Annotated in this window: 50 protein-coding genes (2 of these 50 running past the window's edge); 34 read left to right on the forward strand and 16 right to left on the reverse strand. The window is 66.6% G+C overall.

Features of this window, described 5'->3' with window-relative positions; all coding sequences use genetic code 11:
* The 12 genes from QOL82_RS04510 to QOL82_RS04565 form a co-directional block, all read left to right on the forward strand.
* On the forward strand, positions 1–801 hold the 3' portion of the coding sequence (locus tag QOL82_RS04510; protein WP_283441053.1) for an enoyl-CoA hydratase family protein. Its footprint begins 54 nt before the window's first position; only the last 801 of its 855 coding nucleotides appear in the window; its start codon lies off the left edge, out of view; it ends in the stop codon at positions 799–801.
* A gap of 9 nt (positions 802–810) precedes the next feature.
* Positions 811–1,986, forward strand: a complete 1,176-nt coding sequence (locus QOL82_RS04515) for an acyl-CoA dehydrogenase family protein (RefSeq protein ID WP_283441054.1) — start codon at positions 811–813, stop codon at positions 1,984–1,986.
* Between the two features lies 1 nt (position 1,987).
* The gene (locus tag QOL82_RS04520) at positions 1,988–2,443 is read left to right on the forward strand and encodes an acyl-CoA thioesterase (protein WP_283441055.1); all 456 of its coding nucleotides are present in this window, start codon (positions 1,988–1,990) and stop codon (positions 2,441–2,443) included.
* Positions 2,444–2,503: 60 nt separating this feature from the next.
* Entirely contained in the window at positions 2,504–2,896 is a 393-nt protein-coding gene (locus tag QOL82_RS04525) for a RidA family protein (RefSeq protein ID WP_283441056.1), read from the forward strand.
* Between the two features lie 59 nt (positions 2,897–2,955).
* Positions 2,956–3,174: a hypothetical protein gene (locus QOL82_RS04530; protein ID WP_283441057.1), complete on the forward strand. Its 219-nt coding sequence runs from the start codon at positions 2,956–2,958 to the stop codon at positions 3,172–3,174.
* Between the two features lie 172 nt (positions 3,175–3,346).
* A complete protein-coding gene (locus QOL82_RS04535; protein WP_283441058.1) occupies positions 3,347–3,646 on the forward strand; it encodes a hypothetical protein in 300 nt (99 codons plus the stop codon).
* 131 nt (positions 3,647–3,777) lie between these two features.
* Positions 3,778–3,981 (forward strand): hypothetical protein, encoded by a 204-nt coding sequence (locus QOL82_RS04540; protein ID WP_283441059.1) that lies wholly within the window; start codon positions 3,778–3,780, stop codon positions 3,979–3,981.
* Between the two features lie 134 nt (positions 3,982–4,115).
* On the forward strand, positions 4,116–4,610 hold the full coding sequence (locus QOL82_RS04545) for a helix-turn-helix domain-containing protein (RefSeq protein ID WP_283441060.1): 495 nt from the start codon (positions 4,116–4,118) through the stop codon (positions 4,608–4,610).
* 66 nt (positions 4,611–4,676) lie between these two features.
* Positions 4,677–5,531, forward strand: a complete 855-nt coding sequence (locus QOL82_RS29185) for a nucleotidyl transferase AbiEii/AbiGii toxin family protein (RefSeq protein WP_346772281.1) — start codon at positions 4,677–4,679, stop codon at positions 5,529–5,531.
* A gap of 80 nt (positions 5,532–5,611) precedes the next feature.
* Complete coding sequence (locus tag QOL82_RS04555; RefSeq protein ID WP_283441061.1) at positions 5,612–6,463, forward strand: DUF1294 domain-containing protein; 852 nt, start codon at positions 5,612–5,614, stop codon at positions 6,461–6,463.
* Positions 6,464–6,646: 183 nt separating this feature from the next.
* On the forward strand, positions 6,647–7,609 hold the full coding sequence (locus QOL82_RS04560; protein ID WP_283441062.1) for a Bug family tripartite tricarboxylate transporter substrate binding protein: 963 nt from the start codon (positions 6,647–6,649) through the stop codon (positions 7,607–7,609).
* Positions 7,610–7,957: 348 nt separating this feature from the next.
* Positions 7,958–8,104: a ribosome modulation factor gene (locus tag QOL82_RS04565; protein ID WP_283441063.1), complete on the forward strand. Its 147-nt coding sequence runs from the start codon at positions 7,958–7,960 to the stop codon at positions 8,102–8,104.
* Between the two features lie 219 nt (positions 8,105–8,323).
* On the opposite strand, the gene QOL82_RS04570 is transcribed toward QOL82_RS04565, so the two are convergent.
* The 3 genes from QOL82_RS04570 to imuA are packed head-to-tail and all read right to left on the reverse strand — an operon-like array spanning position 8,324 to position 13,609.
* On the reverse strand, positions 8,324–11,482 hold the full coding sequence (locus QOL82_RS04570; RefSeq protein ID WP_283441064.1) for an error-prone DNA polymerase: 3,159 nt from the start codon (positions 11,480–11,482) through the stop codon (positions 8,324–8,326).
* Positions 11,479–12,927, reverse strand: coding sequence for a Y-family DNA polymerase (locus tag QOL82_RS04575; RefSeq protein WP_283441065.1), 1,449 nt, complete (start codon positions 12,925–12,927; stop codon positions 11,479–11,481). The genes QOL82_RS04570 and QOL82_RS04575 overlap by 4 nt, the downstream gene beginning before the upstream one ends.
* On the reverse strand, positions 12,878–13,609 hold the full coding sequence (gene imuA / locus QOL82_RS04580) for a translesion DNA synthesis-associated protein ImuA (protein WP_430438444.1): 732 nt from the start codon (positions 13,607–13,609) through the stop codon (positions 12,878–12,880). Before imuA ends, QOL82_RS04575 begins: the two co-directional genes overlap by 50 nt.
* Positions 13,610–13,653: 44 nt before the next feature.
* Here imuA and QOL82_RS04585 point away from each other — a divergent pair, with 44 nt between their 5' ends.
* A complete protein-coding gene (locus tag QOL82_RS04585) occupies positions 13,654–13,980 on the forward strand; it encodes a hypothetical protein (RefSeq protein WP_283441067.1) in 327 nt (108 codons plus the stop codon).
* Between the two features lie 43 nt (positions 13,981–14,023).
* Here QOL82_RS04585 and QOL82_RS04590 read toward each other — a convergent pair whose 3' ends face one another.
* On the reverse strand, positions 14,024–15,442 hold the full coding sequence (locus tag QOL82_RS04590) for an aminotransferase-like domain-containing protein (RefSeq protein ID WP_283441068.1): 1,419 nt from the start codon (positions 15,440–15,442) through the stop codon (positions 14,024–14,026).
* Between the two features lie 142 nt (positions 15,443–15,584).
* Between QOL82_RS04590 and QOL82_RS04595 the strand changes: the two genes are divergently transcribed.
* Positions 15,585–16,892 carry a hydroxymethylglutaryl-CoA reductase, degradative gene (locus QOL82_RS04595; RefSeq protein WP_283441069.1) on the forward strand — a complete coding sequence of 436 codons (1,308 nt, stop codon included), beginning with the start codon at positions 15,585–15,587 and terminating at the stop codon, positions 16,890–16,892.
* A 105-nt stretch (positions 16,893–16,997) separates the two neighbouring features.
* Entirely contained in the window at positions 16,998–18,218 is a 1,221-nt protein-coding gene (locus QOL82_RS04600; RefSeq protein ID WP_283441070.1) for an ABC transporter substrate-binding protein, read from the forward strand.
* 32 nt (positions 18,219–18,250) lie between these two features.
* Here the strand turns inward: QOL82_RS04600 and QOL82_RS04605 are convergent, their stop codons facing one another.
* The 3 genes from QOL82_RS04605 to QOL82_RS04615 all read right to left on the reverse strand — a co-directional run bounded on the left by QOL82_RS04605 (position 18,251) and on the right by QOL82_RS04615 (position 21,751).
* Positions 18,251–19,894 (reverse strand): methyl-accepting chemotaxis protein, encoded by a 1,644-nt coding sequence (locus QOL82_RS04605; RefSeq protein WP_283441071.1) that lies wholly within the window; start codon positions 19,892–19,894, stop codon positions 18,251–18,253.
* A 278-nt stretch (positions 19,895–20,172) separates the two neighbouring features.
* Positions 20,173–20,505, reverse strand: coding sequence for a c-type cytochrome (locus QOL82_RS04610; RefSeq protein ID WP_283441072.1), 333 nt, complete (start codon positions 20,503–20,505; stop codon positions 20,173–20,175).
* A complete protein-coding gene (locus QOL82_RS04615; RefSeq protein ID WP_283441269.1) occupies positions 20,492–21,751 on the reverse strand; it encodes a PQQ-dependent sugar dehydrogenase in 1,260 nt (419 codons plus the stop codon). Before QOL82_RS04615 ends, QOL82_RS04610 begins: the two co-directional genes overlap by 14 nt.
* A 160-nt stretch (positions 21,752–21,911) precedes the next feature.
* On the opposite strand from QOL82_RS04615, the gene QOL82_RS04620 reads away from it, so the two are divergent.
* From QOL82_RS04620 to dbpA, 7 genes are all read left to right on the forward strand, one after another.
* Positions 21,912–22,073 carry a hypothetical protein gene (locus QOL82_RS04620; protein WP_283441073.1) on the forward strand — a complete coding sequence of 54 codons (162 nt, stop codon included), beginning with the start codon at positions 21,912–21,914 and terminating at the stop codon, positions 22,071–22,073.
* Between the two features lie 219 nt (positions 22,074–22,292).
* Complete coding sequence (locus QOL82_RS04625) at positions 22,293–25,592, forward strand: PAS domain-containing protein (RefSeq protein WP_283441074.1); 3,300 nt, start codon at positions 22,293–22,295, stop codon at positions 25,590–25,592.
* Positions 25,593–25,717: 125 nt separating this feature from the next.
* The gene (locus QOL82_RS04630; RefSeq protein ID WP_283441075.1) at positions 25,718–26,947 is read left to right on the forward strand and encodes an exonuclease SbcCD subunit D C-terminal domain-containing protein; all 1,230 of its coding nucleotides are present in this window, start codon (positions 25,718–25,720) and stop codon (positions 26,945–26,947) included.
* Positions 26,944–30,702, forward strand: coding sequence for an AAA family ATPase (locus tag QOL82_RS04635; protein ID WP_283441076.1), 3,759 nt, complete (start codon positions 26,944–26,946; stop codon positions 30,700–30,702). Before QOL82_RS04630 ends, QOL82_RS04635 begins: the two co-directional genes overlap by 4 nt.
* Before the next feature lie 84 nt (positions 30,703–30,786).
* Complete coding sequence (locus QOL82_RS04640; RefSeq protein ID WP_283441077.1) at positions 30,787–31,692, forward strand: crotonase/enoyl-CoA hydratase family protein; 906 nt, start codon at positions 30,787–30,789, stop codon at positions 31,690–31,692.
* 162 nt (positions 31,693–31,854) lie between these two features.
* A complete protein-coding gene (locus QOL82_RS04645) occupies positions 31,855–32,103 on the forward strand; it encodes an AbrB/MazE/SpoVT family DNA-binding domain-containing protein (protein ID WP_283441078.1) in 249 nt (82 codons plus the stop codon).
* Positions 32,104–32,202: 99 nt separating this feature from the next.
* Positions 32,203–33,609 (forward strand): ATP-dependent RNA helicase DbpA, encoded by a 1,407-nt coding sequence (gene dbpA / locus QOL82_RS04650; protein WP_283441079.1) that lies wholly within the window; start codon positions 32,203–32,205, stop codon positions 33,607–33,609.
* Positions 33,610–33,677: 68 nt separating this feature from the next.
* On the opposite strand, the gene QOL82_RS04655 is transcribed toward dbpA, so the two are convergent.
* Both QOL82_RS04655 and QOL82_RS04660 read right to left on the reverse strand, forming a co-directional pair.
* Positions 33,678–35,111 carry a M20/M25/M40 family metallo-hydrolase gene (locus QOL82_RS04655; protein ID WP_283441080.1) on the reverse strand — a complete coding sequence of 478 codons (1,434 nt, stop codon included), beginning with the start codon at positions 35,109–35,111 and terminating at the stop codon, positions 33,678–33,680.
* A gap of 82 nt (positions 35,112–35,193) precedes the next feature.
* Entirely contained in the window at positions 35,194–36,054 is an 861-nt protein-coding gene (locus QOL82_RS04660) for an alpha/beta hydrolase (protein ID WP_283441081.1), read from the reverse strand.
* Positions 36,055–36,275: 221 nt separating this feature from the next.
* Here QOL82_RS04660 and QOL82_RS04665 point away from each other — a divergent pair, with 221 nt between their 5' ends.
* On the forward strand, positions 36,276–36,677 hold the full coding sequence (locus QOL82_RS04665) for a DUF2384 domain-containing protein (protein ID WP_283441082.1): 402 nt from the start codon (positions 36,276–36,278) through the stop codon (positions 36,675–36,677).
* On the forward strand, positions 36,674–37,186 hold the full coding sequence (locus QOL82_RS04670; protein ID WP_283441083.1) for an RES family NAD+ phosphorylase: 513 nt from the start codon (positions 36,674–36,676) through the stop codon (positions 37,184–37,186). The genes QOL82_RS04665 and QOL82_RS04670 overlap by 4 nt, the downstream gene beginning before the upstream one ends.
* A gap of 98 nt (positions 37,187–37,284) precedes the next feature.
* Here the strand turns inward: QOL82_RS04670 and QOL82_RS04675 are convergent, their stop codons facing one another.
* Positions 37,285–38,181, reverse strand: coding sequence for an endonuclease (locus QOL82_RS04675; RefSeq protein ID WP_283441084.1), 897 nt, complete (start codon positions 38,179–38,181; stop codon positions 37,285–37,287).
* Between the two features lie 292 nt (positions 38,182–38,473).
* On the opposite strand from QOL82_RS04675, the gene QOL82_RS04680 reads away from it, so the two are divergent.
* The 3 genes from QOL82_RS04680 to QOL82_RS04690 all read left to right on the forward strand — a co-directional run bounded on the left by QOL82_RS04680 (position 38,474) and on the right by QOL82_RS04690 (position 41,288).
* Positions 38,474–39,016: an acyloxyacyl hydrolase gene (locus tag QOL82_RS04680; RefSeq protein WP_283441085.1), complete on the forward strand. Its 543-nt coding sequence runs from the start codon at positions 38,474–38,476 to the stop codon at positions 39,014–39,016.
* Between the two features lie 302 nt (positions 39,017–39,318).
* Positions 39,319–39,627 carry a DUF485 domain-containing protein gene (locus QOL82_RS04685; RefSeq protein ID WP_283441086.1) on the forward strand — a complete coding sequence of 103 codons (309 nt, stop codon included), beginning with the start codon at positions 39,319–39,321 and terminating at the stop codon, positions 39,625–39,627.
* A 26-nt stretch (positions 39,628–39,653) separates the two neighbouring features.
* On the forward strand, positions 39,654–41,288 hold the full coding sequence (locus QOL82_RS04690; protein WP_283441270.1) for a cation acetate symporter: 1,635 nt from the start codon (positions 39,654–39,656) through the stop codon (positions 41,286–41,288).
* 55 nt (positions 41,289–41,343) lie between these two features.
* Here the strand turns inward: QOL82_RS04690 and QOL82_RS04695 are convergent, their stop codons facing one another.
* Together QOL82_RS04695 and QOL82_RS04700 are read right to left on the reverse strand one after the other, a co-directional pair.
* Complete coding sequence (locus QOL82_RS04695) at positions 41,344–42,642, reverse strand: NCS2 family permease (RefSeq protein WP_283441087.1); 1,299 nt, start codon at positions 42,640–42,642, stop codon at positions 41,344–41,346.
* A 204-nt stretch (positions 42,643–42,846) separates the two neighbouring features.
* The gene (locus tag QOL82_RS04700) at positions 42,847–43,098 is read right to left on the reverse strand and encodes a hypothetical protein (RefSeq protein ID WP_283441088.1); all 252 of its coding nucleotides are present in this window, start codon (positions 43,096–43,098) and stop codon (positions 42,847–42,849) included.
* A 215-nt stretch (positions 43,099–43,313) separates the two neighbouring features.
* On the opposite strand from QOL82_RS04700, the gene QOL82_RS04705 reads away from it, so the two are divergent.
* Entirely contained in the window at positions 43,314–43,661 is a 348-nt protein-coding gene (locus QOL82_RS04705) for a hypothetical protein (RefSeq protein WP_283441089.1), read from the forward strand.
* Between the two features lie 44 nt (positions 43,662–43,705).
* On the forward strand, positions 43,706–44,428 hold the full coding sequence (locus QOL82_RS04710; protein ID WP_283441090.1) for a Crp/Fnr family transcriptional regulator: 723 nt from the start codon (positions 43,706–43,708) through the stop codon (positions 44,426–44,428).
* Between the two features lie 19 nt (positions 44,429–44,447).
* On the opposite strand, the gene QOL82_RS04715 is transcribed toward QOL82_RS04710, so the two are convergent.
* The 4 genes from QOL82_RS04715 to QOL82_RS04730 form a co-directional block, all read right to left on the reverse strand.
* On the reverse strand, positions 44,448–45,053 hold the full coding sequence (locus QOL82_RS04715) for a chalcone isomerase family protein (RefSeq protein WP_283441091.1): 606 nt from the start codon (positions 45,051–45,053) through the stop codon (positions 44,448–44,450).
* 345 nt (positions 45,054–45,398) lie between these two features.
* The gene (locus tag QOL82_RS04720) at positions 45,399–47,819 is read right to left on the reverse strand and encodes a catalase (protein WP_283441092.1); all 2,421 of its coding nucleotides are present in this window, start codon (positions 47,817–47,819) and stop codon (positions 45,399–45,401) included.
* A gap of 225 nt (positions 47,820–48,044) precedes the next feature.
* Positions 48,045–49,925 carry a sensor histidine kinase, YfiR-like protein-associated gene (locus tag QOL82_RS04725; protein ID WP_283441093.1) on the reverse strand — a complete coding sequence of 627 codons (1,881 nt, stop codon included), beginning with the start codon at positions 49,923–49,925 and terminating at the stop codon, positions 48,045–48,047.
* On the reverse strand, positions 49,925–50,569 hold the full coding sequence (locus QOL82_RS04730; RefSeq protein ID WP_283441094.1) for a TOL_0243 family YfiR-like periplasmic protein: 645 nt from the start codon (positions 50,567–50,569) through the stop codon (positions 49,925–49,927). The genes QOL82_RS04725 and QOL82_RS04730 overlap by 1 nt, the downstream gene beginning before the upstream one ends.
* A 315-nt stretch (positions 50,570–50,884) precedes the next feature.
* Here QOL82_RS04730 and QOL82_RS04735 point away from each other — a divergent pair, with 315 nt between their 5' ends.
* From QOL82_RS04735 to xrtE, 5 genes are all read left to right on the forward strand, one after another.
* The gene (locus QOL82_RS04735) at positions 50,885–54,010 is read left to right on the forward strand and encodes a hybrid sensor histidine kinase/response regulator (protein WP_283441095.1); all 3,126 of its coding nucleotides are present in this window, start codon (positions 50,885–50,887) and stop codon (positions 54,008–54,010) included.
* Positions 54,011–54,026: 16 nt separating this feature from the next.
* Positions 54,027–54,851 (forward strand): CheR family methyltransferase, encoded by an 825-nt coding sequence (locus QOL82_RS04740; protein ID WP_283441096.1) that lies wholly within the window; start codon positions 54,027–54,029, stop codon positions 54,849–54,851.
* Positions 54,852–54,869: 18 nt separating this feature from the next.
* Positions 54,870–56,060, forward strand: coding sequence for a hybrid sensor histidine kinase/response regulator (locus tag QOL82_RS04745; RefSeq protein WP_283441097.1), 1,191 nt, complete (start codon positions 54,870–54,872; stop codon positions 56,058–56,060).
* A 140-nt stretch (positions 56,061–56,200) separates the two neighbouring features.
* Positions 56,201–56,395, forward strand: a complete 195-nt coding sequence (locus tag QOL82_RS04750) for a hypothetical protein (RefSeq protein WP_283441098.1) — start codon at positions 56,201–56,203, stop codon at positions 56,393–56,395.
* 132 nt (positions 56,396–56,527) lie between these two features.
* Positions 56,528–57,042: the 5' end (the start) of an exosortase E/protease, VPEID-CTERM system gene (gene xrtE, locus QOL82_RS04755; protein WP_283441099.1), read on the forward strand. Its footprint extends 1,168 nt past the window's final position; only the first 515 of its 1,683 coding nucleotides appear in the window; it begins with the start codon at positions 56,528–56,530; the stop codon falls past the right edge of the window.

Here is a 57,042-nt window from a genome sequence, read left to right on the forward strand (position 1 = left end):
GCCGGCTACCAGGCCCGCAACTTCCTGTTCGCCGCCGCCGACGGCGTCGCCACCATCACGCTGAACCGCCCCGAGCGCAAGAACCCGCTGACCTTCGATTCCTATGCCGAGCTGCGCGAGCTGTTCCGGGCGATGGCCTATGCGGAGGACGTGCATGCGATCGTCATTGCCGGCGCCGGCGACAACTTCTGTTCCGGCGGCGACGTGCATGAAATCATCGGCCCGCTGACCAGGCTGGACATGCCCGGCCTGCTGGCCTTCACGCGGATGACCGGCGATGTCGTCAAGGCGATGCGGGCCTGCCCGCAGCCCATCGTCGCGGCCATCGACGGCGTCTGCGCGGGCGCCGGCGCGATCCTGGCGATGGCGTCCGACATCCGCATGGGAACGGCGCGCAGCAAGACTGCCTTCCTGTTCACGCGGGTCGGCCTTGCCGGCTGCGACATGGGCGCCTGCGCGCTGCTGCCGCGCCTGATCGGACAGGGCCGCGCATCCGAACTGCTGTATTCCGGCAGGTCGCTCGGCGGCGAGGAAGGCGAGCGCTGGGGCTTCTTCAACCGGCTGTGCGCGCCGGACGAGCTGCTGGCGCAGGCGCAGGCGTTCGCGGCTGACCTCGCCGGCGGCCCGACCTTCGCCCACGGCATGACCAAGAAGATGCTGCAGCAGGAATGGAACATGGGCGTCGACGAAGCCATCGAGGCGGAAGCGCAGGCGCAGGCCATCTGCATGATGACCAATGACTTTCACCGCGCGTACCACGCGTTCGTGGCAAAACAGAAGCCGGATTTCGAAGGCAATTGAGGAAGCGACATGGCAGATAAAAGTTACCTGGACTGGCCCTTTTTCGAGCCGCGCCACCGCGCGCTGGCCGAGTCGCTCGATGCATGGGCGGCGGAGCACGTGGCCGACCGGCACGGTCCCGACGTCGACGCGCTGTGCCGCGGCCTGGTGCGCGACCTCGGCCAGGCAGGCTGGCTGCGCCATGCGATCGGCGGCACGGCCTACGGCGGCGCGAGCGACGCGATCGACACCCGGGCGATCTGCCTGATCCGCGAGACGCTGGCGCGGCACAACGCGCTGGCCGACTTCGCCTTCGCGATGCAGGGGCTGGGCTCGGGCGCGATCACGCTGTTCGGCAGCGAAGCGCACAAGCGGACCTACCTGGCCCGCGTGGCCAAGGGCGCAGCGATCTCGGCCTTCGCGTTGTCGGAACCGGAGGCCGGCTCCGACGTCGCCGCGATGGAATGCGCGGCGACCCTGGACGGCGACCATTACGTGCTCACTGGCGAGAAGACCTGGATCTCGAACGGCGGCATCGCCGACATCTACGTGCTGTTCGCGCGCACCGGCGAAGCGCCCGGCGCGCGCGGCATCTCGGCCTTCATCGTCGAGGCCGGCACGCCCGGTTTCGACATCGCAGAGCGCATCAACGTGATCGCGCCGCATCCGCTTGCGCGGCTGAAGTTCACCGGCTGCCGCATCCCCGCGGCCAACCTGCTCGGCGAGGCCGGACAGGGCTTCAAGGTGGCGATGGCGACGCTGGACATTTTCCGGACATCGGTCGCGGCGGCCGCGCTGGGCATGGCCCGCCGGGCGCTGGACGAAGCGCTGCAGCGCGCCACCACGCGCAGGATGTTCGGCAAGACCCTGGCCGACTTCCAGCTGACGCAGGCCAAGCTCGCGGAGATGGCGACCGGCGTCGACGCCGCAGCGCTGCTGACCTACCGCGCCGCGTGGCAGCGCGACCAGGGCCAGCGCGTGACCAAGGAAGCCGCGATGGCGAAGCTGGCAGCGACCGAGACCGCGCAGCAGGTGATCGACGCGGCCGTGCAGATGTTCGGCGGCCTCGGCGTGGTCAGCGAGCAGCCGGTCGAGCGCCTGTACCGGGAGATCCGCTCGCTTCGCATCTACGAGGGCGCGACCGAAGTGCAGCAGATGATCATCGGCCGCGAACTGCTGCGCGAGACATCGGCGGCGACGGCCTGACATGGGCGACGGCATCGACGGCATCGACGCCAGCCAGGCAGCCGGCAAGCAGGCGTTCGCGACCGACGTGACGGTGCGCTTCGGCGACTGCGACCCGGCGGGCATCGTGTTCTACCCGCGCTACTTCGAGATGTTCAACAACCTGGTCGAGGACTGGTGCGCGCAGGGCCTGGGCGCGAGCTTCCGCGAACTGCACCTGGAACGCGGCCTGGGACTTCCGACCGTGCATGTCGAGACATCCTTCATCGCGCCCAGCGAACTGGGCGAGGTGCTGCGGGCCGAACTGCGCGTGCAGAAGCTTGGCGGCGCATCGGTCACGGTGTCGATCAGGCTGGCCGGGCTGGCGGGAGAAGACCGGGTGCGCGCCAGCCTGGCGCTGGTGATGATGGATCTGAAGGAGCGCCGCGCGGTGCGCATACCCGAGCCGCTGCGCTCGCGCATCGCGGCGTTTGCGTAGCCTGGCGCGGCTTGCGTGGCTTGCGCGGATAGAACGAACTGAACAGGGAAGGAAGACATCATGGATTTTCTACAACCACCCGGCTGGCCGCGCGCCAGGGGCTATTCGAACGGCATCGCTGCCAGCGGCCGCACGGTCTTCGTCAGCGGGATGATAGGCTGGGACGCCGACGGCCGATTCCAGACCGACGACTTCGCCGGGCAGGTACGGCAGGCGCTGCGCAATATCGTCGCGGTGCTGGCGGAAGCGGACGCGAAGCCGGAACACATCGTGCGCATGACCTGGTACGTGGTGGACAAGCGGGAGTATGTGGCCGCCTACCCGGAGATCGGGGAAGCCTACCGCGAGATCATCGGGCGGCATTACCCGACGATGACGGCGGTGCAGGTGGTGGCGCTGATCGAGGACCGGGCGCGGGTGGAGATCGAAGTGACGGCGGTCGTGCCGGAATAGACGGCTGCGCCGGCATCTCCAGTCCCGCTACTACCGCGGAAATCCGGCCGAGCGCAGGCTTGCCTGATAAAGCGCACCTGCTTTCCGCCACGATCGGCGGCCCATGCCAGTGTCCGGTGATTCCATACATGCTCGATCCGGTTTCATGGCAAACCGGACAATTTTCCCGCCTTTCCGATAGCGCTTTTACAAGCAAAATCCCGCTGCGTCTTGCCCGTGCCGACACCTGCTTAATCGGCCTGGCAATCTATCTGGCGCCGCCATACAGGTCCTTCTGACAAGTCGGCCCAAAATCCCCTAAAAATAGATTTTCTGACACTGAAAACGCGCTGTTTTAGCCTTATACACGTCGTTTTCCGATCTTTGGCACGGGTTGGCACGGGCCATGCAATAAGCCCCGGGAGCGCAATGCAAGGCTCATCAACCAACCCAAACCTATCAGGAGATACCATGAAAATCCAGCAATTGATCGTCACCGTTGCCGTCTTCGCCGCAACCGCTTCCGCCCATGCCCAGCAGACCGAGTTCGTCGCGCCCGACGCCGGCGTCAAGCTGACCATGACCCGCGCCGAAGTGCGCCAGGAAATGTTGAGTGCCTATCGCAAACACGCGCTGGTGCAGCAGCAGCACACCGGCCAGGACCCCGTCTATGCCAAGGGCCAGCGCAGCCGCGCGGAAGTGCGCGCTGAAGCAGCCGAATCGGCCCGGCAATACCGTGCGGGCGATGTGACCAGCCCCTACTTCGGCTGAGCCAGCCCTGCCGGCGCGACCCCGGTTCCGCGACGGCATGGACGCGGTGCGTACCCGCTACGCGCCGCGTCAGGCCGGGTGACGAGACCCATCGGCACCCGGACGCCTTATTCCGAGCATGAAAGAACAAGATGAAACGACGCGACAGTTTTCAGCGCAAGGCCTACGCGATCCACCGCATGAGTTCGGCCGCGCAGCGCTACATGCGCGCGACGTCGCCCGCCGACAGGGAGAAAGCCCGCGCATGGATGGACAGGTGGCGCGCGGCAAGCGGCCTGCGCCAGTTCAGGCTGGGAAATGGCGGCGGACGGGTAAAGGGAGGCGGCGCGGGTTGACCGGGCGGCTGACTTAAAGATCCTGTCCTTCACTTATTTCCAACCTCCCGGCCAGTTAAACCCCGGTTCAAACCCTTATTGCGTTCCAAGCATACGCTGTACAATATTTTGTACAGCCACCGTGCGAGAACGTGATGATGACCATCCATGAAATCGGCAAGGAAATACGGACCCGTCGAGAGGCGCTTGGGCTCAGCCAGACGCGCCTCGCCAGGCTTGCCGACCTCTCGCGGCAGACCGTGCAGCGGCTCGAAGCGGGAACGATCAAGGACTTGAGCTTCCAGCGCCTGACCAGGCTGATGAGTGTGATCGGGCTGAATCTCGATACACCGTCCCTCGCGGCCAGGCAGCGCAAGAACGGGTTGTGGATGGCGGCGAAAACGTCGAGCGTCAGCTACCGGCGGGAAATGAGCAGCGAAGAACTTGAGCACGCGCTTTTCAGCGGCACCGTGCCCACCGGCTTGCAGTCCAACCTGCTGCATTTCCTGGATGAAGCGCCCTTGCCCGTCGTCGTCATGGCCGTGGAAGAAACCGCGCAACAGGAAAAAGTGGCTCCGGCCACCATATGGACGAATGTCGGCAAGCTGGGAAAACAGCTTGGCGCAATCCGTCGCGAGTTATGGGCATGAGCCAGCCGCCGGTATTGCCGGACGGCGCCTGGCAATCGCTTCTTCAGAGCGCACTGGGGCTCGTCAATGAAATCCGCAGGCACGGCGGCCGCGCCGATCCGTTTTTTTACCTTCGGTGGCGGCACCGTCCTGATGCTGCGTCATCAGCATCGGCTGAGCAAGGACATCGACCTCTTCGTCCCGGACCCGCAAAGCCTCGCCTATGTGACGCCCCGTCTGAGCGATGTCGCCGACGCCTTGTGCCAGTCGCAATACGTGGAAGCAGCGCTCTATGTGAAGCTCCAGCTTGAGACCGGGGAAATTGATTTTGTTGCAGCGCCTAATCTGCTACCCGAAGAAAACGCATTTGAACGCTGGGACCTGTTCGGCGAAAGCGTGCGCGTTGAAACAGCGGCAGAGATCGTCGCAAAAAAAATGTTCCATCGAGGAGATAAGGCGACGGCGCGCGACCTTTTCGACCTGGCGCTTGTTATTGAGCGCGAACCCGGTGCAATGGCGCTCGCACAACCATTTTTCTTCCGCCATGCGGATAAGGTCATCGAACATCTCCGGACGCCGAGCGCGCGATTCATTGCGCAGTTTCGGGATATTCATACACTTGGATATCAGCCGAGTTTTGAGCACGCTGCGGATAAGGTATCAGCCTATTTTCTGGGACTCAAAGCGGCGCTGGAGACGTCGCGGCTGGATGCTATCGCATTTGCAGAATGCAATAGCTACGTTGTCGAGGCTGCTGATGTCGGCCACGGCAATTATGTCGGCAAGGTGATTATGGAAACGGCTCATCACATTGTTCAGCATGTGGGGCGAGGCTGTGTGACGTTACATGAAAGGCATCAATTGCCGCAGCCCAGGCAGCAGCGGGTTAATGATGCACCGGTTCATTTTCATTTTCATTATCGGGATGGTTTTGCCCAGTGATTAGGCTGCAGTACGTGGATGCGAACTCGGCCAGTTTTGTTTCTTTTAGGAAAGAAAGAGTTTAGCCAAAGGTTTCGGCCGTGTCTACTTCAAAGCTGTTATGGAGCTTTCAGGAATTGTTTCGGGTATATTGGCTCCCCTTATCAGGGGCGACCGGCAATATAGATTGCTCGTTTCGTTTTGCTGGCAGGATGATCGCCTATGTGATTCGGAAACCCGATATCGATGCCGATCTGATGGCATTAGCGCAGGCATGGAAGACGCTACTCATTGCAGGTCGCCGCTGCTCGTTTCCCTCTGAAGAATCAAAACCGCGAACAATGGATAGTCTGAAAAATCCCCGTTATCAGGGAAGGATAAGCGTCTGGAAGGACGATCAGGGATTCGGCTTCATCACGCCGAATGGCGGAGGCCCGAATGTTTTTGTGCATATAAAATCATTTGCGCGCCAGGGCGTTCGCCCTGCGGGCAATGAGATCGTCACCTATCACCTTGCGATCAACGAGAAAGGCCAGCCACGGGCCGAGAATGTCGCCTACGTTCGCAATCGGGATGCGCTGCAGCCATCTGGCCGCTCAGGCATGAGTTCGCTGATCGCGGCTGTCGTCTTTCTGGGATTCGTTACCACCTGCACGCTTACTGGCAAATTACCCGTCCTGGTCTCTGGTCTTTACCTTGTAATGAGCGTCGTCGCATTCATTGCTTATGCGCTGGACAAGTCTGCCGCCCGGAATAATCGATGGCGGACAAAGGAAAGCACATTGCATGCGCTTGGTTTTGCCGGAGGCTGGCCGGGGGCCTTGTTTGCCCAGCAAATCTTCCGGCACAAGTATAAGAAGCAGGCTTTCCAGCAGGTGTTCTGGTTTACGGTCATTGCCAATTGCGTCGCGCTCGGGTGGCTTCTTTCATCATCTGGGTTTGATGCGCGTTAGATCCTGCTTTGTTCGCCGTAGGCTGCGTCATGCTGATTGATGAATGCCCGGTACTTGACAATGCATATATTCTGCGCCACCTTGCTTATGTGAAAGGCGTCGTCATGAATATTTGTCGACAAGCATAACCATAAAGACAGACGGCGCTTTCCTACACATTTCAAACAATAGACGGAGACAACCATGTTTAAACCTGCCCTGCTGCTGCTTGCCGGCCTGGGATTCTGCGCGGCATCGTCCGCGCAGACCTGGCCGGACCGCCCTGTAACCTTCATCGTGCCCTTTCCCGCCGGCGGGGGCACTGACACGTTTGCCCGCCCCCTGGCGGCTCAACTGACCAAGCAGCTGGGCAAGACCGTCATCATTGACAACCGCGGCGGCGCCGGCGGCACGCTGGGCGCGGGCCTGGCCGCCAAGGCCGCGCCGGACGGCTATACCTTCTTCATCGGCGCAGCGCACCATGCCATTGCGCCAGCCATCTATTCCAAGCTGGACTACAACATCAAGACGGACTTCATTCCGATCACCATGATTGCCACACCGCCCCAGGTGATCGTGGTCAACCCGCAGCGCGTAACGGCGCCGGACCTGAAGGCCTTCATCGCCTACGCGAAGGAAAATCCCGGCAAGATCAATTTCGGCTCGGCCGGCAACGGCACTTCGCATCACCTGGCGGGAGAACTGTTCAAGATTCAGACCAAGACCAATCTGAGCCACGTGCCCTACCGCGGCGCCGGGCCGGCGCTTCAGGACCTGATGGGCGGACAGATCGACATGATGTTCGACGGCCTGGGCTCTTCGTCGGGCCATATCAAGAACGGCAAGCTCAAGGCGCTTGCGGTGGCGTCGAACAAGCGCGCGCCGGGCTTTCCGGACGTCCCGACCGCGGCCGAAGCCGGCGTGCCGGGTTATGAAGTGTCGACCTGGTATGGCATGTGGGCGGTCAAGGGCACGCCGCCGGCGATCGTCGAGCGGATGGCGGCGGAAGTGAAAAAGGCGCTGGCCAGCCCGGAGATCCAGAACCGCTGGAACGACGCCGGGTCTGACGTGCCGCAGATGTCGCAGCAGGAATTCGCCGCCAAAGTCGATTCCGAGATCGAGCGCTGGGGTTCGGTGGTCAAGTCCGCCAACGTGAAGCTGGAGTGACGGCGCATTCCATGCAATGCCAGAGGAATAGTGACGTGCTGAGATAAAGCGCGAATGCCTGGAATTGCCTGAAGAGGACAGCAAAAAGTTGTTGGAGGTGCCTGGCGCCGACGGCGCGCCAGGCGTATCAGCACAGCAGGGATAAGGCAAAGCGAAGAATTAACTGCTGACAAATTGTTTGAACAGCTACCTGCGCCATATTTCCTGAAAAATTACAAGGTTAGGCAAGGAAGCAGAAGATACTGGCGCAATGCTTGTCAATGGGTCTGAAGAATTGACTGGCCTGATCAAGGGTCATGTTTCTGGAATTGATATTTTCGCAGTGAACGTTTAATTATGGGAATCAAGATGTCTATTACCAAAGCATTTGTAGAAGGCCAGGAAGCGGCAGAATTGGGCAAGAGTAAAACCGAGTGCCCGTATGAGACCGATAGCCAGGAAGGCAAGGATTGGCATGAGGGTTTCGATGACAGGAACGACACCAACGATATGTAGGCAAATTCCGCTGTTGAGCAGTCGTTGCCGGCATGGGCCCGCTGCGCCATCGATCCGTCATGGCGGTTAATTGCACTGCGCGTGGCCAGGCAGTCGACACGCAAGCGAGCCTCCTGGTTTTCAATCCGATAACCCGGCCGCCGGTCAATCCCGATCCTGACCGCCGTGCCGGCTCCGCTTGATCTGGAAGCCGGTTTTCAAAAACCTGCGCACATCCCCTCACGCAAAATCCCGGCTCCGCGTCTCCACCCTGCCCAGCCAGCCCGACAGATCCACCAGCCGCTTCGCCACCAGGTGCATCACCCCCTGCTCGTTCTGCCATATCCCGTACACCCCCAGCAGCGTCGCGCCCAGCACTTCCCGGCGCTGCTGCTCCACCAGCGACGGCCAGACGATCACGTTGACCAGCCCGGTCTCGTCCTCCAGCGTCACGAACAGCACGCCGTGGGCGGTTTCCGGGCGCTGCCTGACCGTCACGATGCCGCAGCCGCGGGCGAACTGGCCGTTTGCGTAGGTGTGCAGCACGTCCGCCGGCATGAAGCGCTTGGCCAGCAGGCGCTGGCGCAATAACGCGACCGGGTGTCGGCCCAGCGTCAGGCCCATGCTGCGGTAGTCGCCGGCGATGTCCTGGGCTTCGGATGGCGCGGCCAGCAGCGGCGCCTGTTCCGCGACCGGGGCGTGGCGCAGCAGGCCCTTGTCGGGCGCGCCGGCCAGCGCCTGCCATAGCGCCTGGCGGCGGTTGCCGGAAAGCGCGGACAAGGCGTTCGCGGCGGCGAGCGCCTGCAGATCGGCCCGTTCGAGCTGGGCGCGCAACGCCAGGTCCTGGACGTCGGCGTACGGGCGGATCGCGCGCGCTTCCTCGATGCGCCAGGCGGCTTCGCGGCTCAGGCTGCGCACCAGGTTCAGGCCCAGCCGCACGGCGGGACGCGGCGGCCGGCTGCCGGCTTCGAGCGCGGCGTCCCAGTCGCTGACCATCACGTCCACCGGCAGCACCTCGACCTTGTGCCGGCGCGCGTCCTGCACCAGTTGCGACGGCGCATAGAAACCCATGGGCTGGCTGTTGAGCAGCGCGGCGAGGAAGGCTTCGGGCTCGTGGCACTTGAGCCAGGAACTGACATAGGCCAGCAGCGCGAAGCTGGCCGCGTGGCTTTCGGGGAAACCGTATTCGGCGAAGCCCTGTATCTGCCGGAAGATGGAATCGGCGAACTCCTGCGTATAGCCGCGCGCCAGCATGCCGCTGATCAGCTTGCCTTCGAACTTTTCCAGGCCGCCCTTGCGCTTCCAGGCGGCCATCGCGCGCCGCAGCTGGTCGGCCTCGCCGGGCGTGAAGCCGCCGGCCAGCATGGCGATCTGCATCACCTGTTCCTGGAAGATGGGCACGCCCAGCGTGCGCGACAGCGCTTCCTCGATCGCGGGGCTGGGGTAGCTCACCGGCTCAAGGCCCTGCCGGCGCCGCAGGTAGGGATGGATCATGCCGCCCTGTATCGGGCCGGGACGAATGATGGCGACCTCGATCACCAGGTCGTAGAAGGTGCGCGGCTTCATCCGCGGCAGCATGGTCATCTGGGCGCGGCTCTCGATCTGGAACACGCCCACGGTGTCGGCGCGGCTGATCATCCGGTAGGTCTCGGGGTCTTCGGCGGGAATGTCCTGCAGCTCGAAGGGCTCGCCGCGCCGCCCGGCGGCGAGGTCGAGCGCGCGGCGGATCACGGTCAGCATGCCCAGCGCGAGGATGTCCACTTTCAGCAGGCCCAGCGCGTCGAGGTCGTCCTTGTCCCACTGCACCACGCTGCGGTCGGCCATCGCGGCATTCTCGATGGGCACCAGCCGCGACAGCTTGCCGCGCGAGATGACGAAGCCGCCCGGATGCTGCGACAAGTGCCTCGGAAAACCCATCAGCTGTTCGGCCATCGAGCACCACTGCTGGGCCAGCGGCGCGTCCGGGTCCAGGCCGCACTCGGTGAAGCGGGCCGCGAGGCCGCTCCTGCCGTCCCACCAGCGGTGCGACTTGGCGACCTGGTCGACCACGCCGATGTCCACGCCCAGCGCCTTGCCGACATCGCGCAGCACGCTGCGCGGCCGGTAGCTGATCACCACGCCGGTCAGCGCCGCGCGCAGCCGGCCGTACTTGTTGTAGATGTACTGGATCACCTGCTCTCGTTCCTGGTGCTCGAAGTCGACGTCGATGTCCGGCGGCTCGTTGCGCTCCTTCGAGATGAAGCGTTCGAACAGCAGGTTGCCGCGCGCCGGGTCGACCTCGGTGATGCCGAGGCAGTAGCAGACCGCGGAGTTGGCGGCCGAGCCGCGTCCCTGGCACAGGATGCGCCGGCTGCGGGCGAAGCGGACGATGTCGTACACGGTCAGGAAATACGGCTCGTAGGCCATCTCGCCGATCAGCGCCAGTTCATGCTCGACCTGCTGCTGCACGCTGGCCGGTATGCCGGCCGGGAAGCGCCGGTGCGCGCCTATCCAGGTTTCCTGGCGCAGGTAGCCGGCCGGGGTCTGGCCCGGCGGCACCAGTTCGTCCGGGTATTCATAGCGCAGCTCGTCGAGCGAGAAATGGCAGCGCCGGGCCAGCCGCACGGTCTCGGCCAGCGTCTCGGGCGGGTACAGCGTGGCCAGCCGCAGCCGGGCGCGCAGGTGCTGTTCGGCATTCTGCGCAAGCTGGTAGCCGCATTCGGCCACCGGCTTGCCGAGGCGGATGGCGCTCAGGGCGTCCTGCAGCGGCTTCCTCGAGCGCACATGCATGCAGACGTCGCCGGTGGCGGCGACCGGCAGGCCGTGCGCGCTGGCTACGGCCTGCACCAGCGAACGGTGGCGCTCGTCGCGCGCATGGTGCAGCAGCGTCAGCGCCAGCGTGCCGCGCGCGCCGAAGGTGGCGCGCAGCCATTCGGCCTGCCGCGCCAGCGTGGCGGTGTCGACGCCGTAGGCCGGCGCGAGCAGCATTTCGCAGTCCGGCAGGCCGCGCAGGTGCGCCAGGTCGCCGCGCGGCGCGGCGAGGTCGTCCGGGTACAGCAGGTAGCTGCCCTTGGAGGCGCGGGTGCGGCCCAGCGTGATCAGCTCGGACAGGTTGCCGTAGCCGTTGCGGTTGGTCGCCAGCGCCACCAGCAGCATGTCGCCGACCCGCATCTGGCTGCCGACGATCAGCGGGAACGCATGCTTCTTCGCCTCGACATGGGCACGCACGACGCCGGACAGCGAACATTCATCCGTCAATGCCAATGCGCCATAGCCCAGTTGTATCGCCCGCGCCACCAGCTCCTCCGGGTGGGACGCGCCGCGCAGGAAGCTGAAGTTGGAGACGCACTGGAGTTCGGCATAGTCGGGCAAGGCCGCCGCCGGCTTGCCGAACGGGAGCGGCGCCTGCACGCCGTTCATGCGAACAGCCCGTGCAGGAACCAGCGTATGTCCTCGCCGACGCGTTCCCGGTAGATCCAGTAGCAGGCCTGGTCGGCGCCCTGGGCAATGAAGTAATCGCGCACCGCACAGTTGGCATCCCACCAGCCTGTTTCTATCCGTTCCGGGCCGGCCAGTATCATCAGCGGCGAACCGTAGAACGGACGGTTGCCGCGCATCATCAGCGGCAAGGGGTTTTCCAGCAGCCAGAACGGGCGGTCCGCATCCGGCGGCTTGGCTGCGTCGATGTCCGACGAGGACGCCGGCAGCCAGCGGTTGCTGATTTCCGGCCGGTAGTCGGCAAGCGGCGCGGGTGTCAGCACATTGTCTGCGCCGAGGCGGGCGGTCAGCAGTTCAAGCAGCCGGTGATAGTCGGCGATGGTGCCGCCCGGCTCGGGGAACAGCGACTCGGTCGGCGGCGCCATCGCTTCCAGCCTGGCGGCTTCGAGGCGGATGGCGATGACCGGCCCGGCCAGCTCCATCCGGCCCAGCCTTTCCTTGAGCAGCCGCAGCAGGTGGTCTTCGCGCCAGGCGGCTTCGGCCAGCGTGATATCGAGTGCGGTAGGCGCTACGGCTTGCCGCCCGCGCTCGTGTTCAAGCAGCAGCACGAAGCGCGATACCGCCATTTGCCGGGCGTTGAGCCAGCCGACCATCTGCAGCACCAGCCGGCGCGCGGCGAACAGCACGGCTTCGGCCTGTTCGACCCGCTCGGGCAGTTCCAGCCGGCCGTCGAAGTGCGGCGCGACTTCGATCCATTCATGGAGTTCGGGCGCCTCGCCGTAAGCGCGGTCCATTTCCTCGATCAGCGCACCGCCGCAGCGGCGCTGCAGGCCGGCGCGCGGCAGCCGGCGCAGCGCGCCCAGCGTCGCGCAGCCTATGCCGTCTAGCCAGTCGGCATACGGGCGGGCCGCCGGCAGCAGCAGCGCGGGCAGCGTGTCGAGCCGGCGCACCATGCTGGCGTGGCGCAGGCTGCGGCGCAGCTTCAGCCCGGCGGCATTCGCCAGCAGCCACGCGGCCTGGGCGGTAGGCGCCATGCCGAGCCGCGCGGAAAAGCCCATCTGCCGCACGCTGGTGCGCACCCGGCGGCTCAGCGCCAGGCGTCCGCCGAATGCGGCCAGGCTGGCGCTGACGTCCAGCACCAGGCTGGCGGCGTCCACCATCGCCACTTCCGGAGTGTATTGCAGCAGGGTCAGCGCGACGCCGTCGAGCGCGCCGCGCTCACGCCCGGCGTCGCGCTCGTGCAGCATGGCGTCGGGCGCCAGCGCGGTGACGCCGCCGCGCCGCATGCCGTGGCGGATGCCGGCCTGGCGGGCAAGTTCGCATAGCGAGAATACTTGCCCATGGTCGATGACCGCATGCGGCGTCGTGTCTGTCCGCTCAGACCAGTGCGGCCGGAACACTTCGAGAGGCAACAGCGGCAGGTGCATGCTTATCCATAGGCGCATGGTGGGAACGGTAAGAGGTTGATGGGAGCGCGGCGTCGGGCGCCAGCGCCAGGTAGAGAGGCCGCTCGGCCAGCGGGCCGCGGCGCTTGACGATGTCGACGCTGACGCCGGCCGGCGCCGGCCGCAGCGCCAGCCGCAGCGGCGCCGGCGACGCATGTTCGCTGGCCGACAGCGGCCTGAGCATCCAGAACACGGTGGTCGAACCCTGCGCGGCGAGGTGCAGCCGGCGCAGCGCCTCGTTGCGCACCTGCGGCTGCCAGAACAGCAAGGCGCCGCAACTGCCGTTGCGCAGCACCTGCTCGGCGCTCCACAGCGCGTCGGCGGTGCGGGCCGCCCTGATCCAGACGAAGCGGTCGGCCGGCAGGCCCCAGCCGGCCCAGGCCGCGACCTGCGGCAGGTGCGGCGGCTGGACCATGACGATGCGGCGCTTGCGCCCGATCGCGCAGAGCGCCGGCTGCAGCAGCCGCATCTCGCCTATGCCGGCCTGTTGCAGCAGCAGTTCGATGAGGGTGGATGCGGGCCAGCCGCCATTGGGCAATTCCCGGTCCAGCGACTGGTAGCCGGTGGCGGTGACGTCGGCCTGGTAGGAACCCATCTGGTTGGCCCGCCAGACGGTATGGGCAATATTCCTGTCGATCGCCGCGGTGACCGCGGCAGCCGACATAGTGCGTGAAGTTGACCCGGACATGCTGATCTCCTGGTGATGACATGGCGCGCAGACGCACGGCCGCGCTGATTACTGTACAAATATACAGTATATCTCATGTCAGTTCAGCAGCATTCGCAGGAGAAACATTAAGAACCATTGGTTCGGATCAAATTGGAGGGGAGAGAAATAGGTGGACGAATCTGGATGTGGAAGCGGGCAAGTCGGGGAAATGGAATTGCCGGGCTGGCGGAAATGGCAGCAGGAAATGGAAATTAAAAATGAAGATTAAAAATGGAAAGCAGGAATGGAAATCGGAAACGGGATGGTTGGTCGAATGGAATGGCTTGCACGGTTTGCAAATCCCCGTCCCCTTTCATCCTGAGTAGCCTGCGCAGCAGGCGTAACGCAGGGCTCCACGCATCCCGAAAACTAGCTTCCCAGATTCCGCCGCTTCGCTATCTCCGCCAGCGCCTGTTCAAAGCGCGGGTCGAGCACCGCGCCGACGTTGAAGCGGGACCAGCGCGACACCAGCGCGGAATCGACGCCGAAGATCCTGCCGGGGGCCATCATGACTTTCTGCTGCAGCAGGTCCTCGGCCAGCGTCAATGAATCGTCGATGCCGGGAAACGCGGCCCACAGGTACAGCGACTGCGGGGTTTTCGCGAACACTTCCGCGCCGAACGACTGCAGCAGCTGCGCGGCCTGCGCGGTCGCGTCGCCCAGCCGGGTGCGCAGGCGGTTCAGGTGGCGCTGGTAATGGCCGGCGCTCAATATGACGTCGACCGTGCGCTCCGCGTATTCGGAGCTGTTGATATGGATGAGGCTTTTCAGGTCGGCCAGGTCGCTGGCCAGCGCCGCGCCGCAGGCGATGAAACCAACCCGCAGCGCCGCCGAGAACGACTTGGAAAAGCTGCCTATATATATGGTGCGCTCCAGCTGGTCGAGCGACGAAAGCCGCGATGAGCCGACCGGCTTGAAGTCGGCCAGCGGGTCGTTCTCGACGATCAGCACGTCATGCTTCTGCGCGAGCTGCAGCACGCGGAAGGCCTTGGCCTGCGAAAGGTCGGAGCCGGTCGGGTTGTGCGCGAGCGATTGCGTGAAGAACAGCCGCGGCCGTTCGGCCGACAGCAGGCGGTCCAGCATGTCGAGGTCCGGCCCGTCGGCCAGCCGCGGCACGCCCAGCATGCGCGCGCCGGCCAGCTTGAGCTTGCCGAACAGCGGGTAATAGCCGGGATCGTCGACCAGCACGGTGCCGCCGGGCGGCACGAAGTAGCGGATCACGATATCCATCGCCTCGTTGGCGCCGTGGGTCAGCACGATCTGGCGCGGCTCGACGGCGATGCCGAAGTCGCCCAGCTTGCGCACCAGGTGTTCCCGCAGCGGCGCATAGCCGAAGCGGCTGCCGTAGCGGAACAGGCCGCCGACGCCGGTGCGGACCACCTTCTGGTGGTATTTGTCCAGCCGCACGTCGGCCAGCCATTCGACCGGCGGAAAGCCGTCGCCCACCGCCAGCGTGCCCGGCTCGCTCTTCAACTGCTCGCGCATCAGCCAGACGATGTCCATCGCACGGCCCAGCGACTCCGCTTCCTCGCCGCGCCGGGCGGCCGGCTTGCCGACGACGTAATAGCCGGACCCGCGGCGCGGCTCCACCAGCCCGCGCGACACCAGGATCTCGAAGGCGGCGACGACGGTGTTCTTCGCATACTGGTGCAGCTGGGCCAGTTCGCGCAGCGACGGCAGCTTGTCGCCGACGCGGTAGGCGCCCTCATGGATATGCCGCTCGATTTCATCGGCAAGCCGCTGCGAAATGGTGGCCGGCCTGGCGGAATCCGGCGGCGGATCGGGCATCTTCTTCATCGAAAAAGTATGACACAGCGTCGGCCGAAAAATGACCGTGCCCGCACTGTCCCGCAAAACTGTACCTTTCAACGCTGGTACAGTCCGCCTATATTGTGTCCACTACATTCCATAAAAACATAGGAGACAATGGATGACGACCGATTCCCGGCTACCCAATTTCCGCGCCCTCACCCCTGCCCAGCGCTTCGCGCATATCGCCCGCGCCGCCAACCTGACCGTGGAGGAAGCGGCGCTGGTCACCGCGCCCGGCGCGCTCGGCGTCGACCTTGCCAACGGCATGATCGAGAACGTGATCGGCACGTTCGAGCTGCCCTTCGGCATCGCCGGCAACTTCCAGGTGAACGGGCGCGACGTGCTGGTCCCGATGGCGGTCGAGGAGCCGTCGGTGGTGGCGGCCGCCTCCTTCATGGCCAAGCTGGTGCGCGGCTGCGGCGGCTTCGAGACGTCCAGCACCGAGCCGCTGATGCGCGCCCAGGTACAGGTGCTCGGCATCACCGACCCGTACGGCGCGCGCCAGGCGCTGCTGCGGCATCGCGAAGACATCCTGGCCGTGGCCAACAGCCGTGACAAGGTGCTCATCGAACTGGGCGGCGGCTGCCGCGACATCGAGGTCCACGTGTTCCCCGACACGCCGCGCGGCGCGATGATCGTGATGCACCTGATCGTCGACGTGCGCGACGCCATGGGCGCCAACACGGTCAACACCATGGCCGAGTCGGTGTCGCCGCTGGTCGAGAAGCTGACCGGCGGCACGGTGCGCCTGCGCATCCTGTCCAACTTGGCCGACCTGCGTCTGGCCCGGGCCCGCGTCCGCATCACGCCCGAGGCGCTCGACACCAGCGAGCGCAGCGGCGCGGACATCATCGAAGGCGTGCTCGACGCCTATACGTTCGCGGCCGTCGACCCGTACCGCGCGGCCACGCACAACAAGGGCATCATGAACGGCATCGACCCGGTGGTCGTCGCCACCGGCAACGACTGGCGCGCGGTCGAGGCCGGCGCCCATGCGTATGCCTGCCGCAGCGGCCGCTACACCTCGCTGACCCAGTGGGAAAAGGACAGGAGCGGCGCGCTGGTCGGCACCATCGAGATGCCGATGCCGGTCGGCCTGGTCGGCGGCGCCACCAAGACCCATCCGCTGGCGCGGCTGTCGCTGAAGATCATGGACGTGAAGTCGGCGCAGGAACTGGGCGAGATCGCGGTCGCCGTCGGCCTCGCGCAGAACCTGGGCGCGCTGCGCGCGCTTGCCACCGAAGGCATACAGCGCGGCCACATGGCGCTGCATGCGCGGAACATCGCGCTGGTCGCCGGCGCCACCGGGCAGGAAGTCGATGCGGTCGCAAGGCGCATGGCGGAGGAACACGACGTGCGCACCGACCGCGCGCTCGCGCTGCTGCAGGAACTGCGCGCCGCCGAAGCCGCCCGGGGCAACAGCTAGCCCGCAGCGCAGCGGCGGGCCACAGGCTTTCAAGTCGGGAGACTCTAAATCCACAACAAGACCACAGAAACGGGCAACGACCCGTCCACCATACAAGAGGGCATCATGAAGAGACAATCAGGCATCGCGCCACGCAAGCTCGCACTGGCCGCAGCGGCATTCGGCCTCCTCACCGGCCATGCGCATGCGCAGTCCGGGAGCGAACCTTTCCGCATCGGCTTCATCACCGACATGTCGGGCGCCTATGCCGACACCGACGGCGCCGGCGGCCTCGAAGCCATCAGGATGGCGGTCGAGGATGCGGGCGGCAGCGTGCTCGGCCGGAAGATCGAAGTGCTGTCGGCGGACCACCAGAACAAGGCCGACACCGCCGCCGCCAGGGCGCGCGAATGGATAGACCAGCAGCAGATGAGCATGCTGATCGGCGGCGTCAATTCCGCGGCCGGCCTTGCGATGAACAAGGTCATCGCGGACAAGAAGCGGGTCTATTTCAATGTCGGCGCGGCGACCGCCAGGCTGACCAACGAAGACTGCACGCCCTACACCATCCATTATGAATACGACACCGTGGCGCTCGCCCGCGGCACCGGATCGGCCGTGGTGGCCCAGGGCGGCAAGAGCTGGTACTTCCTGGTGGCCGACTATGCGTTCGGCCATTCGCTGCTGAACGACACCAGCGACGTGATCAAGGCCAGCGGCGGCACCGTGGTCGGCTCGGTCAAGCATCCGCCGAATGCGAACGACATGTCGTCCTTCCTGCTGCAGGCGCAGGCGTCGAAGGCGCAGGTGCTGGGCCTGGCGAACGCCGGCGCGGACACCATCAACTCGATCAAGGCGGCGGCGGACTTCGGCCTGACCAAGAACATGAAGATCGCCGGCCTGCTGATGACCATCAACGACATCCACGGCCTCGGGCTGCCGGTGGCGCAGGGGCTGGTGATGACGGACAGCTGGTACTGGGACAAGGACGAGCCGTCCCGCAAGTTCGCCAACCGCTTCTTCGCCAGGATGAAGAAGATGCCCAGTTCGCACCAGGCTGCCGACTACTCGGTCACCTCGAATTACCTGAAGGCGGTCAAGGCGGTCGGCAGCGACGACGCCGACAAGGTGATGGCGGAGCTGAAGAAAATGAAGCTGGACGACTTCTATGCAAAAGGCACGATCCGCGAGGACGGCCGCTATGTCCACGACATGTACCTGATGCAGGTGAAGACCCCGGCCGAGTCGAAAAAGCCGTGGGATTACATGAAGACGGTGGCGACCATCCCGGGCGAACAGGCTTTCACCCGGCTGGCCGATTCGAAGTGCGCGCTGGTGAAGAAATAGGCTTCAGCTAACGGGTGCGGGAAAGGCCGCGGTCAGAACGATTCCCACTCCCCCGCCGCCCGGCCCTTCACAGCCGGCGCCGGCGCTTTCACGACCGGCGCCAGCGCCGGCTGATCCTCTGTTCCCAGCCTGAATGCGCTGACGGTCAGGGTCAGTTGCCGCGACTGCTCGCGCATGGAGTCCGCCGCCGCGGCGGCTTCCTCGACCAGCGCGGCGTTCTGCTGGGTCACCTGGTCCATCTGCGCGATGGCCTGGTTGACCTGCTCGATGCCCGCGCTCTGCTCGCTGCTGGCCGCGCTGATCTCGGCCATGATGTCGGTGACGCGGCGGATGCTGAGGACGACATCGTTCATCGTCGCGCCAGCCTGGTGGACCAGCGCGCTGCCGGCGCCCACCTTGTCCACCGAGTCGCCGATCAGGGCCTTGATCTCGCGCGCCGCCGCCGCCGAGCGCTGCGCGAGGCTGCGCACTTCGCTGGCGACGACCGCAAAGCCGCGGCCTTCCTCGCCGGCGCGGGCCGCTTCCACCGCCGCATTGAGCGCCAGGATGTTGGTCTGGAACGCAATGCCGTCGATGACGCTGATGATGTCGACGATCTTGCGCGACGCGTCGTTGATCGACTCCATCGTCACCACGACCTCGGACACCACGGCGCCGCCGCGCACGGCCACGTCTGCCGCGCTGATCGCGAGCTGGTTGGCCTGGCGCGCATTGTCTGCATTCTGCTTGACGGTCGCGGTCAGCTCCTCCATCGACGACGCGGTTTCCTCCAGCGAGCCGGCCTGCTGCTCGGTGCGGGACGACAGGTCGAGGTTGCCCGCGGCGATCTCGCCGGACGCGGTGGCGATGGTCTCGGTGCCGGCGCGGACCTGCGAGACGATGCGCAGCAGGCTGGCGTTCATGTCGGCCAGCGCCAGCAGCAGCTGGCCGGACTCGTCGCGGCTGTCCGGATCGATCTTGACCGACGCGTCCTGCGACAGGTCGCCGTCGGCGATCCGGCGCGCCATGGCGGCGGCCTTGCCGATCGGGCGGGTGATGCCGACCGTCAGCCGCCATGCGCAGAATGCGCTCAGCGCCAGCACGAAGACCGCAAGCGCGGTCAGCAGCCTGCGGCTGTCCGCGGCAATGGCGTCGACCCGCTGCGCGCTGGCGTCGATGCTCTTGCGCTGCAGGTCGAGCAGCTGCTGGACGATGCTCTCGTATTCTTTCGACGCCGGCAGGTAGCCCTGTTCGAACTGCCTGCTGGCTTCTTCCTGGTTGCCGGCGTCCTTGGCTTTGGTGATGTCGGCGCGCGTGGACAGGTAACGCTTGGAGACATCCGCGAGCTTGCCGAACAGCGCCCGCTCCTCGTCGCTCGACACCATGTCGTCGATGCGCTTCTTCAGGTCCTGCGACTGCTTCACGGTATTGGCGGCGTCGTCGGCAAAGAACGGCCCGAGCGACGGGTCGGCGCTCTTGACGATGGCGGTGGTGCGGCGGATGCCGGCGTAGACGTAGCGGTACCAGTCGGAGATCATGCGCTCCTTGGCCAGCGGCTGTTCCATCATTGCGTGGGTGGCGTCGGCCAGCGCCTGCAGGCGCAGTATGCCGATGACGGTGATGGCGATCAGGAAAACCAGGATGAGCGCGAAACCGAGACCGAGCCGGTTCCCGATTTTAAGACGATTGAATTTCATGTTCAGGCAACGTCGAAGAGGAATGAAGACATCGGACGCGGCAGACGGGCGCGGTCCGGGCAGGAATTGACCGGACGCATTATAAGGCAACTTATTTCCAATAGGAAATAGCGTATCGAAAAACACGCTGTCACTACGGGCCGGCGCGGGCATGACCGTCGGGCCGGCCGGCAAATCCGTTGCGAATTTGCCAGGCGCGTTGCGCGCAGGGAGCGCTAACCTCCTGCGTACAATGCGCCGCCCCGTCGCCTGTCACCGGCGGGCGACGGGGCGGACCTTTAAGGCGCCTTCACCGTCACGGCGATGCTGCTGAAGTAGCTCGCCACCATCGCGATGTCGTCGTCCGACAGGTTCTTCGCCATCATCGACATCACCTCGTTCTCGCGCTTGCCGGAACGGTAGTCCTTCAGCGCCTTGACCAGGTAGGCGGCATTCTGGCCCGCCAGGTTGGGCGCGTCGGGCACCTTGGCCAGGCCGTCCGCGCCGTGGCAGACGAAGCACTGGCCGGCGCGGCTCTTGGCGGCGGCAGGGTCCGCCGCCAGCGCCGGCGCGCCGGCGGCGGCCAGCAGCGCCGCCGCCAGGCAGGCGACGACGGCCTTACTGCGCCGCATACGACACCCGGTAGATCGCGCCCGCATAATCGTCCGAGATCAGCAGCGACCCGTCCGGCAGGTTGGCGACGTCGACCGGGCGGCCAAGGTATTCCTTGTTCGAGGTCAGCCAGCCGTCGGCGAACACCTCGGTCTTGTCGGCGGTGCCATCGGCCTTGAGCGACGTGAACATCACGCGGGCGCCGACCGGCGTGGTGCGGTTCCAGGAGCCGTGCTGCGCGCTGAAAATGCCGTGCTGGTACTTGGCCGGGAACATGTTGCCGCGGTAGAAGGTCATGCCGAGGTCGGCTGCATGGGCCGCCATCTCGACCTGCGGGAACACTGCGTCGGACGGCGGCGTCTCGGCCTTGTACTCGACCGTGCGCACCTTGCCGCCGCCGTACCACGGGAAGCCGAAATGCTGGCCGGCCTTGGTCGCCCGGTTCAGCTCGCCCGGCGGCGTGTCGTCGCCCATGCCGTCGACCTGGTTATCGGTGAACCACAGCGTCTTGTCCTTCGGGTTGAAGTCCTGGCCGACCGAGTTGCGCACGCCGCGCGCGAAGACTTCGCGGTTCTTGCCGTCGCGGTCCATGCGCAGGATGCCCATCATGCCGACCTTGTCGTACAGCGCGAGCTTTTCCTTGGCCGGCACGTTGAACGGGTTGCCCATCGTGATGTAGAGCTTGTTGTCCGGGCCGATGCGGCAGGTGCGCGCGCCGTGGTTGAAGCTCTCCTCCTCCACCGGGATCAGCTGGCCCTGCGGCACCACGTTGGCGGCGGCGACATCGGGGCCTTCGTAGAAGAACTCGGCCGCCGGGAAGGCCAGCACGCGGTTGTGCTCGGCCACGTACAGCACGCCGTCCGGCGAGAAGCAGACGCCGTTCGGCACCTTCATGCTGATCGACGGGGAAAAGGCCTTCACCTCGTCGGCCACGCGGGTCTTGGCGCGGTCCGTCACGGCCCAGACCTGGGTCTTGCGGGTGCCGACGAACACGATGCCGGTGGATGGACCGACCGCCATGTGGCGGGCGTCCGGCACCAGCGCATACAGGTCGATCTTGAAGCCGGGCGGCAGCTTGACGTTCTTCAGGTTGGCGCGCAGCGCGTCGGCCTTGGCGCCGGTCTGCGGGATCGTCTCCATGTTGAGGTTGGCGCCGGTCGACTGGAAATTTTCCAGCTTCTTCATATTGTCCTGCGCCATGCCGTGCAGCGGCATGGCTGCCGTCACCACGGCAACGGTGGCGGCCAGGCTCATGCGGGTTGTCATTGTCATGCTGTCTCCGTTATAGAAATTGAACTCACGTAACGTCACTGAAGCAAGCGAAAGTCAGCCGGCCTGTCATTCCGTGCATGCGCACGGCGGCCGGCAGGCATTTCTTGTAAATTGCCTTTCGACTATAAGTCGATTAAGAGCTGCGAACGTGATCTTGATCAGTATCGTGCATCTTGCCTTCCTGAAAAATGCCTGGTTGACGCAAAATTCCGACATGCCGCGGCGCCCTTGCGGCCGGCAGCCGCCGGCCACCGCCGCCATGCCTTCACAGGAAACGGCGCGCATCGATCGCGCCTGGCGTTCCACGTTAAAATAGCCGCGTTTTGCCTTCGGAGAAGCGATTCCGCGAGGCATGCCAGCATTGCCGCGCCTGACGCCGGGCCGCCTGCGCAACAATCCGGGACCCGGTTGCCCGGCATGCGCCGCGACACCGGCCGGGCTGCACCGCCAGTCAACCTGGCCACACACTTTTTCCGGCATCAACGGGCAGGCGAACGCCTGGCGTCGCCACTTTTGCATGATGGGACTGAATTCGATGAGCCGTTCAACCTTTGCGTCCTATGCGGATACCCTTGGCGATTCCGCAAGCGCATCGACCATCGTTGCGCACGACTGGTCGGACAGCCCGATGGGTCCGATCGGCGCATGGCAGCGGAACCTGAAGACCACCGTTTCCATGGTCGTCCGCTGCCCGACGCCGATGGCGCTGCTGTGGGGCGAGGACGGCATACTGATCTATAACGACGGCTATGCGAAGGTGCTGGGCGACAAGCACCCGCATGCGCTGGGCCGCCCGGTGCGGGACGTATGGCCGGACGCAGCCGACTTCAACATGGACGTGGTGCGCCGGGTGCTGGCCGGCGAATCGCTGAGCTACCGCGACCAGTTCTTCGTGCTGGAGCGCAACGGGCAATCGCAGCGCTGCTGGTTCGACCTCGATTATTCGCCGGTGTTCGACGACGCGACGGTGGTCGGCGTGCTGGCGCTGGTGCACGAGAAAACCGAGCTGATGCTGGTGTCCAGGCAGCTCGAACTGGAGCGCGAGCAGTTCGTCGAACTGTTCGAGCAGGCGCCCACCTTCATGGCGGTGCTGCGCGGGCCGGAGCACCGGATCGAACGCATCAACCCCGGCTATGCGCAGCTGATCGGCCACCGCGACGTGCTCGGCAAGACGGTGGCGGAAGCGCTGCCGGAAACGGTGGAACAGGGTTACCTGGCGACGCTGGACGAAACCTATCGCAGCGGCGTCGCGCATACCGCCGTCGGCGCCCGTTACGCGTCCCGGGCCACGCCCGGCGGCCCGGTGGTCGAGCGCTTCGTCGATTTCGTGTACCAGCCGATCAAGGGCCCCGAAGGCGTGGTCACCAGCATCTTCGTCGAAGGCGTCGACGTGACCGAGCGCCGCGCCGCCGAGCAGGCGTTCCAGGAAAGCGCCGAGCAGTTCCGCATCCTCGCGCAGGCGCTGCCCAACCAGGTATGGATGGCCACGCCCGACGGCCGGCTGGACTGGGTCAACACGCAGTTCAACGACTATTGCGGCGATGTGCCGGTGGGCGACGACGGCGCGGTGTGGACCGGGCTCGTGCATCCCGACGACGCGGCGGACGCCGTCGCGCAATGGGAGCGCTGCGTCGCCACGGACGAACCCTACGAGGCCGAATTCCGGCTGCGGCGCCGGGACGGCGAGTACCGCTGGCACCTGCTCAGGGCGCTGGCGCTGCGGGCAGCGTCGCGCCCCCTCAGGCAATGGATAGGCACGTCCACCGACATCCATGAGCGCAAGCTGCTGGAGACGCAGAACACGCGCGACCTGAACCGCATCTGGAGCCTGTCGCAGGAGCTGATGCTGGTCTGCGACTTCGAGGGCCGCATCCTTGCCGTCAACCCCGCCACCACCCTGCACCTGGGCTGGCCGGCGCAGCAGATGGTGGGCAGGGCGCTGAGCGACTTCCTTCATCCCGACGACCTGGCCGAGACGGCCGCGGAAGTGCGCAAGCTGAGCGAGGGCGTGACCACGCTCGCGTTCGAGAACCGCTACCTGACCAGGGACGGCGGGCACCGGCTGCTCAGCTGGACCGCGGTGCCGGACGCCGGCAGGATCCATGCGGTGGCGCGCGACATCACCCGCGAGCGCGCCACCGAAAACGCGCTGCGGCAGTCGCAGAAGCTCGAAGCCATCGGCCAGCTCACCGGCGGCGTCGCGCATGACTTCAACAACGTGCTGGCCGTCATGCGCAGCTCGATCGACCTGATGCGGCTGGTGCAGCTCAGCGACGAGCGCCGGCGCCGCTACATGGACGCCATCTCCGACGCGGTGACCCGCGCCACCAAGCTCACCGCCCAGCTACTCGCGTTCGCGCGCCGCCAGGCATTGCAGCCGGTGGTGTTCGACGTGCGGCAGAACCTGGAGATGGTCAGCGAGATGATAGGCAGCCTGACCGGCGTGCGCATCCGGCGCGACATCCACCTGCCCGACCATGCATGCCTGGTGTATGCCGACCCCAGCCAGTTCGACACCGCCATCGTCAACCTGGCGGTGAATGCGCGCGACGCGATGGACGGCAGCGGCACGCTGACCATCTCCGTCAACTGCGTCTCCGACATCCCGCCAGGCCGGGCCACCGCCCCGGTCTCCGGCAGCTTCGTGGCCGTGTCCGTGTCCGACACCGGCGTGGGCATCCCGGCGCAGCACCTGACGCAGATCTTCGAGCCGTTCTTCACGACCAAGGGATCGGGCCAGGGCACCGGCCTGGGCCTGTCGCAGGTGTTCGGCTTCGCCAAGCAGTCGGGCGGCGAGATCCTGGTCGACAGCAAGGTGGGCACGGGCACCACCTTCACGCTCTACCTGCCGCGCTCGCTGCAGCCGGGCCAGCAGGCCGACGCCCAGGCCGCCGACGAAGCCATCGTCCGCGGCCACGGCGACCGCATCCTGGTGGTGGAAGACAATCCCGATGTCGCCGTGTCGGTCGAGCAGACGCTGGAGGAACTGGGCTATGCGACCTTCCTGGTGCCCAGCGGCGAAGCGGCGCTGGCCGAGCTGGAAAAGGACGCCGGCGCCTTCTCCGCCGTGTTCTCCGACGTCGTCATGGCCGGCATCAGCGGCATCGAACTCGGCAAGGAAGTGCAGCGGCTCTACCCGTCGGTGCCGGTGGTGCTGTCGAGCGGCTACAGCTATGTGCTGGCCAGGAATCCCGACCATGGATTCACGCTGCTTCCGAAGCCCTACACGCTGGAAAACCTTTCCCGTACGCTGGCCGAGACCATGGCGCGCTCGCGCGCCGCGCGCCGGCATGCGGGCGCCGGCCCTGACGCCCAGGCCGCGACCCCGGCCGAACGCGAGGCATTGCGGCAGGCGCAGCTGGACGCGCTGGCGATACTGGACTCCGACGAGGAGGAAGCCTATGACGAGCTGACCCGGCTGGCGGCGCAATTCTGCGAAACGCCGGTCGCGCTGATCTCGCTGATCGACGGCGACCGCCAGTGGTTCAAGTCCCGCGTCGGGGTCCAGGTCCGCGAGACGCCGCGGGAACATGCGTTCTGCGCGCATGCGATCCAGACGCCGCAAAGCCTGATGGTGGTCAACGACGCCGCGCAGGATGCGCGCTTCGCCGACAACCCGCTGGTGACCGGCGACCCCAACATCCGCTTCTATGCGGCCGCGCCGCTGGTGACCGCGTCCGGCCATGCGCTGGGCACGCTGTGCGTGATCGACCGCGTACCGCGCACCTTGCAGCGCGGGCAGATCGAAATGCTGCAGTTCCTGGCGAACCAGGTCATCGAGCGGCTTGAAAAGCGCCGGCAGGCGCGCAGGCCGCCACCCGGCCGGGCGGACTGAAGCGGGACGCCTGCCCTGCCCGCCCAACCGCGCCGGCCATTACAATGACGGCGCGGCGCAATGCGCTTGCCGCGCCGTCCGGCGCGCAACATCGGCTCCACCAGCAACATCGGGAATATTCTTGAATGCGTTTTCTGCACACTTCTGACTGGCACCTCGGCCAGACACTGCACAGCTTCGAACGGGTCTACGAACACCAGTGCTTCCTCGACTGGCTGCTGCAGACGCTGGTCGACGAGCGCATCGACGCGCTGCTGATCGCCGGCGACGTCTATGACAATGCCAACCCGTCCGCGGCGTCGCAGAAGCAGCTGTACCGCTTCCTGCGCCAGGCCAAGTCGGCGGTGCGGCACCTGAACATCGTCATCATCGCCGGCAACCACGACTCGCCCGGACGGCTGGAGGCGCCCGGGCCGCTGCTGGAAGAGCATGACGTCAGCCTGGTCGGCAACGTGCTGCGCGACGCGGCCGGCGCCATCGCGCTGGAGCGGCTGGTGCTGCCGCTGAAGAACCGCGACGGCGAGATCGCCGCATGGTGCCTGGCGGTGCCCTTCCTGCGCCCGGGCGACGTGCCCCGGGTCGACAGCGCCGACCCGTATGCCGAGGGCATCGCTCTGCTGTACCGGCAGGCGCTTGCGCTGGCGCTTGAAAAGCGCAGCCCGGGCCAGGCCATCGTGGCGCTCGGCCATTGCCACATGACCGGCGGCGCCCAGTCGGCCGACTCGGAGCGGCGGGTCATCATCGGCGGCAGCGAGGCGCTGTCGGCGGCCATGTTCGGGCCGGAGGTGGCCTATGCGGCGCTCGGCCACCTGCACCTGGCGCAGGTGGTGGGCAAGCAGCCGCACCTGCGCTACAGCGGCAGCCCGCTGCCGATGTCGTTTTCCGAGATCCCTTACCGGCACCAGGTGCTGCGCTTCGACCTCGACGGCGAGCGCGCTACCGACATCACGCCGCTGCATGTGCCGCGCACGGTGGACCTGCTGCGCGTGCCGGCCACGCCGGGGCCGCTGGACGAGGTGCTGGCCGCGCTGCAGGCGCTGCCGCCGCGCAGCGGCGAACACCCGCCCTACCTCGAAGTGCGGGTCCGGCTGGATGCGCCGGAGCCGGGGCTGCGCGCCCGGGTCGAGGCGGCGCTCGAGGGCCGGCATGCGCGGCTGGCGCGCATCGACACCAGCCTGCCGCAGCGCGGCGGCGACGAGGCCGAAACACTGTCGCTGGACCAGATCGACAGCCTGCGGCCGGACGACATTTTCCGCCGCCTGTACCGGCAGAAGTTCGACCGCGACGCGCCCGACGACCAGCTCTCCGCCTTCACCGAGCTGATGACCGCCGCCGGCGTCGGGCCGGCAGCATGAAGATCCTGGCGATACGCGGCAAGAACCTGGCGTCGCTGGCCGGCGAGTTCTGCGTCGACTTCCAGCAGGAGCCGCTGGCGTCGAGCGGCCTGTTCGCGATCAGCGGGCCGACCGGCGCGGGCAAGAGCACGCTGCTCGACGCGCTGTGCGTGGCGCTGTACGACGCCACGCCGCGGCTGCTGCGCGCCGGCACCCGCGGCATCGCGCTGCCCGACGTCAGGGGCGAAGTGGTCACGCCGTACGACACCCGCAACCTGCTGCGGCGCGGCGCCGCCGAGGGCTATGCGGAAGTCGATTTCGTCGGCAACGACGGCCTTAGCCACCGCGCCCGCTGGAGCGTGCGCCGCGCCCGCTCACGCGCCGACGGCAGCCTGCAGAACACCACGATGACGCTGCTGCGCCTGCCCGAGGCGCAGCCGGTCGGCGGCACCAAGATGGAAGTGAAGGCCGAGATCGCGCGCTGCATCGGCCTGTCCTTCGAACAGTTCACGCGGGCGGTGCTGCTGGCGCAGAACGAGTTTTCCGGCTTCCTGAAAGCCGACGACAACGAACGCGGCGAATTGCTCGAAACCCTGACCGGCAACCTGGTCTACACCGAGATCTCGCGCCGCGCCTACGAGCGGGCGAAGGAAGAACTGGCGATGGTCAGGCGGCTCGAGGAGCGGCTGGCGGACCAGCGGCCGCTGCCGGCCGAAGAGCGCGCCCGCGTCGAACAGGAAGCGCGCGACGCCGGCCTGCAGCTGGCCGACGCCGACGCGCAGCTCGAACAGGCGGCGCGGCAGCTGCGCTGGCGGCAGGAGGCCGACCAGCTGGCGCAGGCCGAGCAGCAGGCGCTGTCCGATGCGGCGCACGCGGCGGGCCAGCGCACCGCGGCGAACGGCCGCGCGGCGCGGCTGGCGCGGGTGGAATCCGTGCAGCCGGCGCGGCCGCTGATGGACGAAAGCCAGCGCATCGTCATGGAAATGGCCCGCATCCGCGTCGCCATCGCGCAGCATGAACGGCAGCAGCAGCAGGCTGCCGCCGCCAGGAGCGTTGCAGAGCAGCGGCTGCAGGCGGCGACGCAGGCGATGCAGGCCGAGGAACTGGCGCAGTCGACCGCCGCGGTGCGGCTGGACCAGGCCAAGGCGCTGGACGCCCGCATTGCGCAGATGGAGCCGGGACACGAGGTGGCGCGCCGCGCCGCCGCCGAGGCCGGCCTTGCCGCGGCGGCCGCGCGCCAGCGGCAGCTGGACCGCGACGCCGAACTGCCCGCGATGCGCCGGCGGCAGGCCGCCGCCGACGACTGGCTTGCCCGGAACGGCCACCTGCGCCTGCTGTCGGAAAGCTGGCAGCGCTGGGACACGCTGTTCGGCCAGGCCAACGAACAGGCGCAGCAGCATGCGGCTGCATCTGCCGCCGCCGGCGCCGGCGCCGCGCGCCACCGGCAGGCGCAGGCAACCGAGCAGCATACAGCGGCCGCGTTGCGCCAGGCCGGCGAGGCGCATCGACACGCGCTGGCCGCGCGCGACGCAGCCGCTGCCCGGCTGCAGGAACTGGATGCGCACAATCTGCCCGACGCCAGGCGGGCCTTGCAGCACGAGCGCCAGCAGCTGGCCGACGCCGAGCGGCTGTGGACCGTGGTCCAGGGCGGCGACGCCCGCCTTGCCGCGTTGCGCGCCGAGCTGGCGCGGCTGCGGCAGGCCGCCGGCGATGCGCAGGCGCTGCTGGACGCTGCGCTGGCGCAGCAGCCGGCGCTGGATGCCGCGCTGGGCCAGGCCGAACGCGGGCTGAAACTGGCCGAGGCCGCCTCCGGCGAGAGCGTGCTGCAATTGCGCGCCCGGCTGGAGGACGATGCGCCATGCCCGGTCTGCGGCGCGACCGACCATCCGTACCGTCAGCAGGACCCGCGGCTGGACCGGATGCTGGCCGGGCTGCAGGCCGAGGTCGTCCGCTGCCGGACGGCCGCGCAGCAGGGGCTGGCGCAGCAGGCCAGCCAGCGCGCGCTGGCGTCGGCCGCCACGGCGCGGCAGCGCGAGAGCGTCGATGAACTGGCGGCGCTGGAAGCGTCGCTGGCCGACAGCCGCGCGCGCTGGCTCGCGCATCCGCTCGCCGCCGATGCGGCACGGAGCGCCGACCCCGCCGGATGGCTGTCCGGACAGCAGCAGTCCTGCGAAGCGCGGCAGCGCAGCCTCGATGCGCTGGAACGGACGCGGCAGGAAGCGGCGTCTGCGCGGGACGCCGCGCAGCGCGAAACCGACCGCTGCGCCGCGCTGCTGGCCGCCGCCGGCGAGGCAGCGACCGCCGCCCGGCTCGACGTCGCTGCCGCCGGCCAGGCGCTGGCGAACGCCGCCGAACGCCAGCGCGAGCTGGATGCGCGGCTGGCCGCCAGCCTGGCGGCCCTCGACAGCCTGCCGCTGGACGCCGGCTGGAAGGCGGCATGGCAGGCCGACCCGGCGGCGTTCCATGCACGCTGCGAGGCCGATGCGCTGGCATGGCAGTCGCAGCGCAAGGCCAGCGACGAAGGCCGCGCGCAATTGCAGACGCTGGACGTCGAGGTCCGCGGCCTGGCCGCCGCCGCCGGCACCGCGCGGCTGGAAGCCAGCCGCGCCGCCGACGCCTGGACCGCGCTCGACAATGCGCAGAAGGCGCTGGCCGCCGATCGCGCGGCACTGTTCGACGGCCGTCCGGTGGCCGCGGTGGAAGCAGAGATGGCGGCCGCGCTGCAGGCGGCGCGCGCCGCGCACCAGCAGGCGAACGACGCGGCGCAGCAGGCCGCGCTGGCGCTAAGCCGCTGCGCCGAGGCGCTGGACATGGCCCATGGCCGGCTGGCCGAGATGATGGCGACCGCGGCCGACGCCGCCGCCCGGCTCGGCGACTGGCTGCAGGACTACCGGGAGCAGCATGCCGGCGACGAGCAGGGCCGCGAGCTGGACGACATCGCGCTGCATGAACTGCTGCGCGTGGAAGCCGGCTGGATCCACGCGGAACGGGTGTCGCTGCAGGCGCTGGACACCGCGGTCGAACGCTGCCAGGCGGTGGCCCGCGAACGCCTGGCGCGGCGCGAAGCCCATGCGCTGGCGCGGCCTGCGCACTGGCCTGCGGCCGACGACGATGCGGCCGCGCTCGACAGCGCGCTGGCCGCGGCGACCACGCAGCGGCAGGCGCTGCACCAGCGCGCCACCGCATTGCAGCTGACGCTGCAGCAGGACGACGCCCGCCGCACCGGCTCGGCCGACATGCTGCGCCGGATCGGCGAGCAGGAAGCGGTGCAGCGGCGCTGGGCGCAGCTCAACGAGCTGATCGGCTCGGCCGACGGCAAGAAATTCCGCAACTATGCGCAGCAGTTCACGCTAGACGTGCTGCTCGGCTATGCGAACCGCCACCTGGGCGACCTGGCGCGCCGCTACCGGCTCGAACGGGTGCCCGACACGCTGGCGCTGATGGTGGTCGACCAGGACATGGGCGAGGAACTGCGCTCGGTGCATTCGCTGTCCGGCGGCGAGTCCTTCCTGGTGTCGCTGGCGCTGGCGCTGGGCCTGGCCTCGCTGTCGTCGAACCGGGTCAAGGTGGAGTCGCTGTTCATCGACGAGGGCTTCGGCAGCCTCGACGCGGAGACGCTGCGGGTGGCGATGGATGCGCTCGACGGCCTGCAGGCGATGGGCCGCAAGGTCGGCGTGATTTCGCACGTGCAGGAAATGACGGAACGGATTGCAACGCGCATCATGGTCAGGCGCGGCGCCGGCGGCAGCAGCGAGCTGCAGATCGCGCAGGGCTGAGCCGGAGCGTGGCGGGGTCATGCGTCATGCGTCATCATGCAGCACCGCGCGGCGATAAATTTTTCACACAAGAAGGAGACAAGCATGTCCTATGAAACCCTGCTCTACGAAGTCAGCGACTACGTGCTGACCATCACGCTGAACCGGCCCGACCGGCTCAACGCCTTCACCGGCACGATGATGAACGAACTGATCGACGCGTTCGACAAGGCCGATGCCGACGACGACGTGCGCGCCATCATCGTCACCGGCGCCGGCCGCGCATTCTGCGCCGGCGCCGACCTGTCCGAAGGCACCAAGACCTTCGACTTCGCGGCCCGCGCCGACCGTCCGGACAAGCAGGGCACGCCGCAGCGGCCCGACGGCGGCATCGACTACAGCCACGAGTCGGTGCGCGACGGCGGCGGCCGCGTGTCGCTGCGGATCTACGAATGCCTGAAGCCCGTGATCGCCGCCATCAACGGCGCCGCGGTCGGCGTCGGCGCGACCATGCTGCTGCCGATGGACATCCGCATCGCGTCGAGCGACGCCCGCTTCGGCTTCGTGTTCAACCGCCGCGGCATCACGCCGGAAGCCTGCTCCAGCTGGTTCCTGCCGCGCGCGGTGGGCATCAGCCAGGCGCTGGAATGGACCTATTCCGGCCGCGTGTTCCCGGCCCAGGAAGCGCTGGAAGGCCGCCTGGTCAAGCAGGTGGTCGCGCCCGATGCGCTGATGGACACTGCCCGCGCGCTGGCCCGCGAGATCGCCGACAATTCCGCGCCGGTGTCGGTCGCGCTGACCCGCCAGATGATGTGGCGCATGCTGGGCGCGGACCACCCGATGGAAGCGCACAAGGTCGACAGCCGCTCCATCTATGCCCGCGGCCGGATGCAGGACGTGAAGGAAGGCATCAGCTCCTTCCTCGAGAAGCGCCCGCCGGTGTTCACCGAGAAGGTATCGCAGGACATGCCGGACTTCGTGCCCTGGTGGGAGCCGCGGCCGTACAAGTAAGGCGGTTGCCGGGGGTGCATGGGTCGGCGGCGTCACGTTCCGATATCGCGGCCCGTGACGCCCGGCGACACCGGCCCGATGGAAGGTTGCCGGGCGCCAAACTTTGCTTACCATTTCTCCTTGCGGCAAGGTGAGGACACTGTCGCGACGAGAGGAAACCGCATGGCCAGCGCCAAACTCACTTCGAAGGGACGAATCACGATTCCGGCCGATGTGCGGGCGGCGCTCGCGCTCGAGGCCGGGAGCCGCGTCGAATTCATTGAAACCGGCAAGGGGCAATTTGCGCTCATCGCGGCAACCGGGGAAGTGCATTCGCTCAAGGGCATGCTGAAAGAACCGGCCGAGCCGGCCTCCATCGAGGACATGAACCAGGCCATCGCCGCAGCGCGGGCGCGGCGCTCGTGGATCTGACGCGTCGAAAACCGCCGGCATGCAGCTGATCCGCTGGCAGCCCGCGTTCCAGCCGGTCCCCGCCGGCGGCTGTTACACTGCGCATCCTCCTGACCTGCCATGACGCCGCCCGTGAACGCCACCTCGTTTTCCATCCTCCCCCTGTCCCCCGCCATGCTCGCCAACCTCGAGCAGCTTGGCTACCATGAAATGACGCCGATCCAGGCTGCCAGCCTGCCGGCGGTGCTGGCCGGCGGCGACCTGATCGCGCAGGCGCGCACCGGCAGCGGCAAGACCGCGGCCTTCGGCATCGGGCTGCTGCACAAGCTCAACCCGGCGTGGTTCGCGATACAGGGGCTGGTGCTGTGCCCGACCCGCGAGCTGGCCGACCAGGTCGCCAACGAACTGCGCCGGCTGGCGCGCTTCGCGCCCAACATCAAGGTGCTGACGCTGACCGGCGGCACGCCGATGCGGCCGCAGATCGCGTCGCTGGAGCATGGCGCGCATATCGTCGTCGGCACGCCGGGACGCCTCGCCGACCATATACAGCGCGAGACCATCGACCTGTCGAAAGTGCAGACGCTGGTGCTGGACGAGGCCGACCGCATGACCGACATGGGCTTTTACGAGGAGATGTCGGGCATCGTGTCGATGACGCCGGAGCGGCGCCAGACATTGCTGTTCTCGGCGACCTACCCGGACGACATCCGGCAGGCGACCGCGCCCTTCCTGCGCGACCCGGTCGAGGTGCGGGTCGAGTCGCGGCATGACGCCAGCGGCATCGAGCAGCGCTTCTACGAGATCGGCGGCGAGGAAGGCGCGCGGCAGGCGGCGGTGGCGCGGCTGCTTGCGCATTTCCGGCCGCAGTCGACGCTGGCCTTCTGCAACACCAAGGCGCATTGCCGCGAGCTGGCCGATGCATTGCGTGCCGAAGGCATCTCGGCGCTGGCGCTGTACGGCGAGCTGGAACAGCGCGAGCGCGACGAGATCCTGGTGCTGTTCGCCAACCGCAGCTGCTCGGTGCTGGTGGCGACCGACGTCGCCGCGCGCGGCCTCGACATCCAGCAGCTCGAAGCAGTAATCAATGCCGACGTCTCCCGCGACGCCGACGTGCATATCCACCGCATCGGCCGCAGCGGCCGCGGCCAGCGCGCCGGCCTGGCGCTGACGCTGATCGGCCCGGGCGAACGCAAATGGGTCAAGGCGATCGAACAGGACCAGGGCGCAAACGTGATCTGGGACGACCTGAAGTCGCTGGAGCCGGCCGAGGGCGGCCCCTTGCAGCCGCCGATGCGCACGCTGTGCATCCAGGGCGGCAAGAAGGAGAAGCTGCGCCCCGGCGACCTGCTGGGCGCGCTGACCGGCGACGCCGGCCTGACCAAGGAACAGGTCGGGAAAATCAACGTGTTCGAGTTCACGACCTATGTCGCGCTGGAACGCGGCATCGCGGAGCGCACTGCCCAGAAGCTGACCGCCGGCACCATCAAGGGCCGGCAGTTCCGGATGCGCTTCATCGACAACGAGTAAGGCTTACCCGACCGCCGCTCCCGACGCCCTGACGAACGACGATGCGCGGCGGCATGGACGCCGGCCGATTACTGCGCCAGCGTCTTCACCATCCGGTACATGAACTCGCGTCCATCGTACAGGCGCGTGATCGCGATGCGCTCGTCCAGCCCGTGCGCGCGCGCGTCGCTCGGCTCGCTGAACAGGCCGGAGACGCCGTACATCGGGATGCCGGCATTGCGCATGAAGCGGCTGTCGGTCGCGCCGGTGCTCATCGCGGGGATGACGGGCACGCCGGGCCACATCTCGGCGGTCAGCTTCTCGATGGTGCCGGTCACGTCGGGCCGCAGCGGCGACGCCGGGCTCTTCAGCGGCGGATTGCTGGCCACCATGTTGATGCGCTGGCTGCCCAGCACCTTGCGCAGCGTGGCGTCGACTTCGGCCGGGTCGTCATGCGGCAGGATGCGGCAGTTGACGACCGCGGTGGCCGACTGCGGCAGCGCGTTTTCCGCATGGCCGGCGCTGACCTGCGTGGCCACGCAGGTGGTGCGCAGCAGCGCGTTGTACAGCGGCGTGGCCGACAGCCGGTCCAGCGATGCCTCGGACGGCGAGCCGCCGGCAACGGCCTTCATGTCCTCGGCCTTCTGCCCGGTCTCGAACTGCGCGCTGCGCTCGAAGTAGGAACGGGTCACTTCCGACAGCTTGACCGGGAAGCGGTACTTGCCCAGGCGGTCGAGCGCGCCGGCAAGGTCGTACATCGGATTGGTCGCGGTCGGCAGCGAGCTGTGGCCGCCGACGTCGCGCACGTCCAGCTTGTACGTGGTGTACATCTTTTCCGCGACCTGGACCCGGTGCAGGATGGGCTTGCCATTGCTGAGCTGGCCGCCGCCGCCCTCGTTGATGCCGAAGTCGGCGTCGATCAGCGCGCGCTGGTTGTTGACCAGCCAGAATGCGCCGTTGCTGGGCACGTCGCCCAGTTCCTCGTCGGCGGTCAGCGCCAGGATGATGTCGCGGCTGGGCTTGTAGCCTTCGCGCTTGAGCTGCGACAGGACCGAGACGAAGGCCGCCGCCATCGCCTTGTCGTCGGACGAACCGCGTGCGGTGAAATAGCCGTCGTCTTCCTTCAGCTTGAACGGGTCGGTCTTCCAGTCCTCGCGCTTGGCTTCGACCACGTCGATATGCGCGAGCAGCAGCACCGGCTTCTTGGAGCCGTTGCCCTTGAAGCGCAGCACCAGGTTGCCCTTGCGCGGGAAGGGTTCGAACAGCTGCATGTCTTCAGCCGCGAAGCCGGCGGCCAGCAGGTGCTTCTGCAGCGCGCGGGCGGCTTCGGTGTTGTTGCCGACCGAGTTGGTGGTGTTGATCTCCACCAGCTCCTTGTAGATATCGTGGAAACGCTGCTGTTCCGGGGTCAGCGCGGGCATGGTCGGCATGGCCGGTGCGGCAGGCTGAGCGGTCTGCGCGACGCTCCAGGATGCGGCGCACAGGAATGCGGCTGCGGTGCAGGTCTTGATGGTTTGCTTCATTACTACAGTCTCCAGGCGGTTCGTGGGATGAATCGTGTCGCCGGGCCGGCAGGCCGCCGGCCCGGCGTTGCAAGCGGTTTTCTTATTTGTTGCGCACGCACTGGGCGTCGACATACTGCAGCGCCGCGGGCAGCGCGTCGCGGAAGGTCATCCACTCGTGGTCGCCGTCGATCACGCGCAGCTCGACCTGCTTGGGCTGCACCTGGTACATCCGCCAGTACAGCTGGGCAGACATCTGCGCGATGCCGAGGAAGTCATGGTCGCCCGAGACGATCCACATCGGCACCCTGGCGCTGCCCTGCTTGTAGCCGTCCAGGCGCGCCGCGTAGTTCAGCGACTTCCAGGTCTCCGGGTCGAACTTGCCGTCGCGGACGAACTGCGGCGTGCGCCGCGCCGCCGACGTTTCGGGAGGCAGCGGGTCGTAGATGGCGGGGCTGATCACCGCGGCGGCGCAGAACCGGTCCGGGTATTTCAGCGACAGGTTAAGCGCGCCGTAGCCGCCCATCGACAGGCCGCCGATGGAGCGGTTGCTGCGTTCGGTGGCGACCTTGTAGCGGCTTTCGACGTAGGGGATCAGCTCCTTCATCATCGCCGTCTCGGCCTTCTCGCTGGCGCCGTCGGTCCACCACGAGGCCGGGCCGAAGGTCGGCATCACGGCGACGGTGGCGCGCATCAGGCCGCGCTTGCTCAGGCCGTCCAGCGTCTCGACCGCGCCGCCCTTGCGCGCCCATTCGAGCTCGTCGCCGCCGGCGCCGTGCAGCAGGTAGGTTACCGGGTAGCGCGCGGTGGCTTCCTTGTAGCCGTCTGGCAGGTAGACCGTGAAGCTGATGTCACGGCCCAAGGCGGCCGACGTGTACTTGTCGATGACCAGTTCGCCGGCCTGCGCGGCAGCCGCCGCGGATGCCAGCGCGGCAGCCAGCAGCATGCGTTTTCTTGTGTTCATGTGTCCCCTTGTTCAGGTGTTGGTGTTGTTCGTATGACGCTGTTTTCTCGCACTGCTGCAGGCCCGCTGCCATGCGCGCTGGGGATGGCGCATGCGAATACTGCCTGAGCAGCGAAATCTTAACATTATTCAATATCGGATGTTCCCTGGCCGCATTTGCCGGCGGAGCGGAAAAGTGCAACAATGCTGCATATTTAGTGCATCGATTCAAGGGGTCAATGATGAGCACCGTGGCAGCCGTTCCTGTCTTCGAGCAAAATTTCGACCAGTTCCTGCATTACCTCCAGGATAGCGAAACCGGGACGACATCGTTGTCCCCGAAACGCTATGGCCAGATCCTGCGGCTGGACATGCAGACCCTCGCCACGCAGGCCCATGTCCATCGCAACACCATCAGCCGGGCGCCCGATGCGGAAAGCGTGCAGCGTTATTTGCGCGAGTCGGTACGGGTGATACGCGCAGCGGCCGATGTGACGGGCAGCGTCGAAAAGGCGATCTTCTGGTTCAAGAACAACCCGCTTGCCCCGTTCGACTACAAGACGCCCCAGGAACTCGTCTCCGAAGGCCGGGCCGGCGCGCTGATCCGCTACATCCAGTCGCTGCAGGCGGGCTTTGCCGGATGATCCTGACTGCGCTGGACGCCATTGCCTACCGCGTGCACGATCCTAAATGGGCTTATGCGCCGACCAGCGGCGCCGGCGCCGGGAAGCATGGCGGCCGCGCCAACCGGCCCGGCGTCAATGCGATCTACCTGTCGCTGGAACTGGAAACCGCGCTTGCCGAATACCGCCAGACCGACGCGCTGCTGCAGCCGGCATTAATGGTCAGCTATGAAATCAGCGTCGGGCCGGTGGTCGACTTCCGCGGCGGCTTCGCAAGCGGCTGGGACCCGCTCTGGCAGGACTTCTACTGCGACTGGCGGCGGATGGTGTTCAACGAAGGAATAGAACCGCCGTCCTGGGTGATCGGCGACCAGGTGCTTGCAGCGGGCGCGAAAGGCATCGTATTCCGCTCGGTCCTTACCGGCGGCGCCAACCTCGTGCTGTACAACGACGCGCTGGCCGCCGGCGACAGGCTCGCGGCGCACGACCCGCGGCATGCATTGCCGCGCAACCAGGATTCCTGGCACTAGAGCGCATCGATGGTTGCGACTCGCGGGTGCAATAAGCGCAGCGCATTACACCCTACGGCGTTTCAAGGCACGTTGCGAGCCGGGACGGGTGTCGCCCGTCACCCGACGAAGGTCACCAGCCCGTCCTGCACCGTGCATTGCACCAGCTCGAACGAGCCTCCCAGCAGGGGCGCGGCCAGGATCTTGTAGGTGTCGATGTCGACCAGCGGCGGCCCGCTGCGCGCGAGCCTGCGGCGGCGACCTTCGAGCGAACCCAGGTAGGCCCAGCGGTCCACCACGTGCACCTGGCGCATTCCGGCGCCGCGCTCGACAATGCCGACCGCGCCGGCGAACGGCCATACCGCTTCCTGCATGCCTGCCAGCGCGGCGCGCAGCCGGGCCGCATGTTGCTCGGCCGTCTCGGCGCCGATGCAGGCGCCGTTGCAGCGGCCGAGCTGGCGTGAAAAGCATCCGCGCTTGCAGACCATGGCTTCCAGCCCGAGCAGCGCCGGGCACAGGCCGTGCCGCCGGGCCAGCGCGCGCAGCGCTTCCTCGGCCGACGCCCGCGACCCGAACAGCCCGAACAGCTGCCGCCCCGGACGCCGCGTGCCCGAGCTGCACACCGCTGGCGCCGCGGCGCCGGCATCGAGTCCCAGCGCATAGGTGTCGCGCACCATGCGCAGCAAGGCGTTATACGGCGGCTGCATCTGCTTGATCAGCCGCGACTCCAGCAGCAGCGCGCCGATGTCGCCGGCGGTGCGCACGAAGTCGATGCGCGCGGTGTCGCGCAGCATCGCCGCTTCCTCGGGCGTGCGCAGGTGGGACAGCACGCGGCTGCGCAGGCAGACGCTCTTGCCGATGTAGACCGGCTCGCCATCGTGCCCGACGAAGAGATAAACCCCGGGCTCGCGCGGCAGCGCATCGAGGCTGGCGCGGTCGATATGGTCGGGATAGCAGTATCCGGATGCCGGATTGGGCCTGACAATGAGGCCGATGGAAGAGACTCGGGAGCGCATGGGGAAAATGGCGTGAAGGCGAGGACTATAAAACGGGAAAAGCCTTTATGCAACGGCGGGTGTTGCGCCGCGATCCCATAACATAGTCAAATGAATCACGAAAGACGCTGAATTCGATGGTGCGCGCGTCCAATCTCGAAACGATCAAGCTCGTGTCTCATTCTGCATGCAATATTAGCAACGTTGTTGATGCGTATCGTCAATAGGAGTATGCGCATCGGCTGACGAACATGACCAGTTACCAGTCGCCCCTTGACCACCGCTGTAGACAACCGCTGAAGACGGAGTATTTGTGAAACACCTGACCTTTTCCACCCTTGCCGCCAGCCTCCTGCTGGCAGCGGCGCACATCCCTGCCCATGCCGTCGACGGCGCCTCGCTGGAGTTCGGCACCGGAAATTCAACGCAGTTTGCCCGCGGCAGCCTGCAATGGAATTTCCAGCGCGCGATCTACGAATCGGACCGCATCGCGATCAAGGGTTATTGGGACCTGAGCCTTGCGCAATGGCGTGGCAACCGTTACCAGAACCGGCCGGGCGAGCACCAGAACCTGACCGAGATCGGCATCACGCCGATGTTTCGCATCCAGCAGCCGGGCAGCAAGTTTTACGGCGAGGCCGGCATCGGCGCGCACCTGCTGTCCGAACTCTATGACAACAACAACCGCAAGCTTTCGACCGCGCTGGAATTCGGCAGCCAGCTGGGCATAGGCTACAACATCAGCCCGCGCGCCGATGTCGGCCTGTCGATCCAGCATTATTCGAACGGCGGCATCAAGCACCCGAACAGCGGCGTCAACTTCGTGTCGCTGAAGGTCAGCTATTCCTTTCCCTGACCTCTGCCGAGATTCCCTGACGCGCAAGCCGCGTCCTTCCGCAGCTGAAAGCCCGGCCTGACCGGCCGGGCCGGCAACACCCCCGACACCCTTCCTCGCTCCCCGCTTCCACGCCATCCGGCCACGCCTGCCGAAAAACGCCATTCCGAATTTTTTGCGGCAAATCAAATACATTTGACCTGCCGACCTTTAGCTTCCATCCATGGAACGCCGTTAAACGCGACCAGCCGCACGCTTGCTGCATCGTGCGCAGCATGCATGCGCTGTCGATGCGTCACCGCCATATACCGGGGGAAGAAACCATGGAAGACAAGCTGGTCCAACGCATCAAGGCCGATCCCGACTATCACACGCTGGTCTCTCGACGGTCCACCTATGGCTGGGTCCTGTCGGTCATCATGCTGGTGGTCTACTACGGCTACATCCTGCTGATCGCCTTCAACCGCGACCTGCTGGCCACACGCATCGGCAATGGCGTGATGACCTGGGGCATACCGATAGGACTGGCCGTCATCGTCTTCACGGTCCTCATCACCGGCATCTACGTGCGTCGCGCCAATGGCGAGTTCGACGAGCTGACAGCACGCATCCGCGAAAAGGCCCTGCGGTGAAGCGCCTCCTCGCAGCAGGCGCGGCCATGGCGATGGCCGGCGCAGGAAGCGCCGCGTGGGCGGCCGGCGACTCGCTGGGCCAGACCGTCAAGCAGGCCACCAACTGGACCGCGATCCTGATGTTCGGGGCCTTCGTGATCTTCACGCTGTTCATCACCAAGTGGGCAGCCGCCAAGACCAAGTCGGCATCCGACTTCTACACGGCCGGCGGCGGCATCACCGGCTTCCAGAACGGCATGGCGATCGCCGGCGACTACATGTCGGCCGCCTCCTTCCTCGGCATTTCGGCAGCGGTCTACCTGAACGGCTACGATGGCCTGATCTATTCGATCGGCTTCCTGGTCGGCTGGCCGGTGCTGACCTTCCTGATGGCGGAGCGGCTGCGCAACCTCGGGCGCTTCACCTTCGCCGACGTCGCGGCCTACCGCTTCGCGCAGCAGCCGATCCGCATCTTCGCTGCTTCCGGCACGCTGGTCGTGGTCGCGTTCTACCTGATCGCGCAGATGGTCGGCGCCGGGCAGCTGATCAAGCTGCTGTTCGGGCTGGAGTACTGGATGGCGGTGATCATCGTCGGCACGCTGATGATGATCTACGTGCTGTTCGGCGGCATGACGGCGACCACCTGGGTGCAGATCATCAAGGCCATCATGCTGCTGGGCGGGGCGAGCTTCATGTCCTTCATGGTGCTGCTCAAGTTTAACTTCAGCCCGGAAGCGCTGTTCGCCAAGGCGGTCGAGGTGCATGCGAAGAAGGACGCGATCATGGCGCCCGGCGGCTTCATCAAGGACCCGATCTCGGCCATCTCCTTCGGCATGGCGCTGATGTTCGGCACCGCCGGCCTGCCGCATATCCTGATGCGCTTCTTCACCGTGCCGAGCGCCAAGGAAGCGCGCAAGTCGGTGCTGTGGGCGACGACCTGGATCGCCTACTTCTACCTGCTCACCTTCATCATCGGCTTCGGCGCGATCGTGCTGGTCAGCACCAACCCGCAGTTCACGGAGTCGCCCGGCAAGCTGTTCGGCGGCGACAACATGGCGGCGGTGCACCTGGCAAGCGCCGTCGGCGGCAATGTCTTCCTCGGCTTCATCTCGGCGGTCGCATTCGCAACCATCCTGGCGGTGGTGGCGGGCCTGACGCTGTCGGGCGCGTCGGCGGTGTCGCACGACCTATATTCGGTGGTGATCCGCAAGGGCACCGCGACCAGCCTCGAGGAGCTGAAGGTGTCGCGCATCACCACGGTGGCGCTGGGCATCATCGCGGTGATCCTCGGCATCGTGTTCGAGCGGCAGAACATCGCCTTCATGGTGTCGCTGGCCTTTGCGGTCGCCGCGTCGGCGACCTTCCCGGTGCTGTTCATGTCGGTGCTGTGGCCCAACTGCACGACGCGCGGCGCAACCGTCGGCGGCTTCCTCGGCCTGCTGACCGCGGTGGTGCTGACAGTGCTGTCGAAGTCGGTCTGGGTCGACGTGTTCCACAATGCCAGCGCGATCTTCCCGTACACGTCGCCGGCCCTGTTCTCGATGACCGCCGGCTTCGTCGGCATCTGGCTGTTTTCCATCACCGACAACAGCGCGCGGGCGCAGCTGGACCGCGAAGGCTACGAAGCGATGAAGGTGCGCTCGGAGACAGGCATCGGCGCATCGGGCGCGTCGGGCCATTGAAGCTGCGCCGGCAAGGGTGAGACAGGCTGCCGGCATCGCACCCTGCGCCGCCGCCTCAGCTGCCGAGGTAGATCAGCTTGAACAGGAACACCGCGGCGATGATCCATACGATCAGCTTCACTTCCCGCGCCCTGCCCGTCAGCAGCTTCAGCGCCGCATAGGTGATGAAGCCGAAGGCGACGCCCTCGGCGATCGAGAACGTGAACGGCATGGTCAGCGCGGTGACGGCGGCCGGCACGCTCTCGGTCGAGTCGGTCCAGTCCACATGCACCAGGTCCTGCAGCATCAGGCAGGCGACATACAGCAGCGCAGGCGCGGTCGCATACGCCGGCACGACGCCGGCCAGCGGCGAGAAGAACAGGCACAGCAGGAACAGCACGGCGACGGCGATCGCAGTCAGGCCGGTGCGGCCGCCGGCCTGCACGCCGGCGGCGCTCTCGACATAGGCGGTGGTGCTGGACGTGCCGAGGAAGGAGCCGGCGACGATGGCGGTGCTGTCGGCCAGCAGCGCCCGGTTCAGCCTTTCCATCTTTCCGTTCTTGAGCAAGCCGGCGCGGTTGGCCACGCCCATCAGCGTGCCGGTCGCGTCGAACAGTTCGACCAGGAAGAACACCAGCACCACGTTCAGGATGCCGATCGACAGGATGCCCATGATGTCGAGCTTGAACAGCGTCGGCGTGATGGACGGCGGCATGGAGACGACGCCGCCGAACTTGTTGCCGGCGAAGACGAAGCTCAGCAGCGTCACCGCCAGGATGCCGATCAGGATCGCGCCGCGCACGCGCAGCCGGTCGAGCGCCACGATCATCAGGAAGCCGACCACGGCCAGCACGACCGGCGCCTTGTGCAGGTCGCCCAGGCCCACCAGGGTTGCCGGGTTCGCGACCACGATGCCGGCGCTCTTCAGCGAGATCAGCCCGAGGAACAGGCCGATGCCGACCGTGATCGCGGTGCGCATCGACGGCGGTATGCCGTTGACGATCATTTCCCGCAGCCGGAACACGCTGACCAGGATGAACAGGCAACCCGAGATGAAGACCGCGCCCAGCGCCGCTTCCCAGGGTATCTTCATGCCCAGCACCACGGTATAGGCGAAGTAGGCATTGAGTCCCATGCCCGGCGCCAGCGCCATCGGGTAGTTGGCGTACAGGCCCATGATCAGCGTGCCGATCGCGGCGGCCAGGCAGGTGGCGACGAACACCGCGTCCTTCGGCATGCCGGCGTCGCCGAGGATGGCCGGGTTGACGAAGATGATGTAGGCCATCGTCAGGAAGGTCGTCAGGCCCGCAAGCAGCTCGGTGCGCACGTCCGTCCCGTTTTCCCGGAGTTTGAAATATTTTTCGAGCAATGACACGGCTGTCTCCTGATCTGATTGTCATGAGCCGGAACCCGCGGGTGCCGGCGTGGAATTGGGCACGACGATATCGCACCCCGCACGCCGGCATAGTTGATCCAATGAATATACGGTATTCGCTGCGCGTGATAACGGGTATCACGGCGAATGATGGTTGGCGGGAAAATACGCCTGGGAAAACCGCGAACGTGCGCGGCGGCGACCCTAGTGGCCCAGCGCCTGCGCCAGCTTGATGTTCAGCACGAAGTTCTCCAGCGTCAGCTTGGCGATCGCCGACACGAACACGTACTCCCGGTCGCTTTCGCTCATCGGCCGGATCTGCGCCTCGTAATGCTGCACGACCGACAGCGCGATCAGCCGCGTCGCATCCTCTTCGCTGATGTTGAGCATGCCCCAGTCTATCGGGTCGGCAATGTCGATTTCCCTGATAAGTGCTTCCACCGTCTTCAAGTCCATTGCGGTCCTTTCCATGGTTGCCGGTCCATCCGGATTGCCCGATTCCGTCAAAGCATAGTGTGTGCCATTCTTCCGGCCGCCGAAATGTTGACGCGTGTTTAGATTGAAAACATGAAGCGCGCAGGTTTCAGGCGGGATCGCGGAATCTAAGCCCAGTCATTGCAGTCATAACTTTGCAGTCATCAATTTAACAGTCAACAACAAGGGAAACGATAATGGACCAGGAAAAGAAAACGCCCATGCCCGACGACAAGTCGACCATCTCCAGCACCGGCGGCGAAAAGAGCGTGCGCGAAAGCGGCACCCGGCCGTTCACGGTGGACCTGTCCAATTCGAATGACAAGGACCAGACGCCGAAGCAGCCGAATGACCGCGACGAGTCGGTCGGCGGCACCCAGTCCGGCAATGGCGGACCGCGCGAAGTGATCAAGCAGGCCTACGACGACGTGACCCAGGGCCAGGTGGACACCGACCTGCGGGAACAGCGCGGCGTCGAGGAAACCGTCGACACCGAGTTCAAGCCGGCGGAGAGCATGCCGGAGAAGAAGCAGGGGCGGACCTGAGCGTCCATTTTCTGTAAGACATCGACCCATGTGAGGAATTTGCCATGAATGTCCCCTTGCATGCCGCTGACTGCAGCAACCTGCTGCTGTCCCAGCTACCCGAGGAAGAATACCGCCAGCTCAAGCCGTTCCTGGAATGGATGCCCTGCCCGCTGAAATCCTCGTTCTATCAACGCGGCCAGACGATCGATTTCGTTTACTTTCCGCTGAGCGGCGAGCACTCGGTACTGGCCATCATGGAAAACGGTTCGGCAATCGAGGTCGGGACCGTCGGCTATGAAGGCTTCTCCACGATCGAGGCGCTGACCGGCAACAGCATCGCGCTCGAAAATGTCACCTGCCAGATTCCGGGCGAAGCGCTGCGGATGCCGATCGGTCCCTTCCTCGAAGCCATGGAGGGCAAGACCGCGCTGCGCGACATGGTCTACCGCTACCTGTATTTCTACCTGGCGCAGGTAAGCCAGTCGGTTGCCTGCAACCGGCTGCATACGACCGAGGAGCGCTTCGCCAAGTGGCTGCTGATGTGCCACGACCGCGTGACCGGCGACGAGATCGCGATCACCCAGGAGTTCCTGGCCGACATGCTGGGCGTCCACCGGCCCAGCGTCAGCCTGATCGCGCGCGGCTTCCAGCAACTGGAGCTGATACGGTACAGCCGCGGCCTGGTCCATATTGTCGACCGCGCCGGGCTGGAGGAAGCGAGCTGCGAATGCTATGCGACGATGCGCAAGCGCTTCGTCCAGGTGCTGGGAAAACCCAGGCACTGACATGCGCACGGCATGATGTTCAGGATGCGCTGTCGGCGTCGCCGAGCAGCGCATTCTTCAGCTTGCTGTCCGCCGGCTTGTCGCCCAGCCATATCTTCAGCAGCATCGTGTAAAAGGCCGGCTCGCCGATCGGCTCGGCCGCCTGCCGTCCATTGATCTGGATGACCGTGCCCTGCCCCGGAATGAGATCGAGCGTGATGGTGTCGCCCTTCTTCAGTTCCGGCACGGTGGCGAACAGCTTGCCGAACTTGGCAAGCGGCTCTGCCATGCGCGCCTGCTCGGCCTTGTCGTTGTTCTGCTGTATGCCGGCGATGAAGGCCTGGCCGAACTCGTCCGCATTGACAGTGCGCTGCATGACCAGCCGCATGCGCTTGGCGCCCGGCGCCGCATACACCTCGGCCGGCGTCTTCTTCTTTTCATTCAGGTACAAGCCCGCCGCATAGACCGGGAAGATCAGCTTGTAGCGGGTGCCGGCGCCGTTGAGCTTCAAATCCTGGCTGCCGGCCCGGACCACCTCTTCGTAGGGAAAGCCGCCGACCGTCACCGCCGCCGCCACAGGGCCGGCGCAACTCAAGGCCAGCGCCATCGACAGCAGCAGCTTCGTAGCAGGTTGGATGCGGGCCATGGTGATCTCCTGGAAAAAGAAGCCGCCAGAATAGTCACTGGCACACCGGAATGCAATCCCAACGGCGCGCCGGACATAAAAAACCCCACGCCGTTTTCGGAGCGGGGTCGAGCGACCGGTACGAGCGCAACCGGTAAGAAGACGCGCCGCCAAGTCGTAAGGGTGCAATAAGCGCAGCGCATTACGCCATTGACCGATCAATCACCGTCGCCTGTGCGCAAGCAATGGTGTAATGCGCTTGCGCTTATTACACCCTGTGGTGTGGCGCGCTGGACGTAAAAAAACCCCGCGCCGTTGCCGGTGCGGGGTTTCGTTCGACCGCCTTCGACAGGCGGTGACGGTTGCTTAGACCTTCGGCGCGTTGGCGTCGCGCTTGGCCTGCCTGAAGCCGGCAAGCGCCGTCTTGAAGCTGGCGAATGCGGCGTCTGCGCCGGCGCTGTCAGCCATCAGCAGCGCATCGTCGACGCTGCCGTCAGGCAGCGCGGACGGAATGCCGGCCTGTTTCAGCAGCGCGGAAGAACCGCCCAGCATCAGCATCGGCTTGCCATGGCGATACTGGTCGCGCAGGAAGTCCATCACGTCCGGGTCGTTCATCCAGGTGCTGACGGCGGCGTCGCCGGACGAGACGATGACGGCGTCGTACAGCACTGCCGGCATTGCCTCGACCGAGACCTCGACATTCAGCGGGTCGCCGTCGACAGGCGTCACCTGGCCGAGCAGCGGGCCGACCAGGCGCGGTACCGCGCCTTCGGTCAGCAGCTTGGTGTAGAGACCGCGGATAGCCTCGGACTCGACACCGTTGGCGACCAGGATCGCGACACGGCGCGTCTTGATGCTGCCGTCGCCCGGGAAGTTCATCAGCGACAGCGCCGGCGATGGCTCATAGCTCGGCAGCGGCTGCAGTGCGAGCACCGGAGCGGCTTCCGGCAGCGGCATGCCGAGGCCGCCGGCGACGCCCTGGGCCAGTTCGTCGGCCACGTTCATCAGCAGCGAGACGACGCGTTCGCGCACCGCCAGGGTCTGCACCCGCGACAGTTCGAAACGGAAGGCCTTGACGATGTGCTGCTTTTCCGGCGTGGTCTGGCTCTGCCAGAACAGGCGCGCCTGCGAGTAGTGATCGGCGAACAGTTCCGCCTTGCCGCGCACCTTGTCTTCGACGATATGCTCGGGGAAGGTGGTGAAGCCCCGGCGATAGCCTGCCTGGGCCGGCGAGCCGCCTGCCAGCGAGTTGGGCTCGTAGGCAACGCGGCCGCGATGGATCGCCTGGCGATGATGGCCGTCGCGCTGGTTGTTGTAGACCGGGGCAACCGGCGAGTTGATCGGGATCTCGTGGAAGTTCACGCCGCCGAGGCGGGTGATCTGCGTGTCGAGATAGGAATGGATACGGCCCTGCAGCAGCGGGTCGTTGCTGAAGTCGATGCCGGGCACGACGTGGGCGACGCAAAATGCCACCTGCTCGGTCTCGGCAAAGAAGTTGTCCGGGTTACGGTTCAGCACCATCTTGCCGACCGGGGTCAGCGGCACCAGTTCTTCCGGGATCAGCTTGGTCGAATCGAGGATGTCGAAGCCGAAGCCGGCTGCCTGTTCTTCGGTGAAGATCTGCAGCGCCAGTTCCCATTCCGGGAATGCGCCAGCCTCGATCGATTCCCACAGGTCGCGGCGATGGAAGTCGGGGTCAGCGCCGGAAATCTTGACGGCCTCGTCCCAGACCAGCGAGTGCGTGCCTGCGACCGGCGTCCAGTGGAACTTGACGAACACCGACTCGCCTTCCGCATTGACCATGCGGTAGCTGTGCACGCCGAAGCCCTGCATCATCCGGTAGCTGCGGGGGATGGCGCGGTCGGACATGGTCCACAGCATCATGTGCACCGACTCCGGCGACAGCGATGCGAAGTCCCAGAACGTGTCATGCGCGCTGGCGGCTTGCGGGATGCCGTTGTTCGGCTCCGGCTTGACCGCGTGGACCAGGTCGGGGAACTTCATCGCATCCTGGATGAAGAAGACCGGGATGTTGTTGCCCACCAGGTCCCAGTTGCCTTCGTCGGTATAGAACTTGACTGCGAAGCCGCGGACGTCGCGGGCCGTGTCGGTCGAACCGCGTTCGCCGGCAACGGTGGAGAAACGCACGAACACAGGAGTCTGCTTGCCGGCCGCGGCGAATGGCGCGGCGCGGGTCACCTTGGACAGGTCCTGGTAAGCCTCGAAGTAGCCATGCGCAGCCGAACCGCGTGCATGCACGACGCGCTCGGGGATGCGCTCATGGTCGAAATGGGTGATCTTCTCGCGCAGGATGAAGTCTTCCAGCGCGGTGGGTCCGCGCAGGCCGACCTTCAGCGAGTGCTGGTTGTCGGCGATCTGCACGCCCTGGTTGGTCGTCAGCGTCTGGCCGGTCGCATCGCTGCGCACGCGGTCCAGCGGGTCGGCGACCGGGCTGGCGGCGACGGGCGCTACGCCCTTGCCTACCTTGGCCGATGCGATGTTTTCCGAGGTGGTGCTCGCGCCGACCAGCGGGCTTGGCGGCTCAACGGTCGCGCCTGGCTGCGGCGTGCGCGCCGGCTCGCCATACTCGCCGCCCTTGGTCGGGTTCTGCGGCATGCCGGCCGCGGTGGCCTGGCCGGCTGTCATTTTTTCCAGCAGCCGTTGCTTCTGCGTTTCCTTGCTCTGCAGCGTGGAAGGCGCGCTGCCGGTGGAAGGAGCGGACACGGTGCTCAGGATCGATCCTGCGCCTTCATCGCCGCCATCATTCTTGTTTTTCTTTGTAGCCATATTATTGCCTCATAGGGACGTGCCTCGCGAGCAATGCGCCAGGTGCGTCTGCACTGGCATGCGTCGGGGCAAAAATGGGTTGAGGAGGAAGGAGTCGTGATACAGGCGGCGCTAGCGGCCAAGTACTGCTTCTGCATCGATACGAAGCCTACCAGCCCGGCCGTTATCCTCTGATAGGCGTCTTTCCCATAGCCCTGTAGGAAGGCCGGAAAAGTTTGATCACGATCAAGCGGCGCGCCACTCGCGCGCCAGCACCTCGCGGATTTTCGCCGGCTCGACGGGCTTCACAAGGTGATGGTCGAAGCCGGCCTCCTGCGCGAGCTGCCGGTCGCGCTCCTGGCCCCACCCGGTGACGGCCACCAGCACGGTGTCGCCGGTGGCGGGATTGGCCCGCAGCGCGCGCGCCAGCGCATAGCCGTTCAGGCCCGGCAGGCCGATGTCGAGGAAGGCGAAGTCCGGCTGGAACGACGGCGCCGCTTCCAGCGCCCGCAGGCCGTCCTCGGCCACCAGCAGCTCGTGGCCGAGGCTGCGCAGCAGCGTCGCCAGGCTGCTGGAAAAGTCGACATTGTCGTCGGCCAGCAATATGCGGAAGCGCCGCCCGGTCGTCTCGTCCGGCTTGGCTGCGCTGGCCGGCGGCGCCGCGGTTTGCGACAGCGGCAGCGTCGCGATAAAGGTGCTGCCCTGGTCCGGGCCATCGCTTTCGGCTTCGAGCCTGCCGTCATGCAACTCGACCAGCCGGCGCGCCAGCGTCAGTCCGACGCCCAGCCCGGCATTGGAACGCTCCAGCGAGTAATCGACCTGGGTGAACATGTCGAACACGCGCCCGAGCATCGCCGGCGTCAGCCCGATGCCATTGTCGATGACCCGCACCGCGACGCTGGCGCCCGCCACCCTGGCGTCGAGGCGGATGGCGCCGCCGGCGTTGGTGTATTTTGCCGCATTGTTGAGCAGGTTGGAAAACACCTGCGAGAGCCGGGTCGCATCCGCTTCCAGCCATACCGGCTCGGCCGGCAGGTCCAGCTGCAGCGTATGGCCGCGGCTCTTGATGAAGGGTTCCGCCAGTTCGACCGCGCTGCGTATCACCTGCTGCAGCTGGACCGGCGTGCGCCGCACCATCAGCTTGCCGGTGGTGATGCGCGAGACGTCGAGCAGGTCGTCGACCAGGCGCACCATCTGCCGCAGCTGGCGCTCCATCACTTCGCGCGAGCGCTCCGCCATCGCCGGGTTGGCGCCGGCCATGCGCAGGATTTCCAGGCCGTTCATCAACGGCGCCAGCGGGTTGCGCAGCTCGTGCGCGAGCGTGGCCAGGAACTCGTCCTTGCGGCGGTCGGCGACCCGCAGCGCCTGTTCGGCGCTGCGCCGTTCCGCGGTCTCGTGTTCGAGGATGCGGTTGGACTCCTCCAGCGCGGCCGCCCGCTGGCCGACCTCGTTGAGCATGTCGTTGAACGCATCGACCAGCACGCCGATTTCGTCGCTGGTGGTCTTCTTGACACGCAGCGAGAAGTCGCGCCGCTGCATGACTTCCCGCGCCACCTCGGTCACGGCCAGGATGGGCCGGGTAAACGCAGCCTGCAGCCACAGCGAGATCAGCCCTGCCAGCGCCAGGCTGCCGGCCATCACCGTGCCCAGGATCAGCGCATAGTTGCGCAGCCTGTCCATCAGTTCGTAGCGGGCGCGCAGGTACACCGTCAGCACCAGCTCGCGGTTGGCGACCATCTGCTGGTAGACCACGATGTGCTCGCCGTCGATCCGGTAGCCCGCCGGCTCCGCCGCCGGCGGCACCGGTCCGCGCTCGCCCTCGCGCGCATAGGATGCGAACAGCTTGCCGTTGGGGCCGTAGATCGCGGCCTCGACGATGGCCGGGCGCGACTTCAGCAGCGCCAGGTTCTCGGTCGCGGCGCGCGGGTCGTTGAAGGTCAGCGCCGGCGCGCTGGAGCGGGCGATCAGGTCGGCCTGGGTGCGCAGGTCGTCCAGCCAGGCCGACTGGTAGGTGCGGATGTCATAGGCCAGCATGGCCAGCGCCGACAGCAGCAGGCCGGTGAAGGTGGTCGACAGCACCACCAGCATGAGCTTGCGGCTGATCGACTTGCCGAAGAACTGCAGCATCAGTTGGGGCCCGGCTGGACGATGGCGACCGACATCAGCCTGGAGCTGAGCTTGAAGTCGCCGCGTTCGGCGGCCGCCTGCGACACGTCGAAGCGCAGCCTGCCGTCGCTGTGGCGGAAATTGATCACGCCGGCCAGCGTGTCGGCGCTTGCGTCGTCGGTTACCGTGACGGTCCAGCGCTGCGGCACCTGCCGGATCAGCGCCTGCACCTGCTGCGGCTCGCCCGGGCCGATGTAGAGCAGGTGGATGTCCTCCAGGCTGTCGCCCGGCTGCAGCCGCCGGATGGTGACGGTGCGGTTGCTGATCTTCCGGCCCATCGTCGTCAGCAGCAGCTCGGCGGCGACGTCGTCGGCATTGAGCACGCCGATCACCAGCGGCGAGTCGGTCAGCGGCAAGGTGCGCGACGGCCATTCGATATAGCCGAGAAAGCTGTACAGGTAGGCGGCGCGGGCGCCGGCGTCTTCCTGCTTCTGCTCGTTGGGGGCGGCGACCGCGCCGGTCAGCGCGGTGATCAAGGCGAACAGGGACAGCAGCGCGAGGACGGGCGCGAGCATGCGCGCCGGCAGCGGCGGCAAGGCCCAGCGCCGGCGTGCTGTGGAAGGCGAATTCGGGGTCGGGATGGGTATCGGGCAGCAGGCGCGCATCAGTACTTTCCTAGTCGGCGGTTGCGGCGTCCTGTCAGTGCTCCGTGGTCAGTTGGCATGGTACTCCAGGGTGCTGTAGCGGAACCGGCGAAGCATCTCATGCAGCGCCGCGTTTGGAAAGCCTGCTCACCTAAAGTATATGCCAGAAAGAAACTTTTATTCATAAAATAATTTCTCTGCTGCAATTACCTTTGACTGCGGTCATTGTGCGCACCGGTCGTCTTTTTCTGCGCTCGCCCCTATAATTCCGCTGCCTATCGACCTTGCCAGCCTGACACTTTCCCGGGCGCGCCTATTTTATTCAACGCAATCTCCATGCAGCCAAGCGCAAAAAACACCCTCGCCCTCTATCTGGCCATCGCCGCGATCAGCGCCATCGTGTTCGTCATCGACACCCAGACCCGCGTCGGTTACGCCGAATGGCTGCTGTACCTCGTGCCGGTGGCGCTGACCATGTTCCAGCCGCGCCCGCTGGCGCCGTTCCTGGTGGTCGCCAGCCAGATCGTGCTGCTGATACTCGGCTTCCTGATGTCGCCCGACGGCATCGATTCCCAGATCGGCGCGACCAACCGGGTCGTCGGCTTCATCGTGCTCATTGCCATCGCCTTCCTGGTGAACAAGGTCATCGTCGAACGCAACCGGTCCCAGAAGCTGATCTGGCTGCAGCGGGGCGACAGCGAACTGTCGGCCAGCATGCTGGGCGAACTCGACGTCGGCCAGCTCGGCGACCAGCTGCTGCACACGCTGTGCCGCTATACCGACGCCCAGCTCGCGCTGTTCTACCGCGCCGAGGGCGCCAACCTGTTCCCGGCGGCCGCGTATGCATCCGACCGGCCGCTGGCGGACCTGCCGCCGCTCGCGCTCGGCCAGGGCCTGGCCGGCGAAGCGGCGCGCGACGGCGCGGTGCTGGTGCTGTCGGACCTGCCGCCGGACTACCTGCGCATCAGTTCCGGCGCCGGTGAGAGCCGCGTGTCGCGGCTGGTCATCGCGCCGGTCAGCGCCGACGGCAAGCTGCAGGGCGTGATCGAGCTGGGCTTCCTGCGGCCGGGCGTGAATATCGGCGCGGTGCGCGAGCTGCTGCTGATGGCCGGCGAAAGCATAGGCGTGGCGATCCGCTCGGCGCTGTACCGCCAGCACCTGGCCGCGCTGCTGGAGGAAACCCGGCGCCAGGCGGAGGAACTGCAGGTGCAGCAGGAAGAGCTGCGCCAGTCGAACGAGGAACTCGAGGAACAGAGCCGCATCCTGCGCGAGTCGCAGGCGCAGCTTGAACTGCAGCAGGCCGACCTGGAGCAGGCCAACACGCAGCTGGAAGAGCGCACGCAGCGGCTCGAATTGCAGAAGGCGCGGCTGGTCGAGGTGCAGAAAGGCATGGAGGAAAGCGCCGCGCAGCTGGCGCGGGCCAACCAGTACAAGTCCGAATTCCTGGCCAACATGTCGCATGAACTGCGCACGCCGCTGAACAGCTCGCTGATCCTGTCGCAGATCCTGGCGGACAACAAGCCGGGCACGCTGAGCGCCGAACAGGTGCGGTATGCGCAGACCATCCATGCGTCCAACAATGACCTGCTGGCGCTGATCAACGACATCCTCGACCTGTCCAAGATCGAGGCCGGCCACATGGAAGTGCGGCCGCTGCCGCTTGCCATGGCTGCGCTGACCGAGCCGCTGCGCCGCATGTTCGAGCCGCTGGCGCAGGAAAAGGGCCTGTCCTTCCAGGTCCGCGTCGCCGCCGACGCGCCGGCCTCGCTGGTGACCGACAGCCAGCGCCTGACCCAGGTGCTGCGCAACCTGCTGTCGAACGCATTCAAGTTCACCGCCAGGGGCGAGGTTGCGCTCGAAGTCTCGGCCGCCGGCGACAAGGTGCGCTTCGCGGTGCGCGACAGCGGCATCGGCATCCCGGCCGAACAGCAGGACATGATCTTCGAGGCATTCCGTCAGGCCGACGGCAGCACCAGCCGCGAATACGGCGGCACCGGCCTCGGCCTGTCGATCTCGCGCCAGCTGGCGCGGCTGCTCGGCGGCGAGATCCGCGTCGAAAGCGCGGTCGGCATCGGCAGCACCTTCACGCTGGACGTCGCCGCGGCGCTCGACGGCAGCGAACGGGCCGCGCCGCCTGCGGCCGAACCGGTGCGCAGCGCCGTGGCTGCCGGTTCGAAGGCGACTGCGCCGCAGCAGTCCCAGCTGAAACCGCAATCGCAATCAAAATCGCAGCAGGAACCGGAGAAACCGGCGGCCGGCATCGACGACGATCGCGGCAGCCGCAAGCGGGAGCGGCTGATCCTGGTCATCGAGGACGACCTGCGCTTTGCCGGCATCCTGTACGAGCTTGCGCACGAGCTCGATTTCGACTGCATCCACACCGTCACCGGCGACGAAGGCTACCGGCTCGCCCGCGAGCACCAGCCCAGCGCCATCCTGCTCGACGTCGGCCTGCCGGACCAGTCCGGACTGGGCGTGCTGGAGAGGCTCAAGCGCGACCCGCAGACGCGGCATATCCCCATCCACATGCTGTCGGTGGACGACCATACGCACACCGCGCTGGAGATGGGCGCGGTCGGCTTCGCGCTCAAGCCGGTCGCGCGCGAGGGACTCATCAGCGCCATCGGCCGGCTCGAGCAGCAGCTGCGGAAGGAGGCCCGCCGCATCCTGGTGGTCGAGGACAACGAGCCGCTGCGCGAGAACCTGGCGCTGCTGCTGGGCGGCGACGGCATCGAGATCGCGACGGCCGGCACCGTGGCCGAGGCATTGGACCAGGTGTCGAAGGTCACCTTCGACTGCATGGTGATGGACCTGATGCTGCTGGACGCCTCCGGCTACCAGCTGCTGGAGCAGATGGCGGCCGGCGGCAAGCATTCGTTCCCGCCCGTGATCGTCTACACCGGGCGCGCGCTGTCGCCGCAGGAAGAGCAGCGGCTGCGCAAGTACTCGCAGTCCATCATCATCAAGGGCGCGCGCTCGCCGGAACGGCTGCTCGACGAGGTCACGCTGTTCCTGCACCGGGTCGAGGCGACGATGCCGCCGGACCAGCGCGCGCTGCTGCTGCAGGCGCGCCAGCGCGACGCGGCCTTCGAGGGCCGCCGCATCCTGATCGCCGAGGACGACGTGCGCAACATCTTCGCGCTGACCAGCATCCTGGAGCCGCTGGGCGCGGAACTGGTGGTGACCCGCAACGGCCGCGAGGCGGTCGACGCGCTGGCCGCGCGCAGCGACATCGACCTGGTGCTGATGGACCTGATGATGCCGGAGATGGACGGCCTGGCCGCCACCCGCGCGGTGCGCAAGATGCCGCAGCATGCGCGGCTCCCCATCATCGCGCTGACCGCCAAGGCCATGCGCGACGACCGCCAGCATTGCCTGGACGCCGGCGCCAACGACTATATCGCCAAGCCGATCGACGTCGACAAGCTGGTGTCGCTGTGCCGCGTCTGGATGCCGCGCTGAGCGCCGGGAGAACGGGATGCCGCATGCGCCGACCACCTTCGATATCGAACTGAACCTGCTGCTGGAAGCGGTCTACCAGAAGTACCAGCACGACTTCCGCCATTACGCCCGCGCGTCGCTGCGGCGGCGCATACGGCAGGCGCAGGAGCGCTTCAGCTGCCCGACCGTGTCGCGGCTGCAGGAGCGCGTGCTGCACGAACCCGAGGTGTTCGCGCAGATGCTGCAGTACTTCACCGTGCAGGTCAGCGAGATGTTCCGCGACCCCGCCTACTTCCTGGCGCTGCGGCGCCACGTGCTGCCGGTGCTGTCGACCTATCCGTCGATCCGCATCTGGGTCGCCGGCTGCAGCACCGGCGAGGAAGTCTGGTCGCTCGCCATCCTGCTGGCCGAGGCCGGGCTGCTGGAGCGCACGATCATCTACGCGACCGACATCAACCCGGAGGCGCTGAAGGCGGCCGAGGCCGGCATCTACGACATCGCGCGCATCGCCGACTTCAGCCGCGCCTACCTCGAGGCCGGCGGCACCCGCTCGCTGGCCGACTACTACACCGCCAGCGAGCATGGCGCGCTGTTCGACCGGTCGCTGCGCCGCAACGCGGTCTTCGCCGACCATAGCCTGGCGACCGACAGCGTGTTTTCCGAGGTCCATCTGGTATCCTGCCGCAACGTGCTGATCTACTTCGAGCGGGAGCTGCAGCAGCGCGCGCTGGGCCTGTTCCACGATGCGCTGATCCACCGCGGATTCCTCGGGCTGGGGAGCCGCGAAACCCTGCGGTTTTCGAGCCATGCATCGCACTTTTCCGAATTCTGCGCCGCCGAGCGGCTCTACCAGCGCCTTTGACATGATTCCTGAACCGCCATGCATCCATCCATAGACCGCGTCGTTTCCACGCAGGACGTTCCCGTCCTGGTCGTCGACGACGTCGAACAGAACCTGGTCGCCATCGAGGCGCTGCTCACCCGTCCGGGAATCAGGGTGCTGAAGGCCGACTCGGGCGTGGCCGCGCTGGAGATCCTGCTGGTGCAGGAAGTCGCGCTGATCCTGCTGGACGTCCAGATGCCCAACATGAACGGCTTCGAGCTGGCCGAACTGGTCCGCGGCAATCCGCATACCCGCGACATCCCGCTGATCTTCATGACCGCCGCCATCAACGAGCCGCAGCGCAGCTTCCTCGGCTACCAGGCCGGCGCCGTCGACTTCCTCTACAAGCCGGTCGAGCCCGACATCCTGCGCAGCAAGGTCAATGTCTTCGTCCAGCTGTTCGCGCAGAAGAAGCAGATGGCGGCGCAGATGGACGAGCTGCGGCAGGCGCTGCATGTCAACGAGATGTTCACCGCGGTGCTGGGCCACGACCTGCGCAATCCGCTTGCCGCCGTGCTCAACGGCGCCGAGCTGCTGCTGCTGACTTCGGCCGAGCCCAAGGTCGGCGCGGTGGCCAGCCGCATCCGCTCCAGCGCCAGGCGCATGGAAAAGATGGTCAGCCAGCTGCTCGACGTCGCCAGCATCCGCGCCGGCGGCGTTGCGCTGGAGCTCGCGCGCGGCAACTATGCGCAACTGTGCCGGCGCATCGCCGACGAACTGAAGCAGGCCGGGCATGCGAACCCGGTGCAGATCGACGCGGCCGGGGACGCCGACGGCGTGTTCGACCCGCACCGCATCGGCCAGGTGCTGTCCAACCTGCTGGGCAATGCGCTCCAGCATGGCGACCCGGAAGGCAGCGTCTCGGTGCGCATCGACGGCGCCGACCCGGTGCGGCTGACAATGTGCATCCACAACCGCGGCGCGATGCCGGCCGCGGTGCTCGAGCAGGCATTCACGCCCTTCCGTCCCGGCCGCGAGCCGCGCGGCCAGCCGGGGCTGGGACTGGGCCTGTACATCGCCAAGTACTTCGTCGATGCGCATGGCGGCAGCATCGCGCTGACCTCCAGCGAGGACGAGGGCACGAAGTTTACGATCACGCTGCCCCGCGACCAGCTGAAGGCGGCGGCATCCGGCCTCTCCGGATCTGCCGGCGCTCCTGGCTCCGACCGCGCCGCCGGCTCCAGCTGACCTGTCATCACCGGGCAAGGCGGCGGGCATGCCGCATGCGCCCGGTCTGTGCTATCTCAAGCTCGGCCATTACGCAGCAGGCTAAGGTGAACCTCGCAGTCCAGCAAACATTAACAGTTGGCTTTAAGAGGAGTATTGCCATGTTGCGAAAATTAGCCGCCACCTCCATCCTGCTCGCCCCCCTGCTCGCCTTCGGGCAAGGCAATGGCCATGGTTATGGCCATGGCAACGGGCACGGCCGGCATGCGCCCGAGATCAACGGCGGCAACGTCGTGCTGGCCCTCGCGCTGCTGGGCGGCATCCTGAGCCTGAGCCGTCGGCGCAAGAACCGCTGACCAACCGGGGCGGCGTCACCGTGGCCGTCGCGCGGCGCCCGGCAATGCCGGGCTTACGCGCGCAGCCGGAACGTCGCCCGCTGTTTCAACCCGACTTGTCTCTCCCACAGCGATGCCGGCTGACATGATGTGATGGAAGAGCGCCTGCCCGCATTCCACCCGACGCCGCCCGCAGGCAGCCTGGCCGGCGCAGCGCCACGGGCGCGCCGGGGCCAGGGACGCCGTGTCCTGCTGCTGCTGGCCGCGATTGCCGCACAGGCGGCATTGCTCAAGCTGACGATACACCCGCGCGCCGACGGCGCCTTCCTGACCCTGCCCGGCGGGCTGTTCCAGCCGCTGCTGTATCTCGTCCTCGGCTTCGGCCTGCTGCTGTCCACCCGCTACGCGGCGGTGTGGCAGTCGCTGGTCGATTCGGCGCGCAACCATCGCTGGCGCAGGATGCTCGCGCCGCAGCTGGCCAGCTACGCCCTGCTCGCCTTCTGCGCCAGCCGGCTGCTGCCGACCGCGTTCAGCGCCGCGCCCGCACTGGCGTGGCCGGTGTCGGCATGGTGGACGATGCTGCTGGCCGTGTCGGTCGCGCTGACCTGCGGCTTCTCGCTGGCGCTGGTCGCGCCGGCCGCATGGTGGGCGCAGTTCGCGCGCAGGGA

Source organism: Noviherbaspirillum suwonense (assembly GCF_900182955.1).
In the GTDB taxonomy this organism is placed as follows: domain Bacteria; phylum Pseudomonadota; class Gammaproteobacteria; order Burkholderiales; family Burkholderiaceae_D; genus Noviherbaspirillum_A; species Noviherbaspirillum_A suwonense.

Bases quoted from the DNA above. Each gene is read 5' to 3' on its own strand.
- QOL82_RS04705 (WP_283441089.1), top strand. From the start codon at position 43,314: ATGGACCAGGAAAAGAAAACGCCCATGCCCGACGACAAGTCGACCATC.
- QOL82_RS04700 (WP_283441088.1), bottom strand. From the start codon at position 43,098: ATGGACTTGAAGACGGTGGAAGCACTTATCAGGGAAATCGACATTGCC.
- QOL82_RS04715 (WP_283441091.1), bottom strand. From the start codon at position 45,053: ATGGCCCGCATCCAACCTGCTACGAAGCTGCTGCTGTCGATGGCGCTG.
- QOL82_RS04540 (WP_283441059.1), top strand. From the start codon at position 3,778: ATGAAACGACGCGACAGTTTTCAGCGCAAGGCCTACGCGATCCACCGC.
- QOL82_RS29185 (WP_346772281.1), top strand. From the start codon at position 4,677: ATGAAATCCGCAGGCACGGCGGCCGCGCCGATCCGTTTTTTTACCTTC.
- QOL82_RS04590 (WP_283441068.1), bottom strand. From the start codon at position 15,442: ATGCCCGATCCGCCGCCGGATTCCGCCAGGCCGGCCACCATTTCGCAG.
- QOL82_RS04585 (WP_283441067.1), top strand. From the start codon at position 13,654: ATGGCGCGCAGACGCACGGCCGCGCTGATTACTGTACAAATATACAGT.
- dbpA (WP_283441079.1), top strand. From the start codon at position 32,203: ATGACGCCGCCCGTGAACGCCACCTCGTTTTCCATCCTCCCCCTGTCC.
- QOL82_RS04750 (WP_283441098.1), top strand. From the start codon at position 56,201: ATGTTGCGAAAATTAGCCGCCACCTCCATCCTGCTCGCCCCCCTGCTC.
- QOL82_RS04595 (WP_283441069.1), top strand. From the start codon at position 15,585: ATGACGACCGATTCCCGGCTACCCAATTTCCGCGCCCTCACCCCTGCC.
- QOL82_RS04740 (WP_283441096.1), top strand. From the start codon at position 54,027: ATGCCGCATGCGCCGACCACCTTCGATATCGAACTGAACCTGCTGCTG.
- QOL82_RS04630 (WP_283441075.1), top strand. From the start codon at position 25,718: ATGCGTTTTCTGCACACTTCTGACTGGCACCTCGGCCAGACACTGCAC.
- QOL82_RS04515 (WP_283441054.1), top strand. From the start codon at position 811: ATGGCAGATAAAAGTTACCTGGACTGGCCCTTTTTCGAGCCGCGCCAC.
- QOL82_RS04560 (WP_283441062.1), top strand. From the start codon at position 6,647: ATGTTTAAACCTGCCCTGCTGCTGCTTGCCGGCCTGGGATTCTGCGCG.
- QOL82_RS04710 (WP_283441090.1), top strand. From the start codon at position 43,706: ATGAATGTCCCCTTGCATGCCGCTGACTGCAGCAACCTGCTGCTGTCC.
- QOL82_RS04520 (WP_283441055.1), top strand. From the start codon at position 1,988: ATGGGCGACGGCATCGACGGCATCGACGCCAGCCAGGCAGCCGGCAAG.
- QOL82_RS04615 (WP_283441269.1), bottom strand. From the start codon at position 21,751: ATGACAACCCGCATGAGCCTGGCCGCCACCGTTGCCGTGGTGACGGCA.
- QOL82_RS04665 (WP_283441082.1), top strand. From the start codon at position 36,276: ATGAGCACCGTGGCAGCCGTTCCTGTCTTCGAGCAAAATTTCGACCAG.
- QOL82_RS04605 (WP_283441071.1), bottom strand. From the start codon at position 19,894: ATGAAATTCAATCGTCTTAAAATCGGGAACCGGCTCGGTCTCGGTTTC.
- QOL82_RS04670 (WP_283441083.1), top strand. From the start codon at position 36,674: ATGATCCTGACTGCGCTGGACGCCATTGCCTACCGCGTGCACGATCCT.
- QOL82_RS04625 (WP_283441074.1), top strand. From the start codon at position 22,293: ATGAGCCGTTCAACCTTTGCGTCCTATGCGGATACCCTTGGCGATTCC.
- QOL82_RS04635 (WP_283441076.1), top strand. From the start codon at position 26,944: ATGAAGATCCTGGCGATACGCGGCAAGAACCTGGCGTCGCTGGCCGGC.
- QOL82_RS04745 (WP_283441097.1), top strand. From the start codon at position 54,870: ATGCATCCATCCATAGACCGCGTCGTTTCCACGCAGGACGTTCCCGTC.
- QOL82_RS04720 (WP_283441092.1), bottom strand. From the start codon at position 47,819: ATGGCTACAAAGAAAAACAAGAATGATGGCGGCGATGAAGGCGCAGGA.
- QOL82_RS04660 (WP_283441081.1), bottom strand. From the start codon at position 36,054: ATGAACACAAGAAAACGCATGCTGCTGGCTGCCGCGCTGGCATCCGCG.
- QOL82_RS04570 (WP_283441064.1), bottom strand. From the start codon at position 11,482: ATGAACGGCGTGCAGGCGCCGCTCCCGTTCGGCAAGCCGGCGGCGGCC.
- QOL82_RS04730 (WP_283441094.1), bottom strand. From the start codon at position 50,569: ATGCGCGCCTGCTGCCCGATACCCATCCCGACCCCGAATTCGCCTTCC.
- QOL82_RS04565 (WP_283441063.1), top strand. From the start codon at position 7,958: ATGTCTATTACCAAAGCATTTGTAGAAGGCCAGGAAGCGGCAGAATTG.
- QOL82_RS04535 (WP_283441058.1), top strand. From the start codon at position 3,347: ATGAAAATCCAGCAATTGATCGTCACCGTTGCCGTCTTCGCCGCAACC.
- QOL82_RS04600 (WP_283441070.1), top strand. From the start codon at position 16,998: ATGAAGAGACAATCAGGCATCGCGCCACGCAAGCTCGCACTGGCCGCA.
- QOL82_RS04735 (WP_283441095.1), top strand. From the start codon at position 50,885: ATGCAGCCAAGCGCAAAAAACACCCTCGCCCTCTATCTGGCCATCGCC.
- QOL82_RS04575 (WP_283441065.1), bottom strand. From the start codon at position 12,927: ATGCACCTGCCGCTGTTGCCTCTCGAAGTGTTCCGGCCGCACTGGTCT.
- QOL82_RS04675 (WP_283441084.1), bottom strand. From the start codon at position 38,181: ATGCGCTCCCGAGTCTCTTCCATCGGCCTCATTGTCAGGCCCAATCCG.
- QOL82_RS04685 (WP_283441086.1), top strand. From the start codon at position 39,319: ATGGAAGACAAGCTGGTCCAACGCATCAAGGCCGATCCCGACTATCAC.
- QOL82_RS04525 (WP_283441056.1), top strand. From the start codon at position 2,504: ATGGATTTTCTACAACCACCCGGCTGGCCGCGCGCCAGGGGCTATTCG.
- QOL82_RS04610 (WP_283441072.1), bottom strand. From the start codon at position 20,505: ATGCGGCGCAGTAAGGCCGTCGTCGCCTGCCTGGCGGCGGCGCTGCTG.
- QOL82_RS04655 (WP_283441080.1), bottom strand. From the start codon at position 35,111: ATGAAGCAAACCATCAAGACCTGCACCGCAGCCGCATTCCTGTGCGCC.
- QOL82_RS04640 (WP_283441077.1), top strand. From the start codon at position 30,787: ATGTCCTATGAAACCCTGCTCTACGAAGTCAGCGACTACGTGCTGACC.
- QOL82_RS04690 (WP_283441270.1), top strand. From the start codon at position 39,654: ATGGCGATGGCCGGCGCAGGAAGCGCCGCGTGGGCGGCCGGCGACTCG.
- QOL82_RS04645 (WP_283441078.1), top strand. From the start codon at position 31,855: ATGGCCAGCGCCAAACTCACTTCGAAGGGACGAATCACGATTCCGGCC.
- QOL82_RS04545 (WP_283441060.1), top strand. From the start codon at position 4,116: ATGATGACCATCCATGAAATCGGCAAGGAAATACGGACCCGTCGAGAG.
- QOL82_RS04725 (WP_283441093.1), bottom strand. From the start codon at position 49,925: ATGCTGCAGTTCTTCGGCAAGTCGATCAGCCGCAAGCTCATGCTGGTG.
- imuA (WP_430438444.1), bottom strand. From the start codon at position 13,609: ATGTCGGCTGCCGCGGTCACCGCGGCGATCGACAGGAATATTGCCCAT.